The following is a 56,362-nucleotide window of genomic DNA, read 5'->3' as shown; positions in this document are numbered from 1 at the left end:
GCGAAGCCCAGCACCGCAGCGGCTGCACCTCGCGTCACACCCATGGACCCGAACGGGTTCCGGCATGTGGCCTGCCTCACCGATCCGGCGCAGCATGTCGAGGGCGATGACGCGGGGAACTTTCGCCGGGACACGCAAGCAATGCTGGACGATGACGGTCCGCACGTCTCACCGCGGGAGCGGCGCAATCTGTCGGTCCTGCTCGCGAAGGCCGTGAAGCCGCACCCGTTCCAGCCCGGAGCCGAGGTGGTCGTGATGTCGGATCAGAACTGGCATCGCTGGGACTTTCTCCGGGGATCGTTCGTCATCCTGAACGGCAGGCGGCGCAAGCGGGACGCCTAGGCGGGCACCTTCGGGGGCTCCGGCTGCACTCGGGCCGGGGCCACACGGGCCAGCTTGACGCCCACACTGCGCTCTCACACAATGGAACTTGAGGGAGCGCGTTGGGCACTGAAATCGTTGCGGAATTTGAGGTGGCGCCTGTTTTCAATCCTCTCTGGCAGCACCATAACTCCCTGATTTTGTTACGTTTTCTGCGAGCCTGCTTCAGGCGGCCTTGAAGGGCTGGGGTGCTAGTAAGCACACAGTAAGCGGTTGGGAGAAAACGGCGTCTTCCTCCGGTCAACGGTGGGAAAGGCAAGCGGGGCAAGCCAGCCCCGAGAAACCTAGATTCTGCAGCGGTCATTCCCGTCATTTTGGTCTGAGCGTGTTGGTCGGTCGTTGGGGTAGCGGTGAATGACACTCGTTCCGCTGGACCACCTCGAGTCTCGCCAAGAGCGGAAGACCTCGGTCCGGTTCAGCGAAGTGTATGACACCGACGGCGGCAGGGTCAGGGTCAGTTCCGCGATGGGAAGCCCGAGCGGTCGAATTCAGGCGCTTCAGTTTGATTGAGGCGATCAAACGCCAGCGGCGCCGGAACGCCTGCGGAACTCACCTAAGGGGGGGGGCACCCCCTGCGCCATATGCCTCGGTTTCTCGACACGTGATCCTGTGTTAACTCTTAGGACATCCGTTTGTGAGTGTCCTCATGTCAGCGCAAGATGAACTCAGAGCCATCGCCGAGCGGTTGGAAGATGCGTCCCGTCGTAAAGAGTATGTTGAGGCAAAATCTGCCCTAGAGGAATTGCAAAAGGCAGCTGCCATGGCTGAGGCAGCATTTTGTGGTTCGTGGCTGGGATATCATTCTTGCGTTTATTACAAAAATATCGAAAGCCCACCGGTCGGAGCGCATTTCAGTCAGAAATGGGGTTTTAAAGCGCGGGCCGGCTCAGACGATACAATAGGAGATTGGGAGGTCTATGATCGAGTGAGACTCATCGACGAGTTAAAAGCCAAAGCGGGGTCTTACTCTTTTGAAGCTCTTGCTATCGCGGGGCATGAGACAACCCTTCTGCTCAAGAACGAGCAAAACAATGTAGAGTCGATAATCGCGTCCCAAGGCTATGCTAGGTCTGACACGTTTGTTGACAAAATCACGAAAGAGATCGCCGGTATTAGATCGCTGGACCGATCTCAGATCGAACGGGCATTTGCGCCAAAAGGAGAGATTATCTCATCGGATGTTGAAGCCATGGACGGCGGCATTCGCGTCCCGCCCCATGTCACTGTTACCTCCCTTGTGCTTTCCTATAAAGCACCTTTCAAAGCTTGTGAGAATGCAGGACGACTTTGTAGAACGTTGGCGGTGCATCTCGAACGGATCGACAAGAAAGACCGGCGCGAGGCTCGGATTGGAACCAATGTGTTCATCGGCCATGGCCGATCGAAAGATTGGAGAGAACTGAAGGACTTTGTGGTCGAAAGGCTTCACCTGCCCTTCGATGAATTTAATAGAGTGCCGATCGCAGGTGTTACAAACATCGCCCGGTTGCAGGAAATGCTTGACAGTGCTGCGATCGCCTTTGTGATTATGACTGCGGAAGATGAACTAGCAGATGGTGCTGTGCAGGCGCGCCAGAATGTAATTCATGAGGTTGGGCTGTTCCAGGGCCGGCTCGGGTTTACGAAGGCCATTGTTCTTTTTGAGGAGGGATGTGCTGAGTTCAGCAATATACATGGCCTTGGTCAAATAATATATCCAAGAGGCCGTATATCAGCGACCTTTGAAGATATCAGGCGTATCTGTGAACGTGAGGGACTTATCGAAGCTTGATCCTTTCTCGACAGCGTGCTCAAGCTATGAGCAGCGCCTGTCATAGCTATGGTCGGGATGTGCCCTGTCTCTCACATCCCGAAATGAGCTTATCGGCCACTCCAGATGTTGCCCAGCCTGAAAAACGGCCAAAGAGCTCGATGGACCACCATCCATGTGCCAGGTTCAAAATTTGTATCGCCGCGATAAGCCCAGTGCTCTGCAAATTGTTTGATGACTGTGCCTCGCTCTTGATATCTATCTTCGCTATTTCCGTAGTTCTTCGGATTCCTTGTCGATTGGCCTATCAGGCCAACACGGTATAGATCTTCGAGGACTTTAGAGCTGTTTCCGTCCGGTTTGAGTCGGGACGGTGTAGCGGGTTCGGCCGGGTTGTGATTCGGTGAGGGCAACCTTTGCGGGATGCCCCTGATGCCAAGAGCCCTGTCTGTGGACCTACGCGAGCGTGTTCTGGCCGCTGTCGAGGCGGGCTCCTCCTGCCGCCAGGCGGCCGAGCGTTTCGGTGTCGGGATCGCGACGGCGATCCGCTGGCAAGCCCGCTTCCGGGCCGAGGGCGTGGTCGCGGCCAAGCCGATGGGCGGAGACCAGCGCTCCCGCAACATCGAGGCCCACGCGGAGATGATCCTGCAGGCGTGCGAGGCGGAGCCGCAGGCGTACCTGCGCGAGCTGCGTGAAAGCTTGCGCGAGAAGGGTGTCAGCACGAGCACGAGCGGGCTGCACCGCTTCTTCGTGCGCCACAAGATCAGCCGTAAAAAAGGGATCTGCACGCCGCCGAGCAAAGCCGTTCCGACGTGATGAAGGCGCGCGAGGACTGGTTCGAGGGTCAACTCGACGTGGACCCCGAGCGGGTCGTCTTTCTCGATGAGACAGCGGCGGCCACCAACATGACCCGCCGCCATGGCCGGGCGAGGCGTGGCGAGCGCTGCCGCATCGCGGTGCCGCACGGGCACTACAAGACCACCACGGTCACGGCGGCCCTGCGGGGAAGCGGTCCCTTTGCGATCGAACTGATGGACGGCGCCACAAACGGGGCGCGGTTTCTGGCCTACGTCACCGACGTCCTCATCCCGGCCCTCAAGCCCGGCGACACGGTCGTGATGGACAACCTGAGCGCTCACAAGGTGAAAGGCGTGCGGGAGACTATCGAAACAGCGGGGGCTCGCTTGCTCTACCTTCCGGCATACAGCCCTGACTTCAATCCTATCGAGAACGCCTTCGCCAAGCTGAAGGCCTTGCTTCGCACAGCGGCGGCCCGCACCGTCACGGATCTGCGCGTCGCCATCCGGGAAGCCTTTACCCGCTTCACTCCTGACGAGTGCCGCAACTACCTCGCCGCGGCTGGCTACGATGCCTACGACCCAACCTGATCGGAAATAGCTCTAGCGGCAGAATGACGGCTAAAAAGCTTCACGTTCTGATCTGTCTGTGCCTGTCTCATAATCCTTTCCTCAAAGGTCCTAACGCTGAAATACCTCTCAAATCCAACTAGCAACTTCCTAAGAGATTGTATTTCTGTTGCTGAATAAGCGACATTGAGCTCCTCGCTTCTTTCCGCCCAGGCGTCGATGCTGTATTTTTCGAGCGATTTGGCGAGGGTACGCTCGCTGAAACGCTCATCACCTAGTCCCTTTGCCGCTTCTCCGAATAATAGTATCAAATCCCTAGGATTACACCAAGTCAACTCAACAATCAAGGCTTTGGGATCCATTCCAAATGTCGATCTTTGAAAATACTCTCCTAAAACATCATTGGAAATCTCATACTGAGCAGCTTTCTCTGAAGCGTTGATCTTACGCTCAAATAACGTGACAATAGGCGCCTGCTCGTTCGCCCGGCTTCCGAACCAGCGAAGTTCTCTGCCTCTATCCGCGAGCGTCTTGTTTATTTCATGAGTAGGAACACTGACAGCCGTAAGCACCTCCGAACGAATGCCTGCGAAAACATAGAGTGGAGTTCCAAGCTCAATGAACGCACTATTAATGCGGTCAATGGCTATCACAAGATCTCTAATCAGAACAGCATCGCGCTTGTGCTGAATACGAGATCCAAAAGAGAGATTTAACTCGTCAAAAAACAGATAAATGCCGCGAGGTCCCTCCCATGAAAGCTCCTTCAGCAAGCTCAGACACTGTCTTATAATGACATCAAGGGGCACCTCTCGTTCTGTTTCTCCTGGTTTTCCAGTCAAATTTGCTTCTAAATGTTTCGCTTTGACCTTGAATTGACCGCGCTTTGCAGTTTCCAAAACCCAGCTTAGAAAGCCCTTGCGTTCACCTTCATAGACCTTAGAGATAAGATCTCTGAAATACCGTGTATCTCGATTAGAGGTAAATATCTTTTTGTTATCATCGATAAACTCAGCGATTTCTCGAAATATGAATAGCATCCAGGCGCTTACTGCGTTCTGCTCAGGATCACCATCCTGCTCGATGAGCTCAATCTTGGAAATCTGAGCAAGCCGAACCCGCTCCTCTTCAGTGATATCCCTTGAAAAGGTAACAAATTTTGTCAGACATCCCGACGCCTGAACATCAAGTTGAAGGTAGCGGAGAAAGGCGGTTTTTCCAGCACCTTTCGCACCAAAGACAACATACCGCTCGCCGAAGCGGAACTCGTCTAACGTGACACCAGCAGGTTCAAGGAAGGAGTCTTTGAACTGCGCCAGGGCTGACGCATCACGGGTCAGCACCTCGTTTCTCGCATCCGTCTTGCCGAAATTCACCTTTGATAGCGGCAAACGCGGCTTGGAGGCTTGCTGCGGACCCCTGACCATTCTGAGTTCCTCTCCCTTGCTACCCGTTTTCGGATCGCACTCTGTCCTAGGAGCATGATGATCCTGAATGGCATGACGTCAAGCGCGGCATTTGCGTGAAGGGCTTCGTGTCGCGAGTGCATTTGAGGCATCTAAAAGCATCACCGTATTGTATCGATTTCTCTACTTCTGTCGTGTCGCCAGCTAATCACCTCACACCGAGAGCGATTGTAGCCGGAGAACATTTCAGGCTAGCGCGCGTACCTACCGCAACCCATCCTGTCTTTGCCATGATACAGTTGCAGAAAAGTGTCATTTCATATAGACTCTCAGTCAGACTAAAAGCGGAGCGCCTAAGCGAACTTTGGTTTCATATTCGCTTCAGCAATCCCAGGCCATGAAGACAAACCGGAGTAGTAAGTATGCCTTACCTGCATAACTATCGTCTCTTTATCAGTCATGCCTGGAAATATAGCGACCGGTATCTGCGGGCAACTCGCTTTCTCAATGAGGCAAGTAACTTTCAATGGACGAACTACTCTGTTCCAGAGGACAAGGCATTCGAGGGAATGAACTCTGCTCAACTTGGAGAACAAATGCAGCGGCAGATTCGACCCGTCCAGTGCGTAATTATTGTATCCGGGATGTATGTCAATCATAGTGATTGGATCCAATACGAGATGGATTATGCAAAAACAGTTGGCAAGCCGATCTTAGGAATTCGTCGCTGGGGAGAGAAGCGCACTCCGCAGATCGTGATCGATACCGCCGATGAAATGGTCGCTTGGAACTCTAGTTCGATTGTCTCTGCTATCCGTCGTCTGGTGCCGTAATGAATAACGTAACTTCTAAGGAATTAGAATTTCCTGCTCTATACGACACAGCAAGTGACTTATCTGCGGAGTCGCAATCCTATTACCTCAATCTCATCAGGGGTGAATATGTCCTTCTGCTTGTGTCTGCTTTTCTATCAATGGATTTTAGTGATAAGCCAATATATTTCGCGTTCTACGCCTTCATTTTTGTACTGTCGCTGGGAATATCAATCGTTAGAAATTGGCGAAAGCCTGAGCAGGACTGGTACAAGGGTAGAGCCTTGGCAGAGTCCATCAAGACATCTTGTTGGAGGTATTGTATGCGCGCGGAGCCATTCGGCGACGCTGACAAGCTCTCGATCCGCCGTTCCGAGTTCCGGAACCATCTACTCGCCATTCTTGAGGCGAACCGGCATATTGGTGAGCGTCTACCACCAGACACCGCAGCAAATGACCAAATAACAGTTAGCATGGAGGAAACGAGAGCACTCGACCTAAGTAGCAGAAAAGCCTTCTACGAGGAACATAGAATCCGGAATCAAAGGACGTGGTATGCTCGAAAAGCCAGCCGCAACAAGCGGGCTAGCCGAATTTGGGTCTTCGCCTCAGTTATTGCATATCTCTTTGCTATCGGGTTGACAATCGGGCGAATTGTTTATCCGGAGTTCAAGCTATGGCCGATTGAACCTGTCATTGTGATTGCGTCATCCATAATTGGCTGGACGCAGGTAAAAAAGTTCAACGAACTAGCGTCGAGCTACACTCTTACTGCTCATGAAATCGGGATAATTCAAGGAAGGGTCAAAGAAATCTCCACCGAGCCGGAATTCTCAACTTTCATAAATGAAGCGGAACAGGCGTTCTCACGTGAACACACGCAGTGGGTCGCTAGACAACAATCGGCTTAGGCCAGAGGAGCCACTATGGCGCGATACCTCGGCCTTTGACCTCAGGTTTTACTTCGACTTCGTATGTTAGCAGAGGAGGACGTGCCTTTGCGGAGTCAAAATACAAAGCTTCAAAAGCGTCACCTGCGGTCAGGTCGAGGTAGCACGTCACCCACAGTTGTATAGTGCAGAGGGACCCGAGCGCAAGGGGGTAGGGCACGGAATGGTTGCACTCGCTCCCGCCACACCCGGTCATGCCGCTCGATGCCTCCTCCACCCCCCAGGCCCGATTGGCTCGCCATCCTCCCCCTCGACGCCGCAGTCAGCCGGCAAGAGCATGTCAGCGCCCTCGATATCATCCCAACGCTTGCGCTCGACGAACCTCGCATCGCCTTCACGCATCACAGCGGATTTGACCGCGTTGCGCTCCATCGCGGTAGCAGTCCGCCCGAGCCGAGCTTCGACCCGCTCCCACACGTCTCCCGGCGCATCGCCGTCCATAGACCTCACGACCCCCGCCAGCTTCAGCCGATCCAAGGCCCTCGCCGGAACCTCGACGCTCTCCATCGGGCCGACATTTGCCTCAAGCCATTCCCGCACGGCCGCAGGCTCGCGAGGGCCGCCAGGGAGGGTGAACGCATCGGTCACTGGGAAGCGACCCGCCCGCTTGTAGGTCACGGCGCTGACGGTGGCCCTCAGGTCTATATAGGATTCTTCTATAGACGTGGGGGCCACCGTCACGGCAGCAGTCAGCACGCGGGCGGCCTTCCGGGTCGCGGCAAGGTCGGGATAGGCGATGGCCGCGTCCCCGGCCTTGTCGAGCATCACGCCGCGAGCGGCCATGTCGGACCACGGCCCGAGGCGAGCATCGTCCCACCGCTCGACGCGATCCACCGTGACGGGAACAACCACGTCGCCGATGATGTCGAGGAAGAATGGCGAGAGAGCGTTACGCCTGAGCGGGCGGAGCCGCCCCACGGCCTGGATCAACTGAGCCTCGCAAACCTGCCAGCGAAGGGCCTCAGCGATCGGGTCGGCGTGGCGATCGCACGGGATGCCCCAAGCGCGTCCGTCGGCGAGACGGATGCCGCCGGGCACCTTGTCGAACCATCGCGTTTTTCCCGGCTCGACAGGCGCGCTCGGGATCGGCTCACCCGTGAAAACCGCGGCATTCCCCTCCATCGCGAACAAGCTCGGCGACGGGCGGCCGATGACGATGAGGCCCCGCACGGCCCGCATACTGTCGAGCCCCGCCAGAGCCCCGAAGCTCGCGGTCGTGACGTTCTCGGGCAGGCCCATGGCCCGCAATCGTTCGATGGCGCTCTTTTGAGCGACCACGGCCACGGTCAGCGGCCACGCAAGCCGGGCACGAAGGCTTATGATCCTGATAAGATCGTTATAGACTTCGACGTTCCCAGGCTTGGCCGTGAGGCCGAGCTTTGTCGCGCTCACGGGCGCCTCGACGATCTGCCGAACCTCGCCGAACGCCGGCCACCGAGCGGAAACGCTGGCCTTCATTTCGACAGGCATCCCGAGCGCGAGCGACAGAAGCTCAGCGGTCGGCGCGGTGGCGTCCAAGATCAGCGTCGGGCAGCGCCAGGTGTCATGCACGGGTCGAAGCGATCGGCGCTCGATAGTCCTCGCCCCGTTCTCATCGGCTCGGCTCAGGGTCAGGCGACCGCTCGCGACGTGGTTCAATTCGAGGAACCGCTCAACCTCGGCCCACAAACCCGCCATCGCCTTGACCTCGCGATTGACAGCGCCGGCTTCGGCGGCACGCCGCGCGCGGTCGCAGGGATCGGTGGCCGGGGTGATGCCGGGGTCAACCCATCGCAGGCTTTCGGCCTCACGGGCCGCGCGGGCGACGGCGGCCGTGATACCGTGATCGTTGAGGGCCTGCCGCGTCACCGGGCCGTCGAGAGAGGAACGAAGAGCCCCCACGAGTAGCACGCGCGCCCTGTCGAGGGTGTCGGCCGAAGCGGGATCGTCGGGCAGGGCAGCATGTTCGATCAGGTCGAGGGTCAGGGTCGCCGGATTCGCGGGAAGCGCCCCGTTGATGAAACTCTCGTCGATCACGAGCGCGTCGAGGGAGCCAAGGGCACCCGGCTTGCCGCGGAAAAGCAGGGCCTGGGGAACGATCCACACGACAGGGCGAGCCGCACGCTGGCGCATGTAGCCGCATTCGGCGTGCCGGGGGCAAACGGTCGCGGGTCGCCCCGACCTCGCGCGGACCTCGCAAACGGCCTCCATCACGTTCCGGGCGCCGGCCTCGCGGGCATCGCGGACGGCAATCGGATTCAGACAAATGGCGTCGCCGGGGCGCTCGGGGTCGGGCTGGTCACGTCCGCGGTAGACGCGAGCATCGACGCCGAGCTTCGTGAAGCGCACCGCGACTTCCTCGCCCAGCCTCACCGTCGGGACGGCATACCCGATGTTGAGCCCCCCGCACGCGGCACCGGCGACAGAAGCGATTGCCCGCTCAGTCTTCCCAATGCCGGTCTCAATCTTCAGAACCCAGGCTTGGCTTTCGGGCGCGAGTAGGCCACCGGCACCCGCCCGGAAGAGCGCCAGGGCATTTCGATGGGTTGGGACGCACAAGGTGAAAAACTCGCCGACGTGCCGCGCGACCTCGGCTTCGGCCTCGGCGACCGGCAGCGCGTCGACCGGGTAGGTCGCGGCGACGCCGTCGAGCCTCGGGGGAAGCGAGATGATCCTTCGCGTGATCCGGTCCAGCGTGCCGCGTGCCTTCACCATGGCGTCGGCATGGGTCCAGGCCCGGCCTTCTACGTCGAGGCGCGCCGTCGCACTGAACCGCTCCCACGCAAAGGCTGCGATGCCTTCGACAGTCAGGACGGCGCCGTTTTGATTGAGGCGGTTCGCCGCGCCCCATATCTCGCGAGTTAGGTAGGCTTCGCGACCGTCGACGACGTAGCCCTCGGCATCACGAACGATCTCGGCCGACTCGCCCCCGCCCGCCTTGCGGCCCCGTCCAGCGCCGCCGCTCATGGAAAGGGCGACAACCCCGTTCACGAGGTTCAGGAACGCCGCAACCTGTTCGCCCGTGATCTCGGGCGCGGCCTGCGGCTCGGCCGTCAGCGGGCTTTCCCTGCCGATCCATTCATAGCGCCGACCCGTGCCGGGGTGGATGCCGAAGGCGACAAACTGCTTTTTGTCGGCGAGGACATCAACGCCGCCGCCGAAACCATCGAGCGGCGGATACAGGCCACCCGCGATCGGCTCTGCCGCACGATAGACGAGCAAGAGCTTCGGCGCCGCACCCTGCCGAACAAACGGCGTGTCGCCGAATACCTCACGCGCAATACCTGCGATTTCGCCGGCCTTGGCAGCGTCGCGCACGTCGATGTCGATCCCGACCACAGTCCCGCATGGCACGCCGGTCCCGCTGGCGGTCGGGTCGCCATAGCTTTGAAACTGCCGCTCCCACGAATGCACGTCGACGAGCGTAGGGAGGTCGGCCTCAAACTCGGCATAGGTGGCCCACGCTTTCAGAAGGGGACGCTTGCCGGCGCCCTTCTTCGTGTCGTCATGTTCCGCGATTGGGAGAACGCCCCAGCGGTTCCCGAGAAGGGCGACGCGAACTTCGGATGGGGTGAGGCCAGGGACGCCGGAGCGCGGGGGCGCGGGGATCATGAGAAAAGGTCCGGGGGGGCGGTCATGGGCGCGGTCACGAAGGCCGCGCAAGGGGTTCAAGCCGAGTTCACGACCAATCGCGCACACCGAATCCAATCGGACCGTAATCGACGACGAGTCCGGCGCCCTTGCGCGGTTGCTGAAGGACTACAAATTCCGGGACAGTCCAGGGTAGGAGAGGGAATGTGTGTTCTCGCACCCGCGCCCGGAATCCATCCCGCCGGACGACGGTGATCCACCCCTCTTCGGTCGCTATGCGGGCAGCAGCGTCTTTGTCCGACTCGTCCCGAGCCCGCCAGGGTCGGGCGCGATGCGTGGCGTTGGGGAATTTTTTGAAGAATTTTCTGTCGGAAAGGCCGTCGTAGGGCTCCGCTTGCGATGTGGCGAGAATATTGAAAGTCATCATAGCTACTCCTTTCTGGGGCATTGCAGTGTTGTAGCTGAATAAGCGTTTTCTATGCAGTTAAGGGTGATCGCCTTGAGGGATTGCTTCACATCGTATGCCCTTCGGTGGCAAAGAGACGTAGCGCTTTGGCGATGAGCGCACCGTCAGTAGGACCAAGAGCAACCCCGTCAGACCCATCGCGCACTGCGGCCTCAATTTGTTCGGCAAGCAGCGCCGCAAGCTTGGACTCACTTAGGACAGAAAATTGTTCGTCGGTCATAGATTGTCCTTTTGCGCGAAGGCGCACGTTGTCTTCGCTTCAATTGTCGATATTGACCAGCATCGAAGTCATTGGTGATACGGTATCTCAGCGCTGGCGTGACATAAGAGCGGGACCGTAGAGAAGAAAGTAAGGACAGTGTGGTTATCGACGATGGTCGATCATCAGTATTTCGGCTCGTCGTATCCGTCGCGCAGCATTCAATGCAGTTCGGACGTGCTCGAAATTTTCACCGAAGTCCGACCCGCCGCCCAATCGTCGAGATCCGAGGGCAAGTAGACCGGAAAGCGGCCAAGCTTGCGGAATAGCGGGCCGCCGCCGACGCACGCGAGCTTCGCCAGGGTGCCGGCGCTGCCGACGCCGTACCGACTTTTCAGATACTCACCCGCCGCGGCGCGGCGGAGGAGGGTTTCGGGAGTAGTCATCGCCGGTCATCCTGAGAAAGGCGCCGCCGTGGCGCCGGATGACCATCCATCTCTCACACATTCCGGCGCCTGTCAGAGCGAAGGAGTCCAGCCAAAAGGCGGAATTAATGAGGATCGTTCCATGGCTCGTCGCGAGTTTCCGCCTCGGCCTTGTCAAGCTCCGCGATGGCTCCCTCTAACGTGCTCCGGCCGATCTCGAACTTGTCGCTGGTTTTGCCGAGCGCATGCTTTCGACTCATACCGCTTGCGATGAGGTCGCGGAAATGATGCACCGCAGGCCAGTGCTTCCCAATTGCAACGGCCGGCACGCCGCGGCGGCGCCTCGACAACGTCTTTACCTGAAACTCGCTCTCGGCGCGATCGTCGAAGAGGTCGGCGAGCCATGCGCGGACCTCGGGCGGTAAGGGCGCGGCCCCTCGCAACAGCGCGGCAAGTAGCCGGAGGTTCTGCCCCGCCCCGGCAGGCGGGCGCCCGACCTCCCACGTTGGCCTGCCTGCCGCATCCAGGCTTGCTGGGAACTCGCAATCCCGGCCCTCAACGGTGGCGAAAAAGCCGGACCAGTTCGGGGGAAGGGCGGTCACGCCGGCTCCTCCGCAGTTCTGGCCCGCCTAGGCCGCATCATGCCCGCGATCCGCGCCCCGGTGCTGTTTGTGGCCGTCCGCAATGGATCATCGTGAAGGTGCGCGTAAATTTCCGTCGTGCTTGCCTGCTTGTGCCCGAGTACCTTCCCCACGACAAACAGCGGCACGCCGTTTGAAACTGCTATACTCGCGAATGAGTGCCTCAAGTCGTGAAGGCGAAGGCCCGTGAAGTTCGGCGCGCGACCTGCGGGCTTGCCCGACGCGATGGCGGCGTCCCGCGCCATAGCCGTGGCGTGTTCCTTGACCGCCACCCAAGCCTTTTGCAAGCCGACGATGTGGCCCTCTGTCTTCGTCGAAGGCAAGACGAAGGGCGAGGTTCTATCCGGTGAATCGAGTTCGTGAAGAAGTTCCAGCGCTGCCGAGGCAAGCGGCACCACCTTCGCGCCAGTCTTTGAGTCGGGAAGCCGGAGGCATCCGGCGTCGAAATCGATCCAATCCCACCGCAGGCCTGTGATTTCGCTCTTGCGGCAGGCCGTGAGGGCCAGCAGGCGAATGGCCCCCGCCATCTCGGCATTGATCCCGCCAGCATCTTCAAGAGCCGTCAGGCCATCCATCAGCGCGCCGAGTTCGCGCTCGGTGAGAAACCGTTCGACCTTTGCCCCTGTGAACTTGACAACGCCAAGGGCGGGGTTCGCTGGGATGAGCTTTCGACGGACCGCGAAGGATAGCATCGCGGACACTGTCGCGACGGTGCGGGCGGCCGTACCCTTGCCCCCCGTGACCCGCGCGCGGCCATGCTTGCCCGTCTTCTCGTCGATCGCCGTCTTACCCGCCGCGATGTCGGCTTGCACCTTCGCCACGTCATCGGAGGTCAGCAACTTGATCGGCTTCCGGCCGATTAGCGGGACAACGTGCCGGGTCAGGTTCCCGCGGTCGAGTTCCCAGGAGCGAGCTTTCTTGTTCGGCCGATCCGCCGGGCCGTCGGCGAGGTATAACTCGACGAGGTCGGCCACCGTCTCGGCCGTGCGAGCCGCCGTCTTGACCTCCAACGGGTCGACCCCCGCCGACAGACCGCGCAATATCTCGACGGCCTTCCCCCGCGCTTCGTCGCACGTCCACGGGGAGCCATGCGCCCCGATTTTGAAACGCCGCGGACGGCCCTCGGGCGTCCGGTACTGAAGGACGTAGCTCTTCGACCCGGCGCCCGTCACCTTGAGGCCAAAGCCCTTCACGTCGGCGTCCCAGACAAAGAGGTCCTTGCCCCCCTCGGCGTGCGCTGCGTCTACGATCCTCTTCGTCAGCTTCGGCATACCCTTGCCCCGCCAGTAAGCGTCCAGTAAGCGGAACGTCCGGTTTTCCCGAGCTTACCCGCCATTCTGCGGGATCGCTGGTAAGCGAAAACCCTCATGAAATCAATGTTGAATCCCTCTCAGGACGACACAGGAAAGCCGGGGTAAACCGCAAACCGTCCCATTGGTAATGGAGAGGTCGAGAGTTCAATCCTCTCTGGCAGCACCATCAGTCCTCCTTGACGCCCAATGTGTTAGGTCTTTCCAGAGGCCTACAGCGTTCCCGCTCTCACACAGCGGGCTCACACATGGCGTTGAAGATGGCCCAGCCCTGGCGAGATCCGAAGTCTCACGCTTGGAACCTGCGGCAGCGTACCCCTCCTGAAGTCGTGAACAAGCTCAGGGGCGAGACTGTGATGCTTCCCGTGGGCGCTGGCGTCGCTGTTGGGAAGGTCGGGGCGACGGTCCAGGCCAGCCTTCGCACTTCCGATCCGAGAACGGCGAAGGAGCGACATGCCGAGGCCGATGTAGATCTTCGGAGGCTCTGGGACAGGCACCGAAGTGGCCTCGCGCGCCTTCCGGCGAAGCAGGCAGCAGCGCTCGCGGGCACGCTGTACGAGGCTTGGACGATGGCGGATGGTTGAGGCGCCCTGAACCGCGCCGGGCGCGATGCCCGTCGTCGGCGCGCGCCCATCCCCGCGCGAGACACGGCGCCCGCGGGTCCGTATAGGGTGGGGGACCAACCTTCCGCGACGCCGGACCTCCGCGTGCCACGATCCCTGCTCTGGCGATTGACCGCCGTCCTCGGCCTGCTCCTGGTCGCGGCCGTCACGTCGGGGTTCGTGATGTTCTCGCTGTTCGAGCAGTCGACGGCGGCGCGGATCGGCCAGGCCAGCGCGGTCGCGGGCCAGGCCTGCGGGGCCATCGCGCGGACCTACCGCTTCTACACGGCCGGCTGGAGCCGGGGGGCGCCGGACGTGGGGGACGCCGCCCTGCGGCGCGACCTCGTGGCCGTGGTCGCCACCGCGCTCGGCGACCGGCCGGCGATCGAGGGCGGCCTGTGGCAGGCGGACGCCGGCGCGCTGGCCTACGCCTACCCGACCTACGAGGGCGGCGAGCCGAAGACCGACGTGCCGGCCGCCGAGATCTCCCGCATCCGGGGCGCCGCGCGCGCGGCCCTCGCGGAGGATCGGCCGCAGGTCGCCCGCTACGACGCGGCGGCCGAAACCCTCGTGATCGCGTCCTGCCCGCTGGCCGGGCCCGTCCCCGCGCTCGCGGCCTGGACGATGACGCGGGTGCACAGCTTCGCCGGGGGCGCCTACGTCCAGCTCATGGCGGGGCTCGGGGTGCTCGCGGCCTCGACGGCCGGGGCCTGCCTCCTGGTGGCGATGCTGCTCGCGACGTGGCGCCGCCACGTCGCCGGGATCGAGGCGGCCTTCGCCGGGGCGGGCGCCGGCGACCTCCCGCGCCTCGCCCCCACGGGCGAGCGCGAGCTCGACCGCATCGTGCTCGCCATGAACGAGGCTGGGGTCCGCCTGGAGCGCTCGCGGGCGGAGATGCGCGCCCTGTCGGGCCAGGTCGCCGAGGCCGAGCGCCTCGCCGCTGTGGGGCGGGTCGCTGCGGGCGTGACCCACGAAATCCGCAACCCCATCGCGGCCATGCGCCTCAAGGCCGAGATGGCGCTGCGCGGCGACGAGCGCCGGATGGCGAAGGCGCTCCACCTCGTCATCTCCCAGGTCGACCGGCTGGACCTGCTCGTGCGCCGCCTCCTGGCCGTCACAGAGCGGTCCTGCCCGCACCCGGTCGACACCGATCTCGCGCCCTTCCTCGACGCTTGCGCGGCGCCCCATCGGCGGCCCGGAGGGCCCGCGGTGCGGGTCGACTGCGCCGTGCCTGCCGCCCGGCTCGACCGGGACCAGATGCGCCGCGCGCTCGACGGGCTGCTGTCCAACGCCGTCGAGGCGGCCGGGCCCGGCCCCGTCACGCTCCGGGCGGAGCGGGACGGGGAACGGCTCGCGCTGTCGGTGTCCGACGACGGGCCCGGTCCGCCGGACGAGATCCGGCACACGCTGTTCGAGCCCTTCGTGACGGGGCACCCGGAGCGGGCCGGGCTGGGCCTCTCCATCGTGCGCGAGATCGCGCGCGCCCACGACGGCAGCGTCGAATGCCGGCGGGACGGCGGCGTCACGACGTTCAGACTGGAGGTCCCATGGCGCGCGTCCTGATCGTCGACGACGACGAGGCCTTCCGGGACGCGCTCGCCGACGCCGTGAGGGACCTCGGCCACGACGTCCGCGAGGCGGCCTCCGGCCGCGAAGGGGACGCCGCCGCGGCCGAGGGCGGGATCGACGCCGTGATCCTCGACCTGCGCATGCCGGGCATGGACGGGCTGGAGGTGCTGCGCCGCATCCGCGCCCGCCCGGCGCCGCCGCCCGTGGTGATCCTCACCGCCCATGCGGCGGCCGCCAACACGATCGAGGCGATGCGGCTCGGCGCCGTCGACCACCTCACCAAGCCCATCGCTTCGAGCGACCTCCGGCGCGCGCTCGACCTCATGCTGGCCCACCGGGACGCGGACGCCGCCCCCGCCCCGGCCGTCGCGGACGACCTCGTCGGGTCGAGCGCCGCCATGCGGGCCGTGCAGAAGACGATCGGGCTCGTCGCCGACCGGGACGACACCGTGCTGGTGACGGGGGAGACGGGCACCGGCAAGGAGGTGGTGGCGCGCGCCATCCACCGGCACGGGCGCCGCTCCGGCGGCCCCTTCGTGGCGGTCAACTGCGCCGCCATCCCGCGCGACCTCTTGGAAAGCGAGCTGTTCGGCCACGCCCGCGGGGCCTTCACGGGCGCGGCGGCGGACCGGGCCGGCGCGTTCCGGGACGCCCACGGCGGCACGCTGTTCCTCGACGAGATCGGCGACATGGACCCGGCCATGCAGGCCAAGATCCTGCGCACCCTCCAGGAGCGGGTCGTCACCCCCGTCGGCGGCCGGCCCGCGCCGGTCGACGTGCGCGTGGTGGCGGCCACCCACCGCGACCTCGGGGAGCGGGTGCGGGAGGGCGCGTTCCGCGAGGACCTGTACTACCGCCTCGCCGTGGTGCCGGTGCACCTCCCTCCCCTGCGCGAGCGCGCGGCCGACATCCTGCCGCTCGCCGAGCACTTCCTCCGGCAGGTCGGCGGGCCGCCCCTCGACGCGGGGGCCGCCGGGGCGATCGTCGGCCATGCCTGGCCCGGCAACGTGCGGGAGCTGCGCAACGTCGTCCAGCGCCTGTCCGCCCTGGTCCGGGGGCGGGCGGCGACGGCGGCCGACCTCGACCTGTTCCCACCGCGGCCCGCGCCCGGCGCCGCCCTCGACTGGCCCGACGAGGACCTGCCGAGCGCGATCGCCCGGCTGGAGGAGTTCCTGATCCGCCGGGCGCTCGACCGCAGCGCCGGCAACCGCACCGAGGCGGCCCGGATGCTCAACATCCGCCGCCAGCACCTCTACAGCAAGCTCGAGCGCTACGGGCTCGGGCTGTCCGGCGGACGGACGGAGGCTGTCCCCGACGACGACAGCTGACGCGCCCCCGGACGCGCCTTCGCAGAGGGATTTTTAGGGCCCGCCGGCTGGCACGGCGGCTGCAGTGAGGGGCCGGTCCCCCGTGGACCGCCCCGGACCCCTTCATGCACGGCCCCTCGCTCCAGCTGATCACCCTGCTCGTCCTCTTCGGCGCGGGCTCCGTCCGGGCGCAGGACGTCGTCGGCGCGCGCGGGCCGGCGCACCCGGGCCTGCTCGCCTACCGCGGGCGCGTCGAGCGCTTCACGCTCGCGCCGGGCGGGGAGGTCGACGGCGTGCTGCTGGCCGACGGGACGGAAGTCGAGACGCCGCCCCACCTGTCCGCCCAGGTGACGGCGGCCATCCGCCCCGGCGACACCGTGACGGTGCGCGGCCTCAAGGCCGCGTCCCTCCCCCTCGTCCGGGCCGTGACGATCGAGGACGACCAGACCGGCCGATCGATCGCGGACCGCGGGACGTCGGCCGGGACAGAGGCCGCTGGCCCCGCGCCCGGCACGCCCATGCGACGCGAGGGGCGGGTCCGCCTGCTGCTGCACGGCGCGCAGGGCGACGTGAACGGCCTCCTGCTGACGGACGGCACGACGATCCGCATCGCGCCCAGGGGCGCCTCCGCCCTGCCGGACGCCTACCGGCCCGGCAGCGCAGTGGTGGCCGAGGGCGAGGGCCGCACCTCGGCCTACGGGACGGTGATCCGGGCGGTGTCGGTCCTCCCCCACGCCCTCGACGGCCCGCCCCCTCCCTCGCCCTGAGATCTTCCGGGACGCGACCCGCACCCCGGCAGACCGCGCCCCAGATGGAGGCGCGGACGACCGCTCCCGCCTTCGGGAGCCGACACGACTGAGGACCCATCCCCATGCCGCACAAAGAGCCCGCCGCGACCGTCGAAGGCGAGATCTCGGACGTCTTCGCCCACCGCTTCGTGGTCCGCACCGCCGAGGGCTCGGTCATGGCGGACCTCGGGCCCAAGGGCGCGAAGAAGGCCGACGTCAAGGTCGGCGACAAGGTCAAGCTGACCGGCAGGCAGACCCCCTCCGAGCTCAAGGTCGCGACCTTCGAGCGCGGCGGCGAGACGATCGCGGTCGAGGGGCCGGACGGGCACGAGGACGAGCACGAGGAGGCCGATCCCGCCGCCGCGCTCAAGGCCGTGAAGGACCTCGGGCACGAGGTCGTGGGCGAGCCGCGCCGCAAGCCGAAGCACTTCGAGGTGCTGGCGAAGGACGGGAAGGGCGCCCACCACGAGCACCACGTCGCCCACGACGGCGAGATCAAGAAGACAAAGGCCGGCGATCCCGCCGACGACAAGTGGAAGAAGTCCAAGAACAAGGCCAAGGCGGCCTGACGCGCGTCGACCTTTCACGACCGAGCGGGCGGCCGGCGGCCGCCCGCGACCCTAACCAGGACTCCGGCCATGGCCTCGAACACGGATGCGACGACGGTGCGGGGCCGCTGGCCGCTGCAATCCCTGAACTTCTTCATGGCCGACATGCAGGCCGGCATCGGCCCGTTCCTCGGCGTGTTCCTGCTCGCCCACGGATGGCAGAGCGGGCTCATCGGCTCGGTGATGACGATCGGCGGCGTGGCCGGCATGCTGATGACGGCCCCGGCCGGCGCTCTGGTCGACGCCACGACGCGCAAGCGGCTCTACGTCATCGTGCCCGGCATCTGCACCGTGCTGGCCTCGATGCTGCTCCTCGTGTCCCAGCAGTTCTGGCTTGTCGCGACCTCGCAGGTCGCGACCGCCATCGCGGGCGCCGCCATCGGCCCGGCGGTCGCCGGCATCACGCTCGGCATGGTGCGCCAGCGCGGCTTCAACCGGCAGAACGGCCGCAACCAGGCCTTCAACCACGCCGGCAACATGGTGGGGGCGGGCTTGTCGGGCTTCCTCGGCTGGAAGTTCGGCTTCACGGCCGTGTTCTGGCTCGCCGCCGCCTTCGGCGTCGCCTCGATCGCCTCGGTCCTGATGATCCCCGCCGACGCCATCGACGACGAGGCGGCGCGCGGCCTCGAGAAGGACGGCAAGGACGGCGGCCAGGCGAGCGGCTTCAAGGTGCTGCTGGAATCGAAGCCGCTGCTCGTGCTGGCCGCGGCGCTCGCCTGCTTCCACCTCGGCAACGGCGCCATGCTGCCCCTCTACGGCCTCGCGGTCGTGTCCGCCAAGGCGGGCGACCCGTCCCTCTTCGTCGCCAAGACCATCGTGGTGGCCCAGGCCGTGATGATCGTCGTGTCGCTCATCGCCATGCGGGTCGCGGAAGGCCGGGGCTACTGGCTCGTGCTGCTGATCTCCTTCGCGGCGCTGCCGGTCCGCGGCTTCCTCGCGTCCCACATGATCGACGCCTGGGGGGTCTACCCCGTGCAGGCCCTCGACGGCATCGGCGCCGGGCTGCAGAGCGTCGCCGTGCCGGGCCTCGTCGCCCGTATCCTCGACGGCACGGGCCGCGTCAACGTCGGCCAGGGCGCCGTCATGACCGTGCAGGGCCTCGGCGCCTCGCTCAGCCCCGCCATCGGCGGCTGGATGGCGCAGGGGATCGGCTACGGCACGACCTTCATCGTGCTCGGCAGCTTCGCGCTCCTGTCGATCGCCCTGTGGGTCGGCTTCGCGGGGATCGTGAAGCCCGCCTGCGCCGGAGCCCCGGACACCCCCGATTCCACCAAGCCCGGCGCGACCGCGTCGGGCGCCCTCGCATGAGCCAGGACACCGACATGCCCGCAGCCTCGAACGACGGCGTGCTCGCCTTCGCGCACATCGGCGACCTCCACCTGACGGACGCCCGGCAGCGCAACTTCACCGACCTCCTCGCCATCGTGGCGCAGATCGAGATCGAATGCGCCCGCACGCTCGACTTCGTCGTGCTGCCCGGCGACAACGCCGACAACGGCCTGCCCGGCCAGTACGCGCTGGCCGCGACCGCGCTGAAGATGCTCAGCGTGCCGGTGCACGTGATCCCCGGCGACCACGACATGGAGCAGGGCGGGCTCGACAACTTCTACCGCGGGCTCGGGGCCGACCCGCTGCCGAAGGCCCTGACGGTGCGGGGCGTCCGCTGCCTGTTCCTCGACATCAGCGGGCCGGGCACCGGCGGCCCCGACTTCCGCCTCGGCGCCGACCAGGCCGCGTGGCTCGCGCGCGAGCTCGGGGACGCGGAGCGCCAAGGCCTGCCGAGCCTCGTCTTCACCCACACCTACCCCGACGACCTCCAGGGCGAGGGCGAGACCGAGGCGATGAACCGCCTCCTCGCGGCCCACGACGTCGCGCTCGTCGACATGGGGCACACCCACTACAACGAGCTCAGCAACGACGGCCGCACGATCTTCGCGGCGACCCGCTCGACCGGCCAGATCGAGGAGGGCCCCGTCGGCTACTCGATCGCGACGCTCGACGGCGGCGTGGTGAGCTGGCGCTTCCGCGCCCTCGACGACGGCTTCCCCTTCGTGGTGATCACGGCCCCGGCCGACCACCGCCTGATCCGCGGGGAGGACCAGCGCGTCGGGGCGCGCTGCACCGTCCGGGCGCTGGTCTTCGGCGCCTCGGCGACGCGCCGCGTCGCGTGCCGGGTCGAGGGCGGCGAGTGGGTCGAGATGGCCCGCGCGGACGGGAGCGACCTGTGGTCGGCCGACCTCGACCTGCCCGGCGACCGCCTCGTCGGGATCGAGGTCCACGCGGTGGACGCGCTCGGCCGGCCGGGCGTGCACGCGATCCGGGCGGCCGGCCCCGGCTTCGCGCCGCCGCACCGCGCGGCGCGCGGCAGCGACGCGGATTCCGTGGGCGCCTGGCCGGAGAACGGCATCTTCGGCACGCAGCTCGGCCCCAACCGCAACGGCGCCGCGAAGTCCTGAGCCGCGCGCCTCCGACCACCCCTCCCTCACCTTCGGGATCTCCTTCGTGACGCAGATACAGATGTGGACCTGGGGCATCGCCGCCCTGGCGACGGCCGGCGTCATCGTGCGCCCCTTCGACTGGCCGGAGGCCATCTGGGCGGTCGCGGGCGCGGTGGTGCTCGTCGTCGCCGGCCTGCTGCCCATCAAGGACGCTCTGGCGGGCGTCGGCAAGGGCACGGACGTCTACCTCTTCCTGACCGGCATGATGCTGCTCAGCGAGATCGCGCGCGAGGAGGGCCTGTTCGACTGGATGGCCGCCGTGGCGACCAAGCGCGCCAAGGGCTCGCCGCAGCGGCTGTTCCTGCTGGTCTACCTCGTCGGCACGGTGGTCACGACCTTTCTGTCGAACGACGCCGCCGCCGTGGTGCTGACCCCGGCCGTCGCCGCCGCGGTGAAGACCGCCAAGGCCAAGGACCCGCTGCCCTACCTGTTCATCTGCGCCTTCATCGCCAACGCGGCCTCCTTCGTGCTGCCGATCTCGAACCCGGCCAACCTCGTGATCTACGGGGCCCACATGCCCCCGCTGCTGCACTGGCTGCCGCGCTTCGCGCTCCCCTCGCTGCTGTCGATCCTGGCCACCTACGCTGTGCTCCGGATCTCGCAGCGCGGGGCGCTGCGAGACGACAAGATCGAGCAGGACGTCGAGGTGCCCGGGCTCAAGAGCACCGGCAAGCTCGCCGGCGCCGGCATCGCGGTCACGGCCGTCACGCTGCTGGTCTCCTCGGCCTTCGACATCCAGCTCGGCCTGCCCACGGCCATCTGCGGCGTCGGCACCGCCGCGGCCGTGCTGATCCTCGCCCGGTCCAACCCCTGGAACACCGTGAAGTCCGTCTCCTGGGCCGTGCTGCCGCTGGTGGCGGGCCTCTTCGTCATGGTCGAGGCGCTCGACAAGACGGGCCTGATCAAGATGATCAGCGACGCGCTGCACGAGGCCGCGCAGGCCTCCGCCACCGAGGCGGGATGGGGCGCGGGCGTGCTGATCGCCTTCGTGTGCAACATCATGAACAACCTGCCGGCCGGCCTCATCGCCGGCAGCGCCGTGCAGAGCGCCCACGTGTCCGACCGGGTGACCAGCGCCATCCTGATCGGCGTGGACATCGGCCCCAACCTGTCCGTCACGGGCTCGCTCGCCACCATCCTGTGGCTCACGGCCCTGAAGCGCGAGGGCGTCAGCGTCGGCGCGGGCAAGTTCCTGAAGCTCGGGGTGCTCGTGATGCCGCCCGCGCTCATCCTCGCCCTCGCCGGCCTGTTCCTCGTCGGTTGATCCGCCCCATTCTCACAAACCCAGGCCGCATCCGGACGCGATCAGGCCGCGAGGACCCAACGTGAACGCCACACTCCTCTACCCCTTCATCCTCGTGGCCGGCGCCCTCCAGGCGCTCGGCAACTCCATGAACGCGATGCTGCGCGGCCGGCTGGTCAACCCCTGGCTCGCCGCCACGGTGTCGTTCCTGCCCATCGTCTTCGTCTTCGCGACCATCTTCCTCATCCTGCCGACCCCGCTGCCCACGCTGGAATCGCTCGGCAGGATGCCCTGGTACGCGCCGCTCGGCGGCGTCGCGGGCGCGGTCGCGGTGTTCGGCGGCCTCGCCTTCGTGGACAAGGTCGGCGCCGGCCCCTTCAACGGGCTGATCATCACCGGCAACATCCTCACCTCGCTGGCGCTCGACGCCTTCGGGCTGTTCGGCCTCAACGGCTCCGGCTTCAGGATCATGCCCTGGATCGGCGGCCTGCTGATGGTGGGCGGCATCGTGCTGATCGCGCGCACCAGCGCGAAGGACGAGGGCGAGGAGAAGGACGAGGGGCTCGCCGGCAAGCTGCTCTACCCGTTCATCCTGGTCGCGGGCGCGCTCCAGGCGATCGGCGTCGTGTGGAACGCGCAGCTGCGCGGCGCGCTGGTCAACCCGTGGCTCGCCGCCACCGTGTCGTTCATCCCCGTGGTGTTCGTGTTCCTCTTCGTATTCCTGGTGCGGCCCTCGCCGCTGCCGGACCGCGAGGGCGTCGCCCGGGTGCGCTGGTGGATGCCGCTCGCCGGCCTCGCTGGCGCGGTCGCGGTGTTCGGCGGCCTGCTGTTCGTCGACAAGGTCGGCGCGGGCGCCTTCAACGGCCTGCTGATCACCGCCAACCTGCTCACCTCCATCGCGCTCGACCACTTCGGCTGGATCGGCATGCGCCAAGTGCGGGCCGGCCGCGAGCGGCTGGCGGGCGCCGGTATCATGGTGGTGGGCATCCTCCTGATCTCGATCTTCTGACCCCGGACCTCGCGCCGCGGCCCGGCGCCGATCCGCCCCGACATGTGAGAGACGACATGAGACGAACGATCCTCGCCGCCGCGCTGGCCTGCGCCGCGGCGTCGCCCGCCGCCGTCCGGGCGCAGGACTGGGGCGGGGCCGCCGGGGTCGCGGCCATGCGCGGCTACACGGCCTCGGCGGGCGTGCAGGCGGGCGGCCCCGTCGGCGCGCCCGCCCCGGCGCCCGCGGAGGTCGAGGCCGTGTCGGCTCCGTCCGGCACTTTCGCGCCCGCGCGGCCGGTCGCCGGCCTCGCGGGCGACGTCCCGCACCGGTGGCGCGCCGCCGCGGCCCGGCCGAGGCACGGCCACCGCCGCCTGAGGCGCGCCTGATGGCCCGGTCCCGCCGGGCGGGCCGTCCGCTCGGCCCGCCGGCGCCGGAGCATGGCTGACGGCCCGCCCCGGCGCGCCCGCCCGTCGCTGCCGCGCTCCGGGGCGGCGCTGGCGGCCGGCTTCGTGCTGCTCGGGGCCGTGCTGATGGCCTCGGTGCTGGTGTCGACGCGGCGCCAGGGCGACGACGCGCTCCTGCGCCGCGCGCTGGAGGTCGAGGTGGACCTCGGCAACCTCCGGTCCGCGCTGCTCGACGCCGAGGTGGGCCAGCGCGGCTACCTCCTCACCGGCGATGCCGACTTCCTCGGCCCCTATCGCGCGGCGTCGGACCGGCTCGGGGCCGCGCTGGCCCGGCTCGGCGCGGCCACCCGCGCGTCGCCCGAACAGGCGGCCCTCGTCGCCGAGATCCGCACGCTCGCGGAGGACAAGCAGGCCGAGATGGCCCGGACGCTCGCCCTCCAGGACGCCGGGCGCCTCGACGAGGCGCTCCGCCTCGTGCGCGACAAGACCGGCGTGGCCCTGATGGACGGCATCCGGGAGCGCATCGGCGCGATGGACGCCGCGCAGCAGCGCGCCGTGGAGGAGCGCGGCCGCGAGGTGCGGCGGGCCAACGCGGCGACGACCGCCACGGCCGTCGTGGCGCTGGTGCTGATGGCCGCCGTCGCCCTGGCGGCCCTGGCGGAGGTCCGCCGCCGGGCCCGCCTGGCCCGGTTCCTGCCCGCGGCGGTCGCGGACCGGATCGCCGACGGCGACCGCGCCCTGAGCGCGGGGCGCACCGCGCCCGCGACCGTGGCCTTCGTCGACATCCGGGGCTTCACGGCGCTGGCCGAGGATCTGTCGCCGCAAGCGATCTCGGCCCTGCTGACCACGTTCCGCGGCGCCGTGTCGGAGGCGGCGCACCGCCACGGCGGGTTGATCGACAAGTTCATCGGCGACGGCGCCCTCGCGGTCTTCGGCGCCCTCGACGGCGGGGGCGGGAGCCACGGCGGCTCGGCCGCGGCGGCCCTGCGCTTCGCCGACGAGCTGCGGGCGGCGCTGGCCGGCCTCGCGCCGAAGGGCGAAGCCCTGCGCTTCGGGATCGGCCTGCACCACGGCGAGGTGTTCTGCGGCGTCGTCGGCGGGGCCGAGCGGCGCGAATTCACGGTGCTCGGGGACGTGGTCAACGTGGCTTCGCGGATCGAGGCGGCCAACAAGGCGTTCGGGACGGAGGTGCTCGCCTCGGAGGCCGTGCTCGCGGCGGCCGGGGCCGACCGGGCGGGCTGGCGCGAGGTGAGCCGCGAGCCGCTGCGGGGCCACCGCGGAGCCGTCGCGCTCTTCGCACGTTGGCGGGGCGCGCCCGTCCGGTGAGCCGGCGCGCCGTGCGGCGGACGCCGTCCGGAACCCGAAGGGAGAACCATGCGGATCATCCACGACGACCCGCCCATGCGCGACGAGATCGCGGCCGGGTTCTACCCGCGCTTCGAGGGCGGGTGGCACCGGGCCGAGCTCGTGGGGCGGGCCGCGATGCTGGCCTTCGTCGCCGTCTGCGGCCTGGGCCTGCTCGGCCAGGGCCCGCTCGGCGAAAGGAACGCCGCCAACGTCGACCGGTCCATCTCCATCCGCTACGAGCCCGTCGTGCGCCACGGCGCGCCGACGACGATCCTGCTCGACACCAAGGTGCCGCCCGGCGGCGACAAGGTCGCCGTGACGGTCGCCAAGGAGCTGGTCGACCAGTTCAGCCTCGAGCATCTCACCCCGCAGCCCGCGCGCTGGGAGGCCGGCGACGACGGGATCCGCCTCGAATTCCCGATCCAGCCCGGCGCCGCGCGCGTCTTCCTGCGCTTCGCCGGCTCGCCCTCGTTCCTCGGGAGCAGCCGCATGTGGGCGCGGCTCGACGCGGGTGAGACCCTGTCCTGGACCCAGTATGCGGTGCCCTGAGCCATGACCACGATCCTCAAGGCCGCGGCGGCCTACCTCGTCGTGCTCTTCGTGATCCGCCTCATCGGCCGGCGCACGGCGTCCCAGCAGGCGCCGATGGACATGGTGGTGCTGTTCATGTTCGGCGGCATGAGCGTCAGCGCCGTGCTGGGCGACGACCATTCCTTCGTGGGCGCCATGAGCGCGCTGTTCACGGTGGGGCTGATGCACGTCGGCGTGTCCTGGCTGCGCATCCGCTTCGTGTGGCTGGAGCGCGTCCTCGACGGCACGCCCATCGTGGTGTTCCGGACAGGGCGGTTCGACGAGACCGCGATGCGCCGGCTGCGCATGCAGCAGGCCGACGTGCGCACCGCCGCCCGCCAGCAGGGCCTCGACGACCTCGACGCCGTCGCGGCCGCGGTGGTGGAGCGCGACGGGACCATCTCGGTGCTGGAGCGGGAGTGAGGCCGCGTCGCGGCCCGCGGGCGATCGACCGCGGCGGGCGGTGGGCCGAGCGGCTCCGCCGCGCCTTCGGCGAGTTCCTGGCCGTCCCGCTCCTGATCGTGCTCGCCTTCCTGGCCCTGGCGGTGCTGGTCGACCGGGCCGACAACACGGCGGGCGCGGTCGAGACCTGGGGCCCGCTGCGCCGCTTCCTCGGCCAGTACGCGGGCGACACGCAGTCCGCCATCGTCGTGCTGACCGCCATCGCGGGCAGCCTCATCACCGTCGCCTCGATCACCTTCTCGATCCTGCTGCTGGCCGTCCAGCAGGGGGCGACGGCGCTGACCTCGCAGGTGGTCGAGCACTACCTGCGCCGCCTGTCCAACAAGGCCTATTTCGGCTTCTTCGTCGGCGCCTCGGTGTTCGTGCTGGTGACGCTGGTGCAGACCGGCCACACGCCGCATCCCGTGCTGGGCGTCGCGGTCTCGACCCTGTGCGCCGGCGCGTCGCTGGTCGTCCTGCTGCTGCTGATCTACTCGACCGTGGACCAGACCCGCCCGGTCAGCCTGCTGAAGTCCATCCACGACACCACCGTGCTGGCCCGCGGGCGGCAGGCCGCCTGGCTCGAGCGGACGTCGCCCCCGCGCGAGGGGGACCTCGACGCCGGCACGCCGGTGCTGAGCGGCCGCTACGGCTACCTCGCGCGGCTGCGGCTCGGCGCGCTCGAACGGCTCGCGGCGCGGGCGCCGGGCAGCCGGATCGTCGTGTGCTTCACGGTCGGGGACCGCGTCGCGAGCGGGGACGTGCTGGCCCGGGTGGTCGGCCCGCCGGTCGACGCGGGGCTCGCGGCGGCGATCCGCGACGCCCTGCCGATCGAGGAGAAGCGCGACATCGGCGTCGACGCGGCCTGGGGCGTCGGCCACCTCGGCAGCATCGGCTGGACCGCCCTGTCGTCCGTCAAGTCGGATCCGGCGCTCGGCGCCCTGGCGGTCCACATGCTCGACGACCTGCTCGACCGCTGGGCCGGCGGGCGGGCCGTGCCCCCGCGGCCGGCCGGCGCCGCGGTCGCCTATCCCGACCGCATCATGGACCTGCTGCTCGATCAGATCGAGGGCCTCGTCGTGTCCACGGCCGAGTCGCACCAGCACCAGAGCCTCGCCCTGATCGTGGGCGGTCTCGCCCGCCTCTTCCCGGCGCTGAACGGGCACGAGCAGCGGGCCGTCGCGCGCATCGCCGGCACGGTCGCCTCCGCCCTGCCGAGCCACCTGCCCGCCCGCGCGCTCGCCGCGTCCCTCGCGGACCTGCGCGGCACGCTCGGGCGCCAGGGCTTCGCCGAGGCCGCGGCCCGCCTCGCGGCGGCCGAGGACGCGCTCAGCCGGAACAGCCTGTGACACGCCCCTCGGCCGAACAGGCCGGTCCGCGGGACGACGCGTCGCCGCCGCTGACGCGACGACCCGGTCTCAGACGGCGGCCGGCGGCGGCGCGCCCGGCCCCTCGTCGGCACCGGGCACGAAGCGGAGGCCGTAGTCGAGGTGCTGGCCGACCAGGTAGGCGTAGGCCACACGGTCGCGCTCGCGCAGCGCGGACACGATCCCGGCATGCGCCGCCCGCGTGTCCGCCTGCACGGCCCGGCCGGCCTTGCCGACCCGCATGATCTCCTCGATCACCGGGCGCAGCATCCGGAACGCCTCCAAGGTCGTGCGGTTGCCGGACAGGGCGACCAGGGCCTCGTGGAAGGCGTAGTCCTCCCGCGCCCGCTCCGCGACGGTTTCGGCGCCCGCGAGGCGGTCGTTGATGGCTTCGAGCCGGTCGAGGTCGGCGCCTTCCGCCCGCCGCATGACCTCGTCGCCCACGCCGGCCTCCACGAGCCTCCGGAACCCCTGGACGTCCCTGAAGCCGTCCCGCGACACGCCGAGGTGGAAGGAGAAGACCCGCCGCACCGCCTCAGCGTGGCCGCCCGCGATCACGGCCCCGGACTTCGGCCGCGTCTCGACGAGGCCGTAGGCGCGCAGCACCACCAGCGCCTCGCGCACCGTGTTGCGCGAGGCGGCGAACATGTCGCCGAGCTCGCGCTCGGTCGGGATCGGGTCGCCGACGCCGAGGTTCCGGTCCGCGACGAGCGCGCGGATCTGACCGACCAGCCGGTCGACCGCCGACAAGCGCGGCGTTCCCGCCTTCGCCGTGCTGCGTGGTTCCATGCGGGCCTCCGTCGGTCGGATATGTTGGACCAGACCGCGGCGGCTCGCAACAGGCGGAGCGGCCCCGGTCCGGCGCACGACGACCTCGCGAGCCCTCGCGTCCCGATCTCGCGCGGCCGGCCTCGTCCGCCCTTGCGTCTATGCCGGAAATCCGTCAGACGAAGACATCTGGTCCAACAAAAGAGGCTCGGCGATGGGCGAGGCGGCGACGGCACCGATGATGGAGGAATGCTTCCGCTGGTACGGCCCGAGCGACCCCGTGCCGCTGGCCCACATCCGCCAGGCCGGGGCCACGGGCATCGTCACGGCCCTGCACGAGGTTTACGACGGCTCGCCCTGGCCCGAGGCCGCCTTGCTGGAGCGCAGGGCGCTGATCGAGGCGGCGGGGCTGCGCTGGTCGGTGGTCGAGAGCATCCCGGTCCACAACGCCATCAAGGTCGCGGGCCCGGAGCGGGACCGGTACGTCGGATGGTACAAGGATTCGCTGCGCGCGGTGGCGCGGGCCGGCGTCGCGACGGTCTGCTACAACTTCATGCCGGTGCTCGACTGGACCCGCACCGAGCTGCGCCACCCCATGCCGAACGGCGCCCTGGCGCTGCGCTTCGACGCGGTGGACTTCGCCGCCTACGACCTCTTCGTCCTGCGCCGCCCCGGCGCGGCGGCCGACTACGCGCCGGACCGGGCCGCGGCCGCGGAAGGCCGCATGGCGGAGATGACCGAGGAGCGCGCCGCCCGCATCGAGCGCAACCTCATCGCCGGCCTGCCGGCCACCGAGCGCCGCTACGACCGCGCGCTCCTGCTCCGGGCCCTGGCCGACTACGAGGGCCTGACCGCCGACGACCTCCACGGCCACCTCGCGCACTTCCTGCGCGCCATCGTGCCGGTCGCGGAGGAGTGCGGGGTCCGCCTCTGCATCCACCCGGACGACCCCGCCTTCCCGCTGTTCGGGCTGCCGCGCATCGTGTCGACGGCCGCGGACGCCCGCCGCATCCTCGCGGCGGCGGACAGCCCCGCCAACGGGCTGACCTTCTGCACCGGCTCCTACGGCACGCGCGCGGAGAACGACCTGCCCGCCATGGTGCGGGAGTTCGGGCCGCGCATCCACTTCGCCCACCTGCGCAACGTCCGGCGCGAGCCCGACGGCTCGTTCCACGAGGCCGACCACCTCGACGGCTCGACCGACATGCCGGCCGTCGTGATCGCCCTGCTCGACGAGGGGGAGCGCCGCCGCGCGGAAGGGCGCGCCGACTGGCGGATCCCGCTGCGCCCGGACCACGGTCACCTGATCGCCGACGACATCGCCAAAGAGCGCATCAACCCTGGCTACTCGCTGATCGGCCGGCTGCGCGGCTTGGCCGAGCTGCGCGGCGTCATGCACGGCGCCCTGGCCGAGCGCCGCCTGCGGGGCTGAGGCGCCCGGCCATCCCGCGAACGACGGCCGTGGCAGGCCGCAGGAGACCACAGGACCCATGAAGCTTCTACGCGTCCGGGGCGAGCACGGCCCCATCCCCTGCCTCCTCGATCCGGAGGGGCGGGCCCGCTCGGTGGCGGCCCACGTCGCCGACTTCACGCCGGAAACGCTGCCCGGGACCCGGCCGGCGCTGGCGGGGCTCGACCTCGCCGCCCTGCCCGCCGTCGAGGCGCCCGACGCCGACCTGCTGCCCCCGATGTCCTGCCCGCGCAACATCTGGTGCATCGGGCTCAACTATTCGGACCATGCCGCGGAGGCCGGCATGCCGGTGCCGAGCGAGCCGATCCTGTTCAACAAGTCGTCGGCGACCTACTGCGGGCCCTTCGCGCCCATCCTCCACGCGCCGACCATGACCAAGCTCGACTGGGAGGTCGAGCTCGGCATCGTGATCGGCCGCCGCACGCTCGGCATCGGCGAGGGCGAGGCGATGGACCACGTGTTCGGCTTCACGCTGGTCAACGACGTGTCCGAGCGGGCCTGGCAGATCGAGCGCGGCGGCCAGTGGGTGAAGGGCAAGAGCTACCCGAACTTCTGCCCGACCGGCCCCTGGCTCGTCACCCCGGACGAGGTCGCCGACGTGCAGGACCTCGGGCTCTGGCTCGACGTGAACGGGCAGCGCATGCAGACCGGAACGACGGCCAAGATGGTCTTCGGCGTCCGGCAGATCGTCGCCTACATGAGCCAGTTCTGCCAGCTCGAGCCCGGCGACCTCATCTGCACCGGCACGCCGCCCGGCGTCGGCATGGGCCTGAAGCCGCCCCGCTACCTCGCGCCCGGCGACGTCGTCACGCTCGGCATCGACGGCCTCGGCGCCCAGCGCCAGACTGTGACGCCGGTCGGGGAGCAGGCCCGATGAGCGCGCCGGCGTCGTCCGGCCGCCTCGCCGGCAAGGTCGCGGTCGTCACCGCGGCGGGCCAGGGCATCGGCCGCGCCGTCGCGGAGCGGCTCGCCCAGGAGGGCGCCGAGGTCCACCCGAGCGACCGCCGCCTCGACCTGCTGGCCGGCTGGGGCGGGCCCGCCGCGGCCGCGCTCGACGCGACCGACGAGGGCGCGGTCGCGGCCTATTTCGAGCGCTTCCCCCGCGTCGACGTGCTGGTGCACGCCGTGGGCTACGTCCACCAGGGCACGATCGAGGAATGCTCGCCGGCCGACTGGCGCCGGAGCCTGTCGATCTCGCTCGACAGCGCCTACCTGGTGCTCGCCGCGGCGATCCCCCGGATGAAGGCCGCCGGCGGCTCGATCGTCACGATCGCGTCGGTGGCCTCGTCCATCAAGGGCTTCCCCCGCCGCGCCGCCTACGGGGCCGCGAAGGGCGGCGTCATCGGCCTCACCAAGGCGGTGGCGGCCGACTACCTGAAGGATCGCATCCGCTGCAACGCCGTGTGCCCCGGCACGGTGGACTCCCCCTCGCTCCGCGAGCGGATCGACGACCTCGCCGCGCAGATGGGGAGCCGCGACAAGGCGATGGACTTCTTCGTCGGCCGCCAGCCCTCCGGCCGCTTCGGCACGGTGGAGGAGGTCGCCTCGGTCTGCGCCTTCCTGGCCTCGGACGACGCCGCCTTCGTCACCGGCCAGGCCGTCTGCGTCGACGGCGGCATCACGATCTGACGCCCGGCGCGGTCGCGCGGGAGTCCGCGCGACCTCCCTCGGGTCCGGCAGGCCCGCGGCCGATCGCTTCGCCATGCCGATCTTCCGGTTGCCGTCCGGCAGACCGCCAGCGGCCGACGCGGGGCTCCCGGCCCCGTGCTGGCGAGGGTCGAGGCCTTCCGCGAGGGACGCCGAAACGTTCGGCATCGCGCTGCGGGCGGCCAGGCTGCAGGTCACGACGCCGCGTCCCGCATTGCCCGGGCGCGCCGTGTCTGCCTAATGGGCCCGGAACCGTGCCTCGGGTGTGCCGCGACCGTGAATACGACGACGCTTCTGAGGCAGATCAACGCGTCGCGATGCCTGCGGCTGCTGCGCGGGGGGCGGGCCCTGTCGAGGTCCGAGATCGCGCGCGAGCTGAACGTCACGCGGACCACGGCCGGCAACGCGGTGAAGCTCCTCCTCGACGAGGGGCTCGTGTGGGAGCCGGAGGGCGTCGTCGCGGCCGCCCGCATCGGCCGCCCGAGCGTCGGACTGTCCCTGAACCCGTCCGGCGCCTTCTTCGTGGGCCTGAGCATCGAGACGACCGCGCTGACCGCGGTCTTGATCGACCTCTCCATGGCCGCGCTCGCCACCGTGGTCGAACCCCTCGGGCCGGACGGGCGCGACGTCGACGCCGTCGCGGCGCGGCTCGCCGCCATGGCGGACAGCGTCATGCTGAAGGCCGGACGCCGGCGCGGCCGCATCCGCGGCGTCGGGGTGTCCATCCCGGGCCTCGTCGATCGCGACGGCCTCATCAAGAGCGCGCCCTTCCTCGACTGGCGGAACGTCGACCTCCGCGGCCGGCTCCGGGCGAGCCTCGGGGCCGGCGTGGAGGTCCGCGTCTGCAACGACGCTGTGGCGCTGGCGCGCGCCGTCTGCGCGACCGCGGGCGAGGCGGACACGCGGGAGTTCCTGATGGTCCTGATGTCCGAAGGCATCGGCAGCGCCTTCGTGCGGCAGGGCCAGGTCGTCGAGGGGGCCAACGGCTACGCGGGCGAGCTCGGCCAGATGGTCATGGCCGCGACCTGCGGCCAGGGCCGGCGCGACACGTTCCAGCTCCTGGCCGGGCACCGCTTCTTCCTGCCCTTTGTCGCGCCGGGCCGCCCGGTGATCGAGGCCCTGGCCGAGCTCGCCGAGAGCGGATCGACGGCCCCGGAGTTCGAGGAAGCCCTCCAGCTCTGGGCAGAACGGCTGACGGCGGGGTTCCTCAACGCGATCCGCCTCCTCGACCCCGAACGGATCGTGCTCGGCGGCCCCCTGTCGCGCCTGTTCCCGCGCGTGGCCGACCGGGTGCGCGCCAACCTGTTCGAGGAACTGCTCGGCGTGCAGGCGCCCCCGATCACCGTCTGCGCCTTCGGGGCCGAGGGCGCCGCGGTCGGCGCCGCCGCGACCATCCGCGAGGACCTGTTCGCGCTCCCGACCATCGACGAGACCTGAGCGTCACCCGCCCCGTTGCGTCCCATTTGTTTTTGGCTTAGACAAGGACAAAAGGGAGGGCCCGATGGCCGAACAAGAGCGCCTGCTGCGCGTGGGCATCCTGGGATGCGGGCCCATATCGCAATTCGCCCACCTCGAATCCGCCCAGAAGGGCCGGAACGTCGCCCTCCAGGCCGTCTGCGACGCCGACGTGGGCCTGGCCAAGCGCTTCGGCGAGTTCTACGACGCCGAGCGCATCTACTTCGACTACGACGAGATGCTGGCCGACCCGGACGTCGACGCCGTGGTGATCGGCACCTCCGACGCCTTCCACGTCCCCGCCGCCCTGCGGGCCCTCGCGGCGGGCAAGCACGTCCTCTGCGAGAAGCCGATCGGCACCGGCGTCGAGGAGGTGGAGCGCCTCGCCGCCGCGGTCGAGAGGAGCGGCCTCGTGCTCCGGGTCGGCCACATGCTGCGCTTCGACCCCGGCGTCGAGTCGGCCAAGGCCTTCGTGGACGGCGAGATGGGCGAGATGCTCGCCCTCAAGGCCTGGTACTGCGACTCGACCCACCGCTACACGGTGACCGACGCGGTCCAGCCCCTGCCCCGCCAGGGGACCCGCGTCATGCGGCCGAGCGGCGACCCCAAGGCCGATCGCGAGCGCTACTACATGCTCGCGCACGGCAGCCACCTCGTCGACCTCGCGCGCTTCCTCGCCGGCCCGATCCGCTCCGTGCACGCGCGGCTGAGGCAGCGCTTCGGCGCCTATTCGTGGTTCGTCGACATCGAGTTCGAGAACGGCGCCATGGGCCACCTCGACCTGACGGTCGCGATCCGCGGGGACTGGTCGGAAGGGTTCGAGGTCTACGGGGAGAACGGGAGCGCGCGCGCCAGGATCCTGAACCCCTGGTACTACAAGTCGGCCGAGGTCGAGATCTTCCACGAGAAGGACGCGACGACCACGCGCGTGCTGGGGGCGGACGGCCACTTCTACCGCCGCCAGCTCGAAGGCTTCGCCGAGGCCGTGCTGACGGGCTCCGAGCCGCGCGGGGCCGACATCCGCGACGGCTTGGCCTCCGTGAAGGCCATGGCGGCCATCATGCAGTCCGTGCGCAGCGGCCGGCCGGTGGATGTCGAGACGGCCGGGGGAGAGGTTTGATGGTCCCCGGGATCTTCGCGCGGACCTACGCGCACCGCGACCTTCCGGAGCTGTTCGGCCGCATCCGCGGCGACGGCTTCGCGGCCGTGCAGTTCAACCTGTCCTGCGCCGGCCTGTCCCCGCTGCCCGCTGACCTCCCCGCCGGGCTGCCGGAGCGGATCCGCCGTGAGGCCGACGCGGCGGGCGTGGACCTCTGCGCCCTGTCCGGCACGTACAACATGGCGCATCCCGACCCGGACCGCCGCGCCGCGGACCGGGTCGGCTTCGCCAACGTGGTCCGGGCCGCCGCCGACATGGGCGTGCCGCTGGTGACGCTGTGCACCGGATCGCGCGACCCCGCCGACATGTGGCGGGGCCATCCGGAGAACGGCACCCCGGAGGCGTGGTCCGCCGTGCGCGGCGAGCTCGACGTCGCGCTCGACCTCGCCGGCCGCGCGGGCCTTCACCTCGGGGTGGAGCCGGAGCCGGGCAACGTGGTGTCCGACGCCGCGGTGGCCCGCAGGCTGCTCGACGAGGTCGGCGGCGAGCGCCTCGGCATCGTCCTCGACGCCGCCAACCTGCTCCCCCCCGAGGCCCTGCCGCGGCAGGCCGCCATCGTGGCGCGGGCCTGCGTGCTGCTCGGCCCGCATCTCCTCCTCGTGCACGCCAAGGATGTCGACGCGGAGGGTCGCGTGGTGCCCGCCGGCCGGGGCGCGGTCGACCTGCCCGGCTTCGTCGCGGCCGTGCGCCGGGCCGGCTACGACGGCCCGCTGGTCGGCCACAACTTCGCCGAGCACGAGGCGCCGGGCGTCGCGGCGGAGCTCGCACGGCTGATCGGGGCCGGATCGGCATGACGGGCGGCGACTTCAGGGCTCCCGACGGCTGCCGCCTCGCCTACGACGTCCAGGGCGAGGGGTTGCCCGTCCTGTGGCAGCACGGGCTCGGCGCCGACCGCGCCCAGCCGGCCGAGGTGTTCCCCGACCTGCCCGGCGTGCGGCGCATCACGCTGGAGTGCCGCGGGCACGGCCGGTCCGACCTCGGCGACGAGGCCGGCCTGTCGATCGCGCGCTTCGCCGACGACGCGCTCGCCCTCCTCGACCACCTCGGCATCGACGGAGCCGTGGTGGGCGGCATCTCGCTCGGCGCCGCCATCGCGCTCCGCCTGGCCGCGCTCCACCCGGCCCGCGTCGCCGGCCTCGTCCTGGCGCGTCCCGCCTGGGTCGACGAGGACGGCCCGGAGCGGCTCGCGATCTACCGCGACGTGGCCGCGCTGCTGCGCGATCACGGACCCGACGAGGGCCGCCGGCGCCTTCTGGACCTGCCGCGATACCGCGCGGTGGCGGAGGCCTCGCCCGACAACGCCGCCTCGATGAGGTGGTTCTTCGACCGGCCCCGGCCCGACACCACGATCGCGCTCCTCGACCGCATCCCGCTCCAGGGGCCCGGCGTGCCGCGCGACGCGATCGGGCGGCTCGATCTGCCCGCGCGGGTCATCGCCAACGACCAGGACTACGTGCATCCGCTCGCGGCCGCCCGCACGCTCGCCGGGCTGATCCCGGACGCCGAGCTGCGCGTGGTGACCTCGAAGACCGTCGACCGGGAGCGGTACGTGGCGGAGTTCCGGGCGGCCCTGGCCGATTTCCTCCGCGGGCAGGCGGCCTGACGATGGCCGCCCCCGCCCCCCCCCCGCCCGGCGACGGGCCCATCATGGTGATCGACATCGGGGGCACGAACGTCAAGTTCGGCTTCGTCGACGCGTCGGGGCCGCACCTCTACGGCCGGCTCTTCGCGACCGAGCGCCTGCGGGCGGGCGACCCCGTCGCCGTCCTGGCCGGCTTCGTGTCCGCCGCGGCGGGCGACACGGGCCTCACACCCTCGGCCATCGTCGCGACCGTGCCGGGCTTCGTCGACGCCGACTTCGACCGCGTCCTTTCCGCGGCCAACGTCCCGAGCCTGAACGGGCGGGCCCTGGCGAGCGAGCTCGGCTCCGCCGTCGGCTGCCCGGTCTACCTGGAGCGCGACGCTGTGCTGGCCCTGGCCGGCGAGATCGCGGCGGGCTGCGCCCGCGGCGCGGACCACGTGCTCGGGATCTTCTTCGGGACCGGCATCGGGGCCGCCTACGTGTCGGGCGGCGCGCCCTTCCGCGGCGGGGGGTGGGCCCTCGAGATCGGCCACATGCCGTTCCGCGGCGAGGGCCGCAGGCTCGAAGGCCTGCGCACGGACGCCATCGAGGCCTATTGCTCGGGCCGGGTCCTCCGGGATCTGGCGGCCCGCCACGGCATCGAGGTCGCCGACGTGTTCTCGGCCACCGGGCGGACGGGCGCGTTGGCGGCGGAGCTGGCCGATTTCGTGCGCGACCAGGCTTTCGCGGTCGCGACCGCGGTGGCCCTGTTCTCCCCGGCCACCGTCGTGCTCGGCGGCGGCGTGCTCGACATGGACGGCTATCCGCGGGACCGCCTGCTCGCCCTGATCGACGCCCACGCGCCCGCAGCGGAGACGGGGCGGCGACTGGACGTGCGCTGGTCCGAGCACGGCTGGCTGAGCGCCCTGCACGGCGCGAGGCGCGTGCTCGCCGAGCGCTCGCGGCCGCCGACCGCCGCGGCGCCCGACGAGATGCCCGAGGGGCGCCCGAGCGGCGCCTGACCGACGCCGCGGCGCAGGCCGCGCGCGTGATCTGAACGGAGAGGTGCAATGGATCCGAAGACAGCACGCCTGGACGGGCGGACCGCCGTGGTGACGGGCGGCGCGAGCGGGATCGGCTGGGGCTGCGCCAAGGCGCTGGCGGCGGCCGGCGCGCGCGTGGCCGTGCTCGACGCGAGCCCGGCCAACCTCGAGAAGACGGCCGCGGAGGCCGGGGGCGGCGACTTCGTGTTCGACCGCCTGGACGTGACGGACCCGGAGGCGGTCGAGCGCATGGCCACGTCGCTCAACGGGCGGCTCGGACGCGTGGACCTCCTCGTCAACAGCGCCGGCATCGGGCGCCGCTCCGACGCCGTGGACATCACGGACGCGGAGTGGCGCGAGGTCCTCGACGTCAACCTGAACGGCACCTTCTGGTGCTGCCGCGCGTTCGGGCGGCACATGATCGCCGACGGGCGGGGCGGCTCGATCGTGAACATCGGGTCCATGTCGGGCGACGTCGTCGTCCGCCCCCAGAACAACGCCCACTACAACGTGTCGAAGGCGGGTGTGCACCACCTCACCCGCACGCTCGCCACCGAATGGGCGCCGAAGGGCGTCCGGGTCAAGGCCATCGCGCCCGGCTTCGTGCAGACCCCGCTGACCGCCTACGCGATGGACCAGGACCCCGCCATGACCGCGACGTGGCTCGCCAACACGCCGCTCGGCCGCGTGGGGCAGGTGGACGAGGTCGCCTCCATCGTCGTGTTCCTCTGCTCCGGGGCTTCGAGCTTCGTGACCGGGTCGGTGCTCGCCGCGGACGGCGGCTACACGGCCTGGTGAGGCGCGCCGCCGACCCCGCCGGGCTGGGAGGGGTTCAGGCGACGCCCTGATCGGACGCGGTCGAGGATCGCGGCCAAGCGTGTGTCACGCTCTTGCTGACACACGCCAACTTGGAAAGCCGAGCCTGTTCACAGACCCTAACACTACTTTGGTATTTCGCGGAACGCGATAGGGCCTTTGCGGATTCCACGCCGGGATGTGCCGGTGCGGGGTGGGCGTCATGGGCGATGGAGGAAACTGGCGGGCGGATCTGGATTGCTGGCTGGAGCCGTTCCTGGCGGAACTGAACCACGCGGCGCGGCGGACAATGTGCCCGCATTACATCGCCGGGCTGATCGGGCTGGGCGAGCGCAAAAGCATGCAGCCTATGGCGGCGCGCCAGGACGGGCTCAGCTACGACCGGCTGCAGCACTTCATCTCGGTCGGGCGCTGGGACGATGCTCCGCTCGCCCGCACGCTTCTGGCCGAGGCGGACCGCATGGTGGGCGGGCGCGACGCCGTGCTGGTGATCGACGATACGTCGCTGCCCAAGAAGGGACGGCACTCGGTCGGTGTAGCGCCGCAGTACCTGTCGACGCAGGGCAAAACCGGCAACTGCCAAGCGATGGTGTCGCTCACCTTGGCGCGGCGCGAGGTGCCGGTGCTGCTCGGGCTGCGGCTGTTTCTGCCCACGACATGGACCGACGACGCGACCCGCATGGCCCGGGCGGGCGTGCCCGAGGCGGCGCGGGCGCCGCGCACCAAGCCTGAGATCGCGCTGGGCGAGGTGGACCGCGTCAGGGCCGCAGGGGTGCGCTTCGGCCTTGTGCTGGCCGACGCGGGCTACGGCTGCAGCGCGACGTTCCGGGCGGGACTGAGCGCGCGAGGGCTCGCCTGGGCAGTCGGCGTGCCGTCCAACGTCAAAGTCTATCCGGCCGACGTGAAACTGCTGCCGGCCGAGCCGAAGCCGGGGCGCCCGTCTGACTTCCTGCTCCCCGACACGGCGTCGGAACCGGCCGAAGCCGTGCTGGGGCGGGCCAGGTGGTGTTCGGTGACATGGCGCTCGGGCACCAAGGGACGGCTGAAGGCGCGCTTTGCCGCCGCGCGGGTGCGCGTCGCGGACGGCCCCACGCGGCGCATCGGCGGCAAGGCGAACCAGCACCTGCCCGGCGACGAGGAGGTGTGGTTGGTAGGCGAGCATCGCGCCTCGGGCGAGCGGAAGTTCTACCTGTCGAACCTGCCGCCGAAGGCCAGCCTGCGTCGCCTGGCGAGTGCCATCAAGGCGCGCTGGGTGTGCGAACAGGCGCACCAGCAGGTGAAGGAGGAATTGGGCCTCGACCATTTTGAAGGCCGGTCCTGGACGGGGCTGCACCGACACGCGCTGATGACCATGCTGGCCTACGCGTTCCTGCAGCACCGACGGCTCGCCCGAGCGGGGCGGGGAAAAAAAGCTGAAGGCGGGCCTGCCACCGCCTCAGCCGACCCTTCCGGCCGTACGCCGGGCCATGCTGGACAGCCTGGGCCGGCACCTCACGCGATGCCCGCATTGCGATCGGCTCCTCAACCGCGCATCATCGAGTTGAACGTGCCAAAGTAGTGCTAAGAGCCTTCTCTGATTGGGGCTCTGGAGGTCAAGCGCTCCTGTCAGGTTTTTTGTCCCGTTCCCGCGGGTCACACGCTTCTCTTCGCGGTCGGCGTTTCGCCGCCGCATGATGGGGTCAGTCCGGCTCGGTCCCTCGATCTGTTTCACGACCTCGCGACGTCGCCGCGGGCTCAAGACTCTCAACGAGGTGGCCTTACCGATCGTCCCCACGGGAACGGTCCACATCACCCTTTCAGGTGAAGCTCGTGCGGGTGGCGGCTCGCGGTGTCCTCCGAGCGTCAGGCAACTACGGTGGCGGGCGCGGTGGTCGGCCCGGTGCCGAACCGAAAGTCGGTACCGTCGCTCCACATCCGGTGCAGGACCACGGCCAGCTTTCGGGCTACGGCAACGCGCGCCCGCGCCATGCCGCGATGCTTGGCGATCGTCATGCCCCAGGCCCGCAGGCTGGACCATTTCTGGCTGCGCACGAGCAACGCGTTAGCGGCCTCGTACAGGGCCGTTCGCGCCAGTTCGTCGCCGCATCGGCTGATCTTGCCCTGAATGTCGGTCTCGCCCGACTGGTAGCGCGAGGGCGTCAGGCCGAGATGGGCACCGACGTCGCGCGAATGGCCGAACCGATCGGGTCGGTCGATCGTGGCGCGAAACGCCAGGGCGGTGATCGGGCCGACGCCGGGTGCGCTCATCAGCCGCCGACAGATCTTTTCCTCGCGCACGATCTTCAGCACCTGTTTTGTCAATCGGGCGAGCTGCTGGATCATCGTCGACAGTACAGTGAGCAACGGCTCCACCATCGCCAGCAACGCTGTGTCGTCCGAGCAGAGTTCGCGCACACGCTTGTCGAAGGCCGCCCGGCTCGGCGTGCCGACCTTCAGCCCGGCTTCCCGAAGCATGGCCCGAACGACGTTCTCGATCGACCGCATCTCGTTCAGCACCGTGCGGCGTGCGACCAGCAGCGAGCGCCACAGCCGGCACTGCTGCGACTTGACGTGCACCTGCCGGAACCAGCCGGTGCGCATGATCTGCGCCAGGGCACGCGCGTCGTTGCGGTCGGTCTTGTTGGGCATGGTCTTCATGGCGGCGTTGGCCTGCCGTGTCTCGATGCAGACCGCCGCCAGCCCCGCCGCGCGCAGGCCCTCGTGCAGCCAAGCCGTCAACGAGCAGGCTTCGAGGCCGATCCGCTCGATCGGCAGCTTCAAGCCCTGCAGGGCCGCAACCAGCGGCCCTGGCGCGCTCGCGGCGCGCAGCTCCTTCACGATCCGACCCGCGTCATCGACCACGCAGATCGCGGTCTCTTCCAGGGACACGTCCAGTCCGGCATAGTACGTCATGGTTGCTCCTGTCGCGATGCTTGTGGCCGCTCGACACGGACCACGTTGAACCATCCGGGCAGGAGCAGCCACCGTTGGGCCTGGGCTGGAGCCCCAATCACCCCATCTGTTTGACCTGTCTTAGCTGTTATAGGCTCGGATCAGGCGGTGGCAGTTGGCGATGCTGACGGCATCTTCGGCTGCCGTGGTGCTCTGTTCCAGGTTGCGCGTGAGGCGATGATAGCGGTTGGTCAGGGTGCCGAAGGTGCCCTCGATGCGCCATCGCACGGGCAAGGGTTTGAAGCCTTTCACGTCCCGCTCGCGCGTAGAGACCTGAACCTCGATGCCGTGAGGTGCGGCGGCCTGCGCCATGCGGGCACCGCTGTAGATGCCGTCGACCTTGACGCGTCGAGGCGTCCAGCCCTCGGCAGCGGCGCGGTCCAGCAACTCTGCCGCGGCGGCCGTGTCGTGCACGTTGGCGGCCGTCACCGACGTGGCGAGCACGAAGCCGAGCGAGCAGGTCAGCACGTGACGCTTGATGCCCTTCACCTTTTTGTTGCCGTCCACGCCGCGCTCTCCCGCCTGCGGCCCTGACGCGACGCTTTGCGAGTCCATGATCGCCGTCGCGGGTTCGGGGTCGCGTCCGCGGCGAGCCCGCTCGGCGCGCGTCAGCACGGCCGCGATGTCGGCCCACACGCCGTCGGCGCGGAAGCGGTCGTGCCAGGAGCGCACGGTCTGCCACGGACCGAACTCCCTGGGCAGAAAACGCCATGGACAGCCGGCCTTCTCCAGATACAAGCAGGCGTTGACGATCTCGCGCAGGTCAGCGGTCAGCGTCCTGTACACGCCCATCATCGGCGCAAGTGTTGCCCACTCGCTGTCTGTCAGATCGCTCGGATAGCGCCGACCGTCATCCTTGTAGCGATCCCGAGCCTCGGCAGTCCACATCGTCGCCTCCACCAGAAACGACAACGCAAACCGATCAAAGAAAGGTCAAACAGGCTCTAAGAGCGGCGAGGTGGGCCAACCACTTCCGACGACCCGAGGAACCGAGAAGGAGAGAACGCATGAATGCTCTGTCATCCACGGTCGCGGCGGCTCTGCTGTTCGTCGCCATGACCGGGCCTGGGGGCGCGGAAACGCTGACCATCGCCACGGTCAACAACGGCGACATGATCCGCATGCAGCGGCTGTCGAGCGACTTCACGGCCAAGAACCCCGACATCCAGCTGAGATGGGTCACGTTGGAGGAGAACGTGCTCCGCCAGCGCCTGACCACGGACATCGCCACCAAGGGCGGCCAGTTCGACATCATGACCATCGGGACCTACGAGGCGCCGATCTGGGCGAAGCTCGGCTGGATCCTTCCCCTGGACAAGCTGGGCGCCGACTACGATGCCGGCGACCTGCTCCCGGCGATCCGCGAGGCCGTCTCCCACGACGGCAAGCTCTATGCCGCGCCCTTCTACGGCGAGAGCTCCCTCCTGATGTATCGCAAGGACCTGTTCGAGAAGGCCGGCATCGCGATGCCGGCCTCCCCGACGTGGGAGTTCATCGCGGACGCGGCCCGGAAGCTGACCGATCGAGGGGCGGACGTGTACGGGGCCTGCATGAGGGGCAAGCCCGGCTGGGGCGAGAACATGGCCTCGGTGACGTCGCTCGCGAACTCGTTCGGGGCGCGCTGGTTCGACGACCAGTGGAAGCCACAGTTCGACAAGCCCGCCTGGAAGCAGACGGTGACGTTCTACGCCGACCTGATGAAGGACGCGGGTCCGGCGGGCGCGACGTCCAACGGCTTCAACGAGAACCTCGCCCTGTTCCAGCAGGGTCACTGCGCCACCTGGGTCGACGCCTCCGTCGCGGCCTCGTTCCTTTCGGACCCCAAACAGTCCAAGGTCGCCGACAAGGTGGGCTTCGCCGTCGCCCCGACCGGCCCCGACGGGACCGACCACGGGAACTGGCTCTGGGCCTGGAACCTGGCTGTTCCGTCCTCGTCCAAGAAGGTCGACGCGGCGGAGAAGTTCATCTCCTGGGCGACGTCGAAGTCCTACACGGACCTCGTGGCGTCGCAGGACGGCTGGGCCAACGTGCCTCCGGGCACCCGCACGTCGCTCCACCAGAACCCCAAGTACCTGGCCGCGGCGCCGTTCGCGAGGATGACGCTCGACGCGATGAACTCTGCGAGCATAGGGAAGCCCAAGACGCCCTACCAGTTCTGGCAGTACGTCATCATCCCTCAATATCAGGCCATCGGCACGAACGTCGGCCAGATCTTCGCGTCGGCGATCGCCGGGCAGACCTCCGTCGATGACGCGCTCGCGCAGGCCCAGCAGTCTACGCAGCGGGACATGGAGAAGGCGGGCTACTACAAGTGACCGGCACCTGAAGTCCCGGGCGTGAAACTCGGCTCGGCGCGGGGATGAGGGCGAGCATGCGGCCGCGGAGGGAGCGGGGCGCTCTCCCGCGGCCGACTCGGGGAACGCGCCGGCCCGCTGCACGCGGACGGCATCGCCGTGGCGAGGCCGGTCGATGGAGGGGAGAGCCGCCCCGGAAACGGGCTCGATGTTCGAACCACAGGAAGGAATCCCGATGCGCACGCTCAGCGGCCGGACGCTGGACAGTCTCCCCGAGCACGTCGCCGTGCCGCGCTACGATCGTTCGGCCCTGCGGGCCGGCATCGTCCACATCGGGGTCGGCAACTTCCATCGGACCCACTTGGCGCTCTACGTCGACGACTGCCTGGCGTCGCCCGACCAGGAAGCCTGGGGCATCGTCGGGGTGGGATTGCTGGACGGGCCCGCGGCCCGCGCCAAGGCCGCGGCCTTCCGGCGACAGGACGGTCTCTACACGGTCACCGAGTTCACCCCGGACGGCGAAGGCCGGACGAGGGTCATCGGCGCCATGATCGACTACCTGCATGCGCCCGCAGATCCCGAAGCGGTCCTGGCCCGCCTGGCCCATCGCGACACCAGGATCGTGAGCCTGACCATCACGGAGGGCGGGTACAACATCGACGAGGCGACGGGTGCCTTCTCCCTGGACGACCCCGACGTCGCGCGCGATCTGGCCGGCGGCCCGCCGAAGTCCTGCTTCGGAATCGTGGTGGAGGCTCTGGCGCGCCGCAGGGCGGCGGGCCTGGGAGGATTCACGGTCTGCTCCTGCGACAACCTCCGCGGCAACGGCGACACGGCCCGAAAGGCCTTCACGGCCTTCGCCCGCGCGCGGGACCCCGGCCTCGCGGACTGGATCGACGCGGAGGTGGACTTCCCGAACTCCATGGTGGACCGGATCGCGCCTCAGAGCCTGACCCAAAAGCCTACGATCGCGCGAGTCGCCGGATGCCGAACTGGATGGCAGCGAGGGTGACGAAGGCGAGCAGGGTCGAGGCGAGGTTTTCGAAATCCTTGGCCAGGCGCCGGTTCCGCCCGAGCCAGGAGAAGGTCCGCTCCACAACCCACCGGCGCTTGATCACCTCGAAGCCGACCGCCTTGGGATTGCGGCGGACCACCTCCAGCCGCAGCCCATTGCTCGCTGCCGCCTCATAGGTCTGTTGCGCATTATAGCCCGCGTCGGCGAATACACATTCCAGCCACGGAAACCGGAGCTTGATCTTGTCGAACAGAAGCGCCGCGCCGTCGCGGTCCTGAACGCCTGCCGAGTGGACGACGAGGCGGATCGGCAAACCCAGTGTGTCGACGAGCGCGTGGATCTTGCGACCTTTCACCTTCTTTCCAGGCTCGTAACCCACCGCGTCGGCTGCGTCGGCGGTCTGTTTCTCGGCTTTACAGCCCCTTTTTCGGCCGACTTGATCGTCTGGCTGTCGATGATGCCGGCGGAAGGGGAACCTTCACGGTCCTCGCGCTCCCGCAGCATCGGGTAAAGCTGGTCCCAGATCGCATGCCACGTGCCGTCAGCCTGAAACTTGCGGAAGATGTTGTACACCGTCGAACGCGGAGGAAAGCCATCCCGCGGCAGATAGCGCCACGGGCAGCCGGTTCGCAGCAGAAACAGGAGCGCGTTCATCGCCGACCGCATGTCGGTCTTGCGGGCCTGCCACCCGGAGTGGCATCCGGGATCAGCGGCCCCAGCACGGCCCACTCCGCATCCGTGACATCGCTCGGAAAGCCGCCACCCAGGCGCCTGTAGGTTTTTCGTTGCTCGTCGGTCCACATGGTGATCCTGCCCGCTCGCTCGCCGGCTCTGAATCACACAACCAGGACGACGTCATCCATCCTTTTGGGTCAGATGGGGTGATTGGGGCTCCAGCCCAGGCCCAACGGTGGCTGCTCCTGCCCGGATGGTTCAACGTGGTCCGTGTCGAGCGGCCACAAGCATCGCGACAGGAGCAACCATGACGTACTATGCCGGACTGGACGTGTCCCTGGAAGAGACCGCGATCTGCGTGGTCGATGACGCGGGTCGGATCGTGAAGGAGCTGCGCGCCGCGAGCGCGCCAGGGCCGCTGGTTGCGGCCCTGCAGGGCTTGAAGCTGCCGATCGAGCGGATCGGCCTCGAAGCCTGCTCGTTGACGGCTTGGCTGCACGAGGGCCTGCGCGCGGCGGGGCTGGCGGCGGTCTGCATCGAGACACGGCAGGCCAACGCCGCCATGAAGACCATGCCCAACAAGACCGACCGCAACGACGCGCGTGCCCTGGCGCAGATCATGCGCACCGGCTGGTTCCGGCAGGTGCACGTCAAGTCGCAGCAGTGCCGGCTGTGGCGCTCGCTGCTGGTCGCACGCCGCACGGTGCTGAACGAGATGCGGTCGATCGAGAACGTCGTTCGGGCCATGCTTCGGGAAGCCGGGCTGAAGGTCGGCACGCCGAGCCGGGCGGCCTTCGACAAGCGTGTGCGCGAACTCTGCTCGGACGACACAGCGTTGCTGGCAATGGTGGAGCCGTTGCTCACTGTACTGTCGACGATGATCCAGCAGCTCGCCCGATTGACAAAACAGGTGCTGAAGATCGTGCGCGAGGAAAAGATCTGTCGGCGGCTGATGAGCGCACCCGGCGTCGGCCCGATCACCGCCCTGGCGTTTCGCGCCACGATCGACCGACCCGATCGGTTCGGCCATTCGCGCGACGTCGGTGCCCATCTCGGCCTGACGCCCTCGCGCTACCAGTCGGGCGAGACCGACATTCAGGGCAAGATCAGCCGATGCGGCGACGAACTGGCGCGAACGGCCCTGTACGAGGCCGCTAACGCGTTGCTCGTGCGCAGCCAGAAATGGTCCAGCCTGCGGGCCTGGGGCATGACGATCGCCAAGCATCGCGGCATGGCGCGGGCGCGCGTTGCCGTAGCCCGAAAGCTGGCCGTGGTCCTGCACCGGATGTGGAGCGACGGTACCGACTTTCGGTTCGGCACCGGGCCGACCACCGCGCCCGCCACCGTAGTTGCCTGACGCTCGGAGGACACCGCGGGCCGCCACCCGCACGAGCTTCACCTGAAAGGGTGATGTGGACCGTTCCCGTGGGGACGATCGGTAAGGCCACCTCGTTGAGAGTCTTGAGCCCGCGGCGACGTCGCGAGGTCGTGAAACAGATCGAGGGACCGAGCCGGACTGACCCCATCATGCGGCGGCGAAACGCCGACCGCGAAGAGAAGCGTGTGACCCGCGGGAACGGGACAAAAAACCTGACAGGAGCGCTTGACCTCCAGAGCCCCAATCAGAGAAGGCTCTCAGGTCACGGAGGCCGTCCGTGACAAGCTCAACCGCCGCAGCGGCGTCGACGACGGCCTCCCCGCGATGGCGGAAAGCTTCAATCAATGGGTCAGCGAGGACCGCTTCAGGTACGGGCGCCCGCGGCTCGAGGCGGCGGGCGTCGAGTTTCGCGACGACGTCGCAGAACACGTCGGCGTCAAGGGGCGCATGCTCAATGCGGCCCACATGATGATGTGCTGGCCGTCGCTCCTGATGGGGCAGAGGCTCGTGCACGAGGCCATGGCCGACGACCGCGTCGTGGCGCTCGTCCGAGCGTTCCTCGACCGCGACGTCATCCCCTACGTCGACCCGCCGTCCGGCCTGCAACTCGACAAGTACCGCGCCATGATCGTCGAACGGTTCTCCAACCCGGCCGTCGCGGATCAACTGCTCCGCGTGGCCGGCGACGGCGCTTCAAAGCTTCCGACCTTCCACGCCAAGACGCTTTCGACGCTGGTCGCGGCGAATGCCGACATGCGCCGGGAAGCCTTCATGCTGGCCTGCTACGCGCGCTGCCTGCTCGGCCGCGACGATGCGGGCTCCGCCTTCGATGTCGTCGAGCCGGTGCTGAAACCCGCCGACTGGGCGCTCGTTCGGTCGGGGCCGGCCGGCATCCTGCGGGCGTCGCCGTTCGCCGCCCTCGACTTGCAGGCTTACCGGCCCTTCATGGCCGCCTTCGATCGCCATTCCGCATCGATCGCCCGGCACGGCGCGTCGTCGACGCTGGACGGCGTCCTTCGCGGCGATTGAACCGCGGCGGGGACGCCCGCCACGGGGCCCCTCGGCATCGAAGCCGGCGTCCGCCCGGAGCGCCGCTCCACGCCGCGTCCACCCGTTCAGCGCCGCATCCCGAGGGCTCGGGACGGCACGTCGATGCCGCGATCCGCGCGCTGATGCGGATCGAATGCCGGGCCGGACGAGGACATCCCTTCGACCGCGCCGCCCACGCGAAGGGGCTTTCCGCTCAATAGATCGGCGACACTTTCGTATAAAGCGACTTGTCACTCCGACATAACAGCATCCCTCAATGAGCAAGCGCCACGGCGGAGACTTTTCAAATCATTTTCGGGTCGGTAGATTGATTCCCAGGTCGTTCGGGCGATGCGCGAATCACCATGGGCCGGCGATGCTTCGGCGGTCGGCTGTTTAGACCGAGCGGCTCCGTTTCCGGATTTTACTTCGGAAGAAAGGTTGGCGGCGTGTCGAGGATGCCCGGTCACCAGCGAAGCTCATCCCTGCGACCATGCCGATCCGCGGCTGCGGCGATCCGGTCGGAAGCGAGGTGGCGACGCACAGCGGCGACATCGGCCCCGTGAACGGCGTCATCGCCCGGCGGCTCCGGCATCCCGGACGACACTGCGTCGTCCGCGACGGGCGTCCCGTGCACGATCCCGTCGACGGCGGCGGCCCCCACGACCGCCCGCCGGTTTCCGCCCCCTCGGCCCTGGAGTGCACGGCCCTCCCCTCGGCCGAGTGGGGCGGCCGTGACGAGGGAGCGCCGTGATGCCTTCCCCGCCCAGCAGGCGGAGGTCGCCGGCGCAGTTGCTGGCCGCCGCGGAGGCGGGCAGGCGCAGCAAGGGGATCCTGCGCCCGCGCCGGGACATCGAGATCTTCGTCCTGCGGAGGTCGCCCGACGAGCGGTCGTTCCTGTGGCAGATCCGCCGGTTCGGCGGCGTCGTCCTGCTGACCAGCGATGGGGACTATCCGACCTCGGAAGCCGCGCGCGACGCCGGGATGGAGGCCCGAGCCGCCTTCCAGCGCGGATCGCCGGTGCGGCCGGCGTCCCCGGTCGAGCCGTGACCGTCCCGGTCCGCTGACCGATGGAGGCCGCTCGTATCCCCGCCGAAGGCGTCGCGGCCGGGGGAGCCGATCTGGCACATGGCTTGCCTCGCGTCGCGTTCGACGCGAGGTTGAGCCGGCCGGAGCGCCGGTGGGCGGGTGCGGACCTCCGGGCCCGCACCGGCGCGGCGTCGGGCCGCCAGAACCATCTCCGACAGCGAAGGGGGCATCCGGCATGACGACGCGTTCGAGAGACTTCCCGGCGCCCCCGGCCGAGCGGCGGAGTCCCGCGATCCTGGCCGCGCTCGCGCTCGCCGCGGGCCTCGGCGGCTGCTCGCGCGGCGTCCTCGCCCCCGTCGGCCCGGTCGGCGCTTCGCAGCGCCTCATCCTGTTCGACGCCGTCCTCATCATGATGTGCATCGTGGTGCCCACGATCGTCGCCACGCTGGCCTTCGCGTGGTGGTTCCGGGCCGGCAACGCGAAGGCCAGGCGCCTGCCCACCTTCGCCTTCTCGGGCAAGGTCGAGGTCGTCACCTGGTCGGTGCCGCTGCTCACCATCGTGTTCCTCGGCGGCATCGCCTGGGTGGGCTCGCACGAGCTCGACCCCGCCCGGCCGCTGTCCCCGCCCGTCGAGGACCCCGCCGCCAAGCCGCTCGAGGTGCAGGTCGTCGCGCTCGATTGGAAGTGGCTGTTCATCTACCCGGACCAGGGCATCGCCAGCCTCAACAGGCTCGTCATCCCGGCCCGCACGCCGGTGCACTTCTCGCTGACCTCGGCCAGCGTGATGAACACGTTCTTCGTGCCGCAGCTCGGCTCCATGATCTACGTGATGAACGGCATGGCGGACCAGCTGAACCTTCAGGCCGAACGGGAGGGCACCTTCCCCGGCCTGTCGGGCCACTTCAGCGGCGACGGCTTCTCCGACATGCACTTCGACACCGTGGCGATGGGCCAGGACGGCTTCGCGGCCTGGACGGCGGCGGCGCGGGGCCAGGGCCCGTCGCTCGACGCGGCGGCCTACGGCCGGCTCGCGCGGCAGAGCACCGGCGACCCGCCGATGACCTACGGCGCGGTCGACCGGGACCTCTTCATGCGCGTCGTCGCGCAGCAGATCCCGCCCGGCCCCGGGCCGGATCCGCGGGCCGTCACCACGACCCCGGCCAACAAGGACCCCCGCTTCAACGCCAAAGCCGGAGGCTGACACCCGTGTTCGGCAAACTCTCCCTCGCCGCCATCCCGCTCGACGAGCCCATCCCGCTCGTCGCCGGCGGCCTCGTCGGCTTCGCCCTGCTGGGCCTGCTCGCCTACGTGGCCGTCAAGGGCTACGTGCCCTACCTGTGGCGCGAGTGGATCACCTCGGTGGACCACAAGCGCATTGGCGTCATGTACACGCTGCTGGCTTCCGTGATGCTGCTGCGCGGCTTCACCGACGCGATCATGATGCGCTCGCAGCAGGCCCTGGCCTACAGGTCTCCCGGCTACCTGCCGCCCGACCACTACGACCAGATCTTCTCGGCCCACGGCTCCCTGATGATCTTCATGGTGGGCATGACCTTCATGATCGGGCTGATGAACTACGTCGTGCCGCTGCAGCTCGGCGTGCGCGACGTCGCCTTCCCGACGCTGAACTCCGTCGGCTTCTGGCTCACCGCCACCGGCGCGCTCCTGATCAACGTCTCGCTGGTGGTCGGCGAATACGCCAAGACCGGCTGGCTGCCCTACCCGCCGCTCTCCGAGCTGACCTATTCGCCGGGCGTCGGCGTCGACTACTACCTGTGGGCCCTGCAGATCTCCGGCGTCGGCACGCTGATGACGGGCATCAACCTGCTCACCACCATCCTGAAGATCCGCGCGCCGGGGATGAACTACCTGCGCATGCCCATGTTCTGCTGGACCGCGCTGGCCTCCAACCTCCTCATCGTCGCGGCCTTCCCCATCCTCACCGCGACCTTCGCGATGCTGCAGCTCGACCGCTACCTCGGCTTCCACTTCTTCACCAACGAGGGCGGCGGCAACGTGATGCTGTTCAACAACCTCATCTGGGCGTGGGGGCACCCGGAGGTCTACATCCTGATCCTGCCCGCCTTCGGGATCTTCTCGGAGGTGATCTCGACCTTCTCGGGCAAGCCGCTGTTCGGCTACCGCTCCATGGTGATCGCCACCATGGCGATCTGCCTGCTGGCCTTCATGGTGTGGCTCCACCACTTCTTCACCATGGGGGCGGGTGCGGACGTCAACGCCGTCTTCGGCATCATGTCGATGGTCATCGCCGTGCCGACCGGCGTGAAGGTCTTCAACTGGCTCTTCACCATGTACGGCGGGACGATCCGCTTCGAGACGCCGATGATCTGGGCCGTGGCCTTCATGGTCACCTTCGTGATCGGCGGCCTCACGGGCGTTCTGCTCGCCGTGCCGCCGGCCGACTTCGTGCTGCACAACAGCCTGTTCGAGGTGGCCCACTTCCACAACGTCATCATCGGCGGCGTGCTGTTCGGCGCCTTCGCGGGCGTCTCCTACTGGTGGCCCAAGGCCTTCGGCTTCCGCCTGCACGAGGGCTGGGGGCGGGCCGCGGCGGCGCTGTGGATCGGCGGCTTCTACGTGGCCTTCATGCCGCTCTACGTGCTCGGCCTCATGGGCATGACGCGCCGCATGCAGCACTACGACGACCCCGTGTGGCACGCCTGGCTGATCGTCGCGGCCTTCGGCGCCCTGATGATCCTCGGCGGCATCGCCTGCCAGGTGGTGATGATCGCGGTCTCGATCCGCCACCGCGACGCGCTGCGCGACACCACCGGCGACCCGTGGGACGGCCGCGCCCTCGAATGGTCGACCTCGTCGCCGCCGCCGGCCTACAATTTCGCCGTGCTTCCTCGCGTGCACGGCGAGGAGCCCTACTGGGGCATGAAGCGGCGCGCGATCGAGCAGGCCCACCTGCCCGAAGCGCCGCACTACGAGCCGATCGAGATCCCGCGCAACAGCCCCACGGGCGTCGTGTCGGCCTTCTTCGCGACCGTCATGGGCTTCGCGCTGATCTGGCAGATCTGGTGGATGGCCGGGCTCGGCCTCGTCGGGGCGGTGGCGACCTTCGTGGTCTTCGCCTGGCGCGACCGCTCCGAAGTCGAGATGCCGGCCGCCGAGGTGGCCCGCATCGACGGCGAGAACCGCGCGGCGCGCGCGGCCCGCCTGCGCGAGCTGGAGGCGGCCCGATGACCTCCGCCTTCGCACCCGCGGCCGAGCCGGGCCGCGCCCTCGACGCACGCGCGCGCAAGAGCCCGCCCGACCCCTACCGGGTCGGCCACGGCGGTCCCGGCGGGGGCGGGACGCCGTCGGCGCCGGGGCGCGGCACCGGCGGCCCGGCGCCCAAGCGCATCGTGGTGGGATACGGCTTCTGGCTGTTCATCCTGTCCGACATCATCATGTTCGCGACGTTCTTCGCCGCCTATGCGGTGCTGCACGGCAACGCCGACGGCGGGCCGACGCCGCCGCAGCTGTTCAGCCTCGGCAACACGGGCGTCGAGACCGTGTGCCTGCTCCTGTCGAGCTACGGCTGCGGGGCGGCGGCCCTGGCCGCCAAGGCCGAGGACCGGCGCCTGTTCACGACCGCCATGGGGATCACCTTCGCGCTCGGCCTGCTCTTCGTCGGGCTCGAGGCGCGCGAGTTCGCCGACCTCGTCGGGCGCGGGGCGGGGCCGAGCCGCTCGGCCTTCCTGTCGTCCTTCTTCGCGCTGGTGGGCTGCCACGGGCTGCACGTGTCGGCGGGCCTGCTGTGGCTGCTCACCATGGTGGCGCAGGTCTGGGCCAAGGGCTTCCGCGCCGACATCCTGCGGCGCCTGTACTGCTGGACGCTGTTCTGGCACGCGCTCGACATCATCTGGGTCGGCGTCTTCACCGTGGTCTACGTCATGGGAGTCTACGCGTGAGCGCTTCCGACCGCAGGGCCGACCTCGTCCGCGGCCTCGCCTGGCTGGGCCTGGCCGGCTTCGTCGCGCTCTGGGCGCGGCCGGCCCGCGCGCCGCTCCTCGCGGCGGCGGCGGGCGGCGCCCCGGCCGGCACGGGCGCCCTCGACGCGGGCCAGGACGCGCCGTCGCGCGCCGACGGCGACCGCGGGCCCGGCGAGGAGCACCCCGACGACGCCGAGGGCACGAGCGGCCTCAAGGGCTACACGATCGGGCTCGGCCTCGCGCTGGTGCTGACGCTGGTCTCCTTCGGGCTGCCCGCCACGGGCCTCGTGTGGGGGCCGGCCGTGCCGGCGGCGCTGATCGTCCTCGCGCTGGCGCAGGTCGGCGTGCACCTGGTCTTCTTCCTGCACCTCACCACGGGGCCGGACAACACCAACAACGCCATGGCGCTGGCCTTCGGCGTCCTCGTGGTGGGGCTGGTGATCGGCGGCTCGCTCTGGATCATGTGGCACCTCGACGCCAACATGGTGCCGATGGACCGGATGATGGACATGCGGAGGTGAGGCGATCGTCGGCCACCGGGGGCCGGCCTCAGGCGATCGTGCCGCCGCCGTCGACCGTGACGGTCGTGCCGGTGACGAAGGGGTTGGTCGCGACGAAGACGATCGCCCGGGCGATGTCCTCCGGCCGGCCCACGCGGCGCGCCGGCAGGCGCTCGGCCGTGCGGGCGAACATCGCCGCCCGGTCGGCTTCCGGCATGCCGCCCCAGAGCGGCGTGTCGATCAGGCCGGGCGAGACCGCGTTGACGCGGACCGGCGCGCGCTCCAGCGCGAGGCCGCGGGCCAGCGCCTCCAGGGCGGCGTTGATCGCGCCCTGGAGCACCGCCCCGGCGCTCGGCCGACGCGACAGGAAGCCCGACACGACGGTGATGGAGCCGCCGTCCACGACCTTCGCGGCGCGGGCGACGTGGTAGGCGCCCCAGAACTTGCCGTCCATGGACGCCCGCGCGGCGTCGAGCGGTAGGGCCGCGACCGAGCCGCTCTTCGTCGCGGCCGCCGCGACCACGACGTGGTCGAAGGGCTCGCGGCCGGCGAAGAAGCGCTCGACGCCGGCCGCGTCGAGGAAGTCCAGGGCGGCCGCCTCCCCGCCGGCCGCGGCGGCGTCCAGCTTCGGGCCGGGCCGGCCGGCGGCGACCACGCGCGCCCCGGCCCGCGCGAACAGCGCCGCCGCCGCCCCGCCGATGCCGCCGCCCGCGCCGACCACGAGGACGCGCCGGCCCGTCAGATCATCGCTCATCTCGTCTCTCCTGCTCGCTCTCGCCGGGAACGGCCGGCCTCCGTCAGACCGCCGAGCCCGGCAGGCCGCTGACCGTGGGGGCGCCGCGGTCGAGGACCGGCGTGCCGGCCCGCGCCTTCAGCGCCCAGTCGGCGATCTCGTCCTTGCGCGCGAACCATACGCCGGGCTTCTCGCGCGCGTAGGCGAGGAAGCGGTCGAGGACGCGCACGCGGCCGGCGTGGCCCGAGATGCGGTCGTGCAGCGACACCACCATCATGCGGCGGCGGTGCGCGCCCTCCTCGTAGAGTTGGACGAACTCGTCCCTGAGCGCGCCCTCGTAGGCGGCCGGATCCCAGCCCCCGAAGGGGTAGGACACGATGTCGTTCATGTGGAACGTGTAGGGCACGGTGACGAAGTCGCCGCCCTTCAGCCTGACGACGAAGGGCTCGTCGCGGCTCGGCTCGTCGATGTGGTAGCGGAAGCCGAGGCCCTGCAGGATGTCGAGCGTGTGCGGCGAGTTGCGCATCCAGTAGGCGTTCCAGCCGACCGGGCGCTGGCCCGTCGCCCTCTCGATCGAGGCGACGGAATCGGCGATGAAGCGGCGCTCGGCGTCGGGATCGAGGGCGTAGCTGTTCTCCCAGGTGCGCCCGTGGGCGGCGGCCTCGTGGCCGCGCCGGACGATCTCGCGGGCGAGGTCGGGCGCCTTGTCGACCGCCTGCCCGATCATGAAGGACGACATCTTGACCCGGTGCCTGTCGAACAGGTCGAGCAGGCGCGGCACGCCCTCGTAGACGCCGTACTGGAAGAAGGCGTTGGTGGGCAGGTCCGGCAGGCCGTGCTCGATCGGGTCGGGGATGACGCCGCCCGCGCCCGAGATCGGCTGCCCGCCGGCCTCGAACAACAGCGAGAAGCTGACCGCCAGGCGGGCGCCGTCGGGCCAGAAGGGATCGGTGTCCGCCATCGCGGTCTCCTGTGCGGGGAGGAGGAAGGGCGCGCGGTCGCCGCAGCGGCGGCGGAGCCGCCCGGCGGCGCCCGTCGGTCGGGTGTGGGGGCCGGGCTCGTGGGAGCACCATCGACTATTGCCCCGCGGCCGAGAAGCCTGCGATGATGCGATGCTGTATCGCCCGCGAGTCGACAATGCCGTGCTCGACGACCTGAACGAGCTGCGCACCTTCCGCGCCATCCTGATCGAAGGCAGCCTGTCCGCGGCGGCGCGGCGGCTGGGCGTCACGCTGGCCGTCGTCAGCAAGCGGCTGGCGACGCTGGAAGGGCGGACCGGCGTGCGGCTGATCCACCGCACGACCCGCGCGCTGAGCCCGACCGAGGAGGGGGCGCGGCTGCTGGTCGACGTCGAGCGGGCGCTCGACGCCATCGAGGCGGGCGAGGAGCGGCTCGCGGGCGGCCGCGACGAGCCGGTCGGCACGCTGCGGGTGAGCGCCCCGATCGCGTTCGGGCGGCGCTGCGTCGTGCCGGCCGTGGGCGAGCTCGTGGGACGCCACCCGCGCCTCGCGGTCTCGCTCGACCTCGACGACCGCGTGGCCGACCTCGTCGGCGAGGGGCTCGACGTGGCGATCCGCATCGGCGGACTGGCCGACAGCTCGGCCACGATGCGCAAGCTCGCCGACAACCGGCGCATCCTCGTGGCGGCGCCGGCCTACCTCGACGCCATGGGGCGGCCGGCGACGCCCGAGGACGCCGCCGGCCACGCCTTCCTGCGCTACGGGACCGCCAACGAGCCCTGGCGCCTCCGGGGGCCGAAGGGCGCGACGGCCAGCCTCGCGGCGGTCGGGCGCCTACGCGTCGACGACGGCGACGCCGTGCACGATTGGGGCCTGGCCGGGCTCGGCGTCATGCTGAAGTCCGAGGTCGACGTCGCCGCCGACCTCGCGGCGGGCCGCCTGGAGCGGGTCCTGCCGGAGTGGGACGGCGGCGAGGCGCCGGTAGTCGCCCTCTACCCCAGCGCCCGCCACCTGCCGCTCAAGACGCGCGTGCTGCTCGACGCGCTGGAGCGCCGCGTCGGGGAGATGCTGGGAGGCCGGACCGGACCGGCGCGTCGCGGGGCGTCGTGACGCCGGCCGGCGCGGGCGATCATCGCGCCGGTGCGGGCCGCACCGGCCCGTGGGGTCGGGGCCCCTCGCCCGGTCCTCGCGCGAGCCACGCCCTCGGGTCGCCGCCGGGGCCGCCCCGGTCGAGCGCCGTGCAGAGTTCGGCCACGGCCTTCAGGTTGTGGATCGGCCGGAACTCGTCGACGAGGGGCAGCATCGTCCGGATGCCCGACGCCTGTGCCGCGAAGCCGTCGAAGCGCAGGAGGGGATTGAGCCAGACGAGCCGCCGGCAGGACCGCTGCAGGCGCCGCATCTCGGCTTCCAGCTCGGGCAGGCCGTCGCGCTCCAGCCCGTCGGTGAACAGGAGGACGGTGGCCGACCCGGCGCCGACGCGCCGCAGCCAGTGCCGGTTGAACAGGCGGAGCGAGGCGCCGATGCGGGTGCCGCCCGACCAGTCCGGCACCGCGGCCGAGGCGGCCGCGAGCGCCTCGTCGACGTCGCGATGCGTGAGCGCGCGGGTCACGTTGGTGAGGCGCGTCCCGAACAGGAAGCTCGCGACGCGCCGCTGCGCCGACAGGGCGTGGAGGAAGTGCAGGAAGACGCGCGTGTAGTCGGCCATCGATCCTGAGATGTCGCAGATCGCCACCACGGGCGGCGGCTCCTCCACGCGCTCGCGCCGGGCGAGGTCGATGGCGCCGCCGCCGGCCCGCAGCGAGCGGCGGAAGGAGCGGCGGGGGTCGACGCGGCTCCCCCGCGGGTCGCCGGCGAGGCGCCGGATGCGGCGCGCGTCCGCCGGCAGGCGCAGCGCGCGGATGGCCGCGAGGGCGGCCGCCACCTCCGCGGCACCCATCTGGGCGAAGTCCCGCGTGCGCAGCACCTCGGCGGCCGAGACAGTGAAGCGCGCGTCGAGGTCGAGCGACGGCTGCGGCTCGGCCGCCGTGGGCGCGCGACGGAACAGCGCGTCCGCGACGCGGGTGGCGCCGGCCTCCGCCTTGGGCCGGACGGGCGACTTCGGGGGCGCTTTCGGGGACATCGCCCCCATCAGCTGGTCTAGGAAGCCCCGCCGCCGCCAGAACACGTCGAACACGCCGTCGAACAGGACGGCGTGCTCGCGGCGCTTGACCATCACGGCGCGGAGCACGGCCCGGAAATCCTCCCGCGCCGTGAAGGACGCCGTGCGGGCGGCCTCGACGGCGTCCAGCACCGCGCCGGGGCCGACCGGCAGGCCGGCGTCGCGCAGCGCGCGGGCGAAGTAGAGGATGTTCTCGGGCAGCCGGCCGGGGCCATCGGCGGCCGCGGATGCGGCGGTCACGCCGGCCCCAGCTCGGCCCGCACCTGATCGACGAGCGCCCGCGCGCGGGAGCCCGCGATCCGGGCGATGTCGTCCTGGTACTTGAGCAACACGCCGAGCGTGTCGTCCACGGTGGCGGGGTCGAGCGCGACGGCGTCGAGTTCGGTCAGCGCCGTCGCCCAGTCGAGCGTCTCGGCGACGCCGGGCGCCTTGAACAGGTCCTCGCCGCGCAGGCGCTGCACGAAGGCGACGAGCTCGCGCGTCAGCGCCTCGCCGGCGCCCGGCGCCTTGGCGGCGAGGATGGCGCGCTCGCGCTCGGCGCTGGGATAGTCGATCCAGTGATACAGGCAGCGGCGCTTGAGCGCGTCGTGGATCTCGCGCGTCCGGTTGGAGGTGATGATCACGATCGGCGGCGCCGGCGCCCGCACGGTGCCGAGCTCCGGCACGGTCACCTGGAAGTCGGACAGGATCTCCAGGAGGTAGGCCTCGAAGGCCTCGTCGGCGCGGTCGAGTTCGTCGATCAGCAGCACGGGCGGGCCGCCCTCCTGCGGCTCCAGCGCCTGCAGGAG

General features: G+C 69.3%; 52 protein-coding genes and 2 pseudogenes (2 of these 54 running past the window's edge). 40 read left to right on the top strand and 14 right to left on the bottom strand.

Annotated elements, in window-relative coordinates; genetic code table 11:
* The 3 genes from L7N97_RS15605 to L7N97_RS15595 form a co-directional block, all read left to right on the top strand.
* A protein-coding gene (locus L7N97_RS15605; RefSeq protein ID WP_237479237.1) for a hypothetical protein crosses the window boundary here: on the top strand, positions 1 to 342 show its 3' portion. Its footprint begins 36 nt before the window's first position; 342 of the gene's 378 nt are visible here — the last part of the coding sequence; its start codon lies beyond the left edge, outside the window; it ends in the stop codon at positions 340 to 342.
* 673 nt (positions 343 to 1,015) lie between these two features.
* Positions 1,016 to 2,152 (top strand): TIR domain-containing protein, encoded by a 1,137-nt coding sequence (locus L7N97_RS30295; protein WP_237479236.1) that lies wholly within the window; start codon positions 1,016 to 1,018, stop codon positions 2,150 to 2,152.
* 411 nt (positions 2,153 to 2,563) lie between these two features.
* A protein-coding gene (locus L7N97_RS15595; RefSeq protein WP_237479235.1) for an IS630 family transposase occupies positions 2,564 to 3,519 on the top strand; the annotation gives its coding sequence in 2 pieces (ribosomal slippage) (positions 2,564 to 2,903 and positions 2,903 to 3,519; 957 coding nt in all).
* Here the strand turns inward: L7N97_RS15595 and L7N97_RS15590 are convergent.
* On the bottom strand, positions 3,504 to 4,925 hold the full coding sequence (locus tag L7N97_RS15590; RefSeq protein ID WP_237479234.1) for a P-loop ATPase, Sll1717 family: 1,422 nt from the start codon (positions 4,923 to 4,925) through the stop codon (positions 3,504 to 3,506). The two genes, L7N97_RS15595 and L7N97_RS15590, sit on opposite strands and share 16 nt — an antisense overlap.
* 401 nt (positions 4,926 to 5,326) lie before the next feature.
* On the opposite strand from L7N97_RS15590, the gene L7N97_RS15585 reads away from it, so the two are divergent.
* Together L7N97_RS15585 and L7N97_RS15580 are read left to right on the top strand one after the other, a co-directional pair.
* Complete coding sequence (locus L7N97_RS15585; protein WP_237479233.1) at positions 5,327 to 5,737, top strand: TIR domain-containing protein; 411 nt, start codon at positions 5,327 to 5,329, stop codon at positions 5,735 to 5,737.
* Positions 5,737 to 6,627 (top strand): DUF4231 domain-containing protein, encoded by an 891-nt coding sequence (locus L7N97_RS15580; RefSeq protein WP_237479232.1) that lies wholly within the window; start codon positions 5,737 to 5,739, stop codon positions 6,625 to 6,627. The genes L7N97_RS15585 and L7N97_RS15580 overlap by 1 nt, the downstream gene beginning before the upstream one ends.
* Positions 6,628 to 6,858: 231 nt before the next feature.
* On the opposite strand, the gene L7N97_RS15575 is transcribed toward L7N97_RS15580, so the two are convergent.
* From L7N97_RS15575 to L7N97_RS15555, 5 genes are all read right to left on the bottom strand, one after another.
* The gene (locus tag L7N97_RS15575; RefSeq protein ID WP_237479231.1) at positions 6,859 to 10,257 is read right to left on the bottom strand and encodes a bifunctional DNA primase/polymerase; all 3,399 of its coding nucleotides are present in this window, start codon (positions 10,255 to 10,257) and stop codon (positions 6,859 to 6,861) included.
* Between the two features lie 491 nt (positions 10,258 to 10,748).
* Entirely contained in the window at positions 10,749 to 10,922 is a 174-nt protein-coding gene (locus L7N97_RS15570) for a hypothetical protein (protein ID WP_237479230.1), read from the bottom strand.
* 200 nt (positions 10,923 to 11,122) lie between these two features.
* Positions 11,123 to 11,347: a hypothetical protein gene (locus L7N97_RS15565; protein ID WP_237479229.1), complete on the bottom strand. Its 225-nt coding sequence runs from the start codon at positions 11,345 to 11,347 to the stop codon at positions 11,123 to 11,125.
* Between the two features lie 104 nt (positions 11,348 to 11,451).
* Positions 11,452 to 11,928, bottom strand: coding sequence for a hypothetical protein (locus L7N97_RS15560; RefSeq protein ID WP_237479228.1), 477 nt, complete (start codon positions 11,926 to 11,928; stop codon positions 11,452 to 11,454).
* Positions 11,925 to 13,238 carry a tyrosine-type recombinase/integrase gene (locus L7N97_RS15555; RefSeq protein ID WP_237479227.1) on the bottom strand — a complete coding sequence of 438 codons (1,314 nt, stop codon included), beginning with the start codon at positions 13,236 to 13,238 and terminating at the stop codon, positions 11,925 to 11,927. Before L7N97_RS15555 ends, L7N97_RS15560 begins: the two co-directional genes overlap by 4 nt.
* Before the next feature lie 287 nt (positions 13,239 to 13,525).
* Here L7N97_RS15555 and L7N97_RS30560 point away from each other — a divergent pair, with 287 nt between their 5' ends.
* From L7N97_RS30560 to L7N97_RS15490, 14 genes are all read left to right on the top strand, one after another.
* Entirely contained in the window at positions 13,526 to 13,861 is a 336-nt protein-coding gene (locus tag L7N97_RS30560) for a DUF6538 domain-containing protein (protein ID WP_428980997.1), read from the top strand.
* A 123-nt stretch (positions 13,862 to 13,984) separates the two neighbouring features.
* A complete protein-coding gene (locus L7N97_RS15550) occupies positions 13,985 to 15,442 on the top strand; it encodes a sensor histidine kinase (protein WP_237479226.1) in 1,458 nt (485 codons plus the stop codon).
* Complete coding sequence (locus tag L7N97_RS15545; protein WP_237479225.1) at positions 15,427 to 16,776, top strand: sigma-54-dependent transcriptional regulator; 1,350 nt, start codon at positions 15,427 to 15,429, stop codon at positions 16,774 to 16,776. Before L7N97_RS15550 ends, L7N97_RS15545 begins: the two co-directional genes overlap by 16 nt.
* A 104-nt stretch (positions 16,777 to 16,880) precedes the next feature.
* Positions 16,881 to 17,522: a hypothetical protein gene (locus tag L7N97_RS15540; RefSeq protein WP_237479224.1), complete on the top strand. Its 642-nt coding sequence runs from the start codon at positions 16,881 to 16,883 to the stop codon at positions 17,520 to 17,522.
* Between the two features lie 104 nt (positions 17,523 to 17,626).
* Entirely contained in the window at positions 17,627 to 18,112 is a 486-nt protein-coding gene (locus tag L7N97_RS15535) for a hypothetical protein (RefSeq protein ID WP_237479223.1), read from the top strand.
* A 69-nt stretch (positions 18,113 to 18,181) separates the two neighbouring features.
* On the top strand, positions 18,182 to 19,459 hold the full coding sequence (locus L7N97_RS15530; protein ID WP_237479222.1) for an MFS transporter: 1,278 nt from the start codon (positions 18,182 to 18,184) through the stop codon (positions 19,457 to 19,459).
* Positions 19,456 to 20,607, top strand: a complete 1,152-nt coding sequence (locus L7N97_RS15525; protein ID WP_237479221.1) for a metallophosphoesterase — start codon at positions 19,456 to 19,458, stop codon at positions 20,605 to 20,607. Before L7N97_RS15530 ends, L7N97_RS15525 begins: the two co-directional genes overlap by 4 nt.
* Positions 20,608 to 20,668: 61 nt before the next feature.
* Positions 20,669 to 21,913 (top strand): arsenic transporter, encoded by a 1,245-nt coding sequence (locus L7N97_RS15520; RefSeq protein ID WP_237482263.1) that lies wholly within the window; start codon positions 20,669 to 20,671, stop codon positions 21,911 to 21,913.
* Positions 21,914 to 21,974: 61 nt separating this feature from the next.
* Complete coding sequence (locus tag L7N97_RS15515) at positions 21,975 to 22,901, top strand: DMT family transporter (protein WP_237479220.1); 927 nt, start codon at positions 21,975 to 21,977, stop codon at positions 22,899 to 22,901.
* Positions 22,902 to 22,957: 56 nt separating this feature from the next.
* Positions 22,958 to 23,269: a hypothetical protein gene (locus L7N97_RS15510; protein WP_237479219.1), complete on the top strand. Its 312-nt coding sequence runs from the start codon at positions 22,958 to 22,960 to the stop codon at positions 23,267 to 23,269.
* Between the two features lie 51 nt (positions 23,270 to 23,320).
* Positions 23,321 to 24,613 carry an adenylate/guanylate cyclase domain-containing protein gene (locus L7N97_RS15505; RefSeq protein WP_237479218.1) on the top strand — a complete coding sequence of 431 codons (1,293 nt, stop codon included), beginning with the start codon at positions 23,321 to 23,323 and terminating at the stop codon, positions 24,611 to 24,613.
* A 48-nt stretch (positions 24,614 to 24,661) separates the two neighbouring features.
* Entirely contained in the window at positions 24,662 to 25,183 is a 522-nt protein-coding gene (locus tag L7N97_RS15500; RefSeq protein ID WP_237479217.1) for a hypothetical protein, read from the top strand.
* Between the two features lie 3 nt (positions 25,184 to 25,186).
* Positions 25,187 to 25,627 (top strand): DUF421 domain-containing protein, encoded by a 441-nt coding sequence (locus L7N97_RS15495; protein ID WP_237479216.1) that lies wholly within the window; start codon positions 25,187 to 25,189, stop codon positions 25,625 to 25,627.
* Positions 25,624 to 26,994, top strand: coding sequence for a DUF2254 family protein (locus tag L7N97_RS15490; RefSeq protein ID WP_237479215.1), 1,371 nt, complete (start codon positions 25,624 to 25,626; stop codon positions 26,992 to 26,994). Before L7N97_RS15495 ends, L7N97_RS15490 begins: the two co-directional genes overlap by 4 nt.
* 69 nt (positions 26,995 to 27,063) lie before the next feature.
* On the opposite strand, the gene L7N97_RS15485 is transcribed toward L7N97_RS15490, so the two are convergent.
* Positions 27,064 to 27,801, bottom strand: a complete 738-nt coding sequence (locus tag L7N97_RS15485) for a FadR/GntR family transcriptional regulator (RefSeq protein WP_237479214.1) — start codon at positions 27,799 to 27,801, stop codon at positions 27,064 to 27,066.
* Between the two features lie 220 nt (positions 27,802 to 28,021).
* On the opposite strand from L7N97_RS15485, the gene uxuA reads away from it, so the two are divergent.
* The 10 genes from uxuA (at position 28,022) to L7N97_RS15435 (ending at position 38,490) form a co-directional block, all read left to right on the top strand.
* Complete coding sequence (uxuA, locus tag L7N97_RS15480; RefSeq protein WP_237482261.1) at positions 28,022 to 29,212, top strand: mannonate dehydratase; 1,191 nt, start codon at positions 28,022 to 28,024, stop codon at positions 29,210 to 29,212.
* Between the two features lie 58 nt (positions 29,213 to 29,270).
* Complete coding sequence (locus L7N97_RS15475; protein WP_237479213.1) at positions 29,271 to 30,128, top strand: fumarylacetoacetate hydrolase family protein; 858 nt, start codon at positions 29,271 to 29,273, stop codon at positions 30,126 to 30,128.
* Entirely contained in the window at positions 30,125 to 30,880 is a 756-nt protein-coding gene (locus L7N97_RS15470) for an SDR family oxidoreductase (protein ID WP_237479212.1), read from the top strand. The genes L7N97_RS15475 and L7N97_RS15470 overlap by 4 nt, the downstream gene beginning before the upstream one ends.
* Positions 30,881 to 31,174: 294 nt before the next feature.
* The gene (locus L7N97_RS15465; protein WP_237479211.1) at positions 31,175 to 32,335 is read left to right on the top strand and encodes an ROK family protein; all 1,161 of its coding nucleotides are present in this window, start codon (positions 31,175 to 31,177) and stop codon (positions 32,333 to 32,335) included.
* A gap of 64 nt (positions 32,336 to 32,399) precedes the next feature.
* Complete coding sequence (locus L7N97_RS15460; RefSeq protein ID WP_237479210.1) at positions 32,400 to 33,473, top strand: Gfo/Idh/MocA family protein; 1,074 nt, start codon at positions 32,400 to 32,402, stop codon at positions 33,471 to 33,473.
* Positions 33,473 to 34,306 carry a sugar phosphate isomerase/epimerase family protein gene (locus L7N97_RS15455; protein WP_237479209.1) on the top strand — a complete coding sequence of 278 codons (834 nt, stop codon included), beginning with the start codon at positions 33,473 to 33,475 and terminating at the stop codon, positions 34,304 to 34,306. The genes L7N97_RS15460 and L7N97_RS15455 overlap by 1 nt, the downstream gene beginning before the upstream one ends.
* On the top strand, positions 34,303 to 35,115 hold the full coding sequence (locus L7N97_RS15450; protein WP_237479208.1) for an alpha/beta fold hydrolase: 813 nt from the start codon (positions 34,303 to 34,305) through the stop codon (positions 35,113 to 35,115). The genes L7N97_RS15455 and L7N97_RS15450 overlap by 4 nt, the downstream gene beginning before the upstream one ends.
* Positions 35,116 to 35,159: 44 nt before the next feature.
* Positions 35,160 to 36,095: an ROK family protein gene (locus L7N97_RS15445; RefSeq protein WP_237479207.1), complete on the top strand. Its 936-nt coding sequence runs from the start codon at positions 35,160 to 35,162 to the stop codon at positions 36,093 to 36,095.
* A gap of 48 nt (positions 36,096 to 36,143) precedes the next feature.
* Complete coding sequence (locus L7N97_RS15440; protein ID WP_237479206.1) at positions 36,144 to 36,914, top strand: SDR family NAD(P)-dependent oxidoreductase; 771 nt, start codon at positions 36,144 to 36,146, stop codon at positions 36,912 to 36,914.
* A gap of 220 nt (positions 36,915 to 37,134) precedes the next feature.
* Positions 37,135 to 38,490, top strand: a complete 1,356-nt coding sequence (locus L7N97_RS15435) for an IS701 family transposase (protein ID WP_237482259.1) — start codon at positions 37,135 to 37,137, stop codon at positions 38,488 to 38,490.
* A 284-nt stretch (positions 38,491 to 38,774) separates the two neighbouring features.
* Here the strand turns inward: L7N97_RS15435 and L7N97_RS15430 are convergent, their stop codons facing one another.
* Together L7N97_RS15430 and L7N97_RS15425 are read right to left on the bottom strand one after the other, a co-directional pair.
* Entirely contained in the window at positions 38,775 to 39,824 is a 1,050-nt protein-coding gene (locus L7N97_RS15430) for an IS110 family RNA-guided transposase (RefSeq protein WP_237477084.1), read from the bottom strand.
* Between the two features lie 120 nt (positions 39,825 to 39,944).
* Positions 39,945 to 40,751: an IS5 family transposase gene (locus L7N97_RS15425; RefSeq protein WP_237477083.1), complete on the bottom strand. Its 807-nt coding sequence runs from the start codon at positions 40,749 to 40,751 to the stop codon at positions 39,945 to 39,947.
* A gap of 119 nt (positions 40,752 to 40,870) precedes the next feature.
* Here L7N97_RS15425 and L7N97_RS15420 point away from each other — a divergent pair, with 119 nt between their 5' ends.
* Positions 40,871 to 42,178: an ABC transporter substrate-binding protein gene (locus tag L7N97_RS15420; protein WP_428980996.1), complete on the top strand. Its 1,308-nt coding sequence runs from the start codon at positions 40,871 to 40,873 to the stop codon at positions 42,176 to 42,178.
* A 214-nt stretch (positions 42,179 to 42,392) separates the two neighbouring features.
* Positions 42,393 to 43,169, top strand: coding sequence for a mannitol dehydrogenase family protein (locus L7N97_RS15415; RefSeq protein ID WP_237479205.1), 777 nt, complete (start codon positions 42,393 to 42,395; stop codon positions 43,167 to 43,169).
* Here the strand turns inward: L7N97_RS15415 and L7N97_RS15410 are convergent.
* A pseudogene (locus tag L7N97_RS15410) lies at positions 43,120 to 43,975 on the bottom strand (IS5 family transposase). The gene L7N97_RS15415 and the pseudogene L7N97_RS15410 overlap by 50 nt on opposite strands.
* A gap of 179 nt (positions 43,976 to 44,154) precedes the next feature.
* On the opposite strand from L7N97_RS15410, the gene L7N97_RS15405 reads away from it, so the two are divergent.
* From L7N97_RS15405 to cyoD, 8 genes and pseudogenes are all read left to right on the top strand, one after another.
* A complete protein-coding gene (locus L7N97_RS15405) occupies positions 44,155 to 45,204 on the top strand; it encodes an IS110 family RNA-guided transposase (protein ID WP_237477084.1) in 1,050 nt (349 codons plus the stop codon).
* Between the two features lie 246 nt (positions 45,205 to 45,450).
* Positions 45,451 to 46,254 (top strand): mannitol dehydrogenase family protein, encoded by an 804-nt coding sequence (locus L7N97_RS15400; protein WP_237479204.1) that lies wholly within the window; start codon positions 45,451 to 45,453, stop codon positions 46,252 to 46,254.
* A 532-nt stretch (positions 46,255 to 46,786) separates the two neighbouring features.
* Complete coding sequence (locus L7N97_RS15395; RefSeq protein WP_237479203.1) at positions 46,787 to 47,008, top strand: hypothetical protein; 222 nt, start codon at positions 46,787 to 46,789, stop codon at positions 47,006 to 47,008.
* Entirely contained in the window at positions 47,008 to 47,304 is a 297-nt protein-coding gene (locus L7N97_RS15390) for a hypothetical protein (protein WP_237479202.1), read from the top strand. Before L7N97_RS15395 ends, L7N97_RS15390 begins: the two co-directional genes overlap by 1 nt.
* A 214-nt stretch (positions 47,305 to 47,518) precedes the next feature.
* Positions 47,519 to 48,484: a COX aromatic rich motif-containing protein gene (locus L7N97_RS15385; protein WP_237479201.1), complete on the top strand. Its 966-nt coding sequence runs from the start codon at positions 47,519 to 47,521 to the stop codon at positions 48,482 to 48,484.
* A gap of 5 nt (positions 48,485 to 48,489) precedes the next feature.
* On the top strand, positions 48,490 to 50,493 hold the full coding sequence (gene cyoB / locus L7N97_RS15380; protein ID WP_237479200.1) for a cytochrome o ubiquinol oxidase subunit I: 2,004 nt from the start codon (positions 48,490 to 48,492) through the stop codon (positions 50,491 to 50,493).
* Positions 50,490 to 51,203, top strand: coding sequence for a cytochrome (ubi)quinol oxidase subunit III (locus tag L7N97_RS15375; protein WP_237479199.1), 714 nt, complete (start codon positions 50,490 to 50,492; stop codon positions 51,201 to 51,203). Before cyoB ends, L7N97_RS15375 begins: the two co-directional genes overlap by 4 nt.
* Positions 51,204 to 51,373: 170 nt before the next feature.
* Positions 51,374 to 51,745, top strand: a pseudogene (gene cyoD / locus L7N97_RS15370) (cytochrome o ubiquinol oxidase subunit IV); the annotation flags it as partial.
* A gap of 28 nt (positions 51,746 to 51,773) precedes the next feature.
* On the opposite strand, the gene L7N97_RS15365 reads toward cyoD, so the two are convergent.
* Both L7N97_RS15365 and L7N97_RS15360 read right to left on the bottom strand, forming a co-directional pair.
* The gene (locus tag L7N97_RS15365; RefSeq protein ID WP_237479198.1) at positions 51,774 to 52,478 is read right to left on the bottom strand and encodes an SDR family oxidoreductase; all 705 of its coding nucleotides are present in this window, start codon (positions 52,476 to 52,478) and stop codon (positions 51,774 to 51,776) included.
* Between the two features lie 43 nt (positions 52,479 to 52,521).
* A complete protein-coding gene (locus tag L7N97_RS15360) occupies positions 52,522 to 53,418 on the bottom strand; it encodes a polysaccharide deacetylase family protein (RefSeq protein WP_237479197.1) in 897 nt (298 codons plus the stop codon).
* Between the two features lie 151 nt (positions 53,419 to 53,569).
* On the opposite strand from L7N97_RS15360, the gene L7N97_RS15355 reads away from it, so the two are divergent.
* A complete protein-coding gene (locus L7N97_RS15355; protein ID WP_237479196.1) occupies positions 53,570 to 54,526 on the top strand; it encodes a LysR family transcriptional regulator in 957 nt (318 codons plus the stop codon).
* Positions 54,527 to 54,545: 19 nt separating this feature from the next.
* Here L7N97_RS15355 and L7N97_RS15350 read toward each other — a convergent pair whose 3' ends face one another.
* Both L7N97_RS15350 and L7N97_RS15345 read right to left on the bottom strand, forming a co-directional pair.
* Positions 54,546 to 55,814, bottom strand: a complete 1,269-nt coding sequence (locus L7N97_RS15350) for a vWA domain-containing protein (protein ID WP_237479195.1) — start codon at positions 55,812 to 55,814, stop codon at positions 54,546 to 54,548.
* Positions 55,811 to 56,362, bottom strand: the 3' portion of a protein-coding gene (locus tag L7N97_RS15345; RefSeq protein WP_237479194.1) for an AAA family ATPase. 384 nt of this gene lie beyond the right edge of the window; only the last 552 of its 936 coding nucleotides appear in the window; its start codon lies off the right edge, out of view; its stop codon occupies positions 55,811 to 55,813. Before L7N97_RS15345 ends, L7N97_RS15350 begins: the two co-directional genes overlap by 4 nt.

Source organism: Lichenibacterium dinghuense, from assembly GCF_021730615.1.
Lineage (GTDB): Bacteria > Pseudomonadota > Alphaproteobacteria > Rhizobiales > Beijerinckiaceae > Lichenihabitans > Lichenihabitans dinghuensis.
The sequence above is the reverse complement of the archived record's forward strand: the minus strand, read 5'-3'. Positions and strand labels throughout refer to the sequence as shown.

Excerpts from the sequence above, each read along its gene's own strand:
- L7N97_RS15590 (WP_237479234.1), bottom strand. The coding sequence starts at position 4,925 with ATGGTCAGGGGTCCGCAGCAAGCCTCCAAGCCGCGTTTGCCGCTATCA.
- L7N97_RS15585 (WP_237479233.1), top strand. The coding sequence starts at position 5,327 with ATGCCTTACCTGCATAACTATCGTCTCTTTATCAGTCATGCCTGGAAA.
- L7N97_RS15580 (WP_237479232.1), top strand. The coding sequence starts at position 5,737 with ATGAATAACGTAACTTCTAAGGAATTAGAATTTCCTGCTCTATACGAC.
- L7N97_RS15575 (WP_237479231.1), bottom strand. The coding sequence starts at position 10,257 with ATGATCCCCGCGCCCCCGCGCTCCGGCGTCCCTGGCCTCACCCCATCC.
- L7N97_RS15570 (WP_237479230.1), bottom strand. The coding sequence starts at position 10,922 with ATGACCGACGAACAATTTTCTGTCCTAAGTGAGTCCAAGCTTGCGGCG.
- L7N97_RS15565 (WP_237479229.1), bottom strand. The coding sequence starts at position 11,347 with ATGACTACTCCCGAAACCCTCCTCCGCCGCGCCGCGGCGGGTGAGTAT.
- L7N97_RS15555 (WP_237479227.1), bottom strand. The coding sequence starts at position 13,238 with ATGCCGAAGCTGACGAAGAGGATCGTAGACGCAGCGCACGCCGAGGGG.
- L7N97_RS30560 (WP_428980997.1), top strand. The coding sequence starts at position 13,526 with ATGGCGTTGAAGATGGCCCAGCCCTGGCGAGATCCGAAGTCTCACGCT.
- L7N97_RS15545 (WP_237479225.1), top strand. The coding sequence starts at position 15,427 with ATGGCGCGCGTCCTGATCGTCGACGACGACGAGGCCTTCCGGGACGCG.
- L7N97_RS15540 (WP_237479224.1), top strand. The coding sequence starts at position 16,881 with ATGCACGGCCCCTCGCTCCAGCTGATCACCCTGCTCGTCCTCTTCGGC.
- L7N97_RS15535 (WP_237479223.1), top strand. The coding sequence starts at position 17,627 with ATGCCGCACAAAGAGCCCGCCGCGACCGTCGAAGGCGAGATCTCGGAC.
- L7N97_RS15530 (WP_237479222.1), top strand. The coding sequence starts at position 18,182 with ATGGCCTCGAACACGGATGCGACGACGGTGCGGGGCCGCTGGCCGCTG.
- L7N97_RS15525 (WP_237479221.1), top strand. The coding sequence starts at position 19,456 with ATGAGCCAGGACACCGACATGCCCGCAGCCTCGAACGACGGCGTGCTC.
- L7N97_RS15520 (WP_237482263.1), top strand. The coding sequence starts at position 20,669 with ATGTGGACCTGGGGCATCGCCGCCCTGGCGACGGCCGGCGTCATCGTG.
- L7N97_RS15510 (WP_237479219.1), top strand. The coding sequence starts at position 22,958 with ATGAGACGAACGATCCTCGCCGCCGCGCTGGCCTGCGCCGCGGCGTCG.
- L7N97_RS15505 (WP_237479218.1), top strand. The coding sequence starts at position 23,321 with ATGGCTGACGGCCCGCCCCGGCGCGCCCGCCCGTCGCTGCCGCGCTCC.
- L7N97_RS15500 (WP_237479217.1), top strand. The coding sequence starts at position 24,662 with ATGCGGATCATCCACGACGACCCGCCCATGCGCGACGAGATCGCGGCC.
- L7N97_RS15495 (WP_237479216.1), top strand. The coding sequence starts at position 25,187 with ATGACCACGATCCTCAAGGCCGCGGCGGCCTACCTCGTCGTGCTCTTC.
- L7N97_RS15485 (WP_237479214.1), bottom strand. The coding sequence starts at position 27,801 with ATGGAACCACGCAGCACGGCGAAGGCGGGAACGCCGCGCTTGTCGGCG.
- uxuA (WP_237482261.1), top strand. The coding sequence starts at position 28,022 with ATGGAGGAATGCTTCCGCTGGTACGGCCCGAGCGACCCCGTGCCGCTG.
- L7N97_RS15475 (WP_237479213.1), top strand. The coding sequence starts at position 29,271 with ATGAAGCTTCTACGCGTCCGGGGCGAGCACGGCCCCATCCCCTGCCTC.
- L7N97_RS15470 (WP_237479212.1), top strand. The coding sequence starts at position 30,125 with ATGAGCGCGCCGGCGTCGTCCGGCCGCCTCGCCGGCAAGGTCGCGGTC.
- L7N97_RS15460 (WP_237479210.1), top strand. The coding sequence starts at position 32,400 with ATGGCCGAACAAGAGCGCCTGCTGCGCGTGGGCATCCTGGGATGCGGG.
- L7N97_RS15455 (WP_237479209.1), top strand. The coding sequence starts at position 33,473 with ATGGTCCCCGGGATCTTCGCGCGGACCTACGCGCACCGCGACCTTCCG.
- L7N97_RS15450 (WP_237479208.1), top strand. The coding sequence starts at position 34,303 with ATGACGGGCGGCGACTTCAGGGCTCCCGACGGCTGCCGCCTCGCCTAC.
- L7N97_RS15445 (WP_237479207.1), top strand. The coding sequence starts at position 35,160 with ATGGTGATCGACATCGGGGGCACGAACGTCAAGTTCGGCTTCGTCGAC.
- L7N97_RS15440 (WP_237479206.1), top strand. The coding sequence starts at position 36,144 with ATGGATCCGAAGACAGCACGCCTGGACGGGCGGACCGCCGTGGTGACG.
- L7N97_RS15435 (WP_237482259.1), top strand. The coding sequence starts at position 37,135 with ATGGGCGATGGAGGAAACTGGCGGGCGGATCTGGATTGCTGGCTGGAG.
- L7N97_RS15430 (WP_237477084.1), bottom strand. The coding sequence starts at position 39,824 with ATGACGTACTATGCCGGACTGGACGTGTCCCTGGAAGAGACCGCGATC.
- L7N97_RS15425 (WP_237477083.1), bottom strand. The coding sequence starts at position 40,751 with ATGTGGACTGCCGAGGCTCGGGATCGCTACAAGGATGACGGTCGGCGC.
- L7N97_RS15420 (WP_428980996.1), top strand. The coding sequence starts at position 40,871 with ATGAATGCTCTGTCATCCACGGTCGCGGCGGCTCTGCTGTTCGTCGCC.
- L7N97_RS15415 (WP_237479205.1), top strand. The coding sequence starts at position 42,393 with ATGCGCACGCTCAGCGGCCGGACGCTGGACAGTCTCCCCGAGCACGTC.
- L7N97_RS15405 (WP_237477084.1), top strand. The coding sequence starts at position 44,155 with ATGACGTACTATGCCGGACTGGACGTGTCCCTGGAAGAGACCGCGATC.
- L7N97_RS15390 (WP_237479202.1), top strand. The coding sequence starts at position 47,008 with ATGCCTTCCCCGCCCAGCAGGCGGAGGTCGCCGGCGCAGTTGCTGGCC.
- L7N97_RS15385 (WP_237479201.1), top strand. The coding sequence starts at position 47,519 with ATGACGACGCGTTCGAGAGACTTCCCGGCGCCCCCGGCCGAGCGGCGG.
- L7N97_RS15375 (WP_237479199.1), top strand. The coding sequence starts at position 50,490 with ATGACCTCCGCCTTCGCACCCGCGGCCGAGCCGGGCCGCGCCCTCGAC.
- L7N97_RS15365 (WP_237479198.1), bottom strand. The coding sequence starts at position 52,478 with ATGAGCGATGATCTGACGGGCCGGCGCGTCCTCGTGGTCGGCGCGGGC.
- L7N97_RS15360 (WP_237479197.1), bottom strand. The coding sequence starts at position 53,418 with ATGGCGGACACCGATCCCTTCTGGCCCGACGGCGCCCGCCTGGCGGTC.
- L7N97_RS15355 (WP_237479196.1), top strand. The coding sequence starts at position 53,570 with ATGCTGTATCGCCCGCGAGTCGACAATGCCGTGCTCGACGACCTGAAC.